This is a genomic window from Nonomuraea sp. NEAU-A123 (assembly GCF_018603905.1).
Classification (GTDB): Bacteria; Actinomycetota; Actinomycetes; order Streptosporangiales; family Streptosporangiaceae; genus Nonomuraea.
Genome location: NZ_JAHFZZ010000004.1, coordinates 341,046 through 397,382, shown reverse-complemented (window position 1 = coordinate 397,382; position 56,337 = coordinate 341,046). Strand labels below are relative to the sequence as shown.

The 56,337-nt window shown below is 70.4% G+C and carries 53 protein-coding genes, 1 other RNA gene and 1 pseudogene (2 of these 55 running past the window's edge); 29 read left to right on the top strand and 26 right to left on the bottom strand.

The genetic code is table 11. The features are described from left to right. The 5 genes from KLK06_RS14105 to KLK06_RS14085 form a co-directional block, all read left to right on the top strand. A protein-coding gene (locus KLK06_RS14105; protein ID WP_214635873.1) for an ATP-binding cassette domain-containing protein crosses the window boundary here: on the top strand, positions 1-389 show its 3' end. 571 nt of this gene lie to the left of the window's left edge; only the last 389 of its 960 coding nucleotides appear in the window; its start codon lies off the left edge, out of view; the stop codon is at positions 387-389. Beyond that, complete coding sequence (locus tag KLK06_RS14100) at positions 386-1,183, top strand: ABC transporter permease (RefSeq protein ID WP_214635872.1); 798 nt, start codon at positions 386-388, stop codon at positions 1,181-1,183. Before KLK06_RS14105 ends, KLK06_RS14100 begins: the two co-directional genes overlap by 4 nt. A gap of 430 nt (positions 1,184-1,613) precedes the next feature. Then, a complete protein-coding gene (locus tag KLK06_RS14095; RefSeq protein WP_308168235.1) occupies positions 1,614-2,135 on the top strand; it encodes a YbhB/YbcL family Raf kinase inhibitor-like protein in 522 nt (173 codons plus the stop codon). A gap of 183 nt (positions 2,136-2,318) precedes the next feature. Then, complete coding sequence (locus KLK06_RS14090) at positions 2,319-3,950, top strand: hypothetical protein (protein ID WP_214635870.1); 1,632 nt, start codon at positions 2,319-2,321, stop codon at positions 3,948-3,950. A gap of 91 nt (positions 3,951-4,041) precedes the next feature. Beyond that, on the top strand, positions 4,042-6,261 hold the full coding sequence (locus tag KLK06_RS14085; protein ID WP_214635869.1) for a bifunctional SulP family inorganic anion transporter/carbonic anhydrase: 2,220 nt from the start codon (positions 4,042-4,044) through the stop codon (positions 6,259-6,261). A gap of 242 nt (positions 6,262-6,503) precedes the next feature. On the opposite strand, the gene KLK06_RS14080 is transcribed toward KLK06_RS14085, so the two are convergent. From KLK06_RS14080 to KLK06_RS14035, 10 genes are all read right to left on the bottom strand, one after another. Further along, the gene (locus KLK06_RS14080; RefSeq protein WP_214635868.1) at positions 6,504-7,811 is read right to left on the bottom strand and encodes a M14 family zinc carboxypeptidase; all 1,308 of its coding nucleotides are present in this window, start codon (positions 7,809-7,811) and stop codon (positions 6,504-6,506) included. Positions 7,812-7,872: 61 nt separating this feature from the next. Then, positions 7,873-8,949 carry a TOMM precursor leader peptide-binding protein gene (locus KLK06_RS14075; protein ID WP_214635867.1) on the bottom strand — a complete coding sequence of 359 codons (1,077 nt, stop codon included), beginning with the start codon at positions 8,947-8,949 and terminating at the stop codon, positions 7,873-7,875. Positions 8,950-9,230: 281 nt separating this feature from the next. Continuing rightward, positions 9,231-9,818: a TetR/AcrR family transcriptional regulator gene (locus KLK06_RS62295; protein WP_308168274.1), complete on the bottom strand. Its 588-nt coding sequence runs from the start codon at positions 9,816-9,818 to the stop codon at positions 9,231-9,233. 149 nt (positions 9,819-9,967) lie between these two features. Beyond that, positions 9,968-12,622, bottom strand: coding sequence for a fumarate reductase/succinate dehydrogenase flavoprotein subunit (locus KLK06_RS14065; RefSeq protein WP_214635865.1), 2,655 nt, complete (start codon positions 12,620-12,622; stop codon positions 9,968-9,970). After that, positions 12,622-13,335 carry an ABC transporter ATP-binding protein gene (locus tag KLK06_RS14060; RefSeq protein WP_214635864.1) on the bottom strand — a complete coding sequence of 238 codons (714 nt, stop codon included), beginning with the start codon at positions 13,333-13,335 and terminating at the stop codon, positions 12,622-12,624. Before KLK06_RS14060 ends, KLK06_RS14065 begins: the two co-directional genes overlap by 1 nt. Continuing rightward, positions 13,332-14,213: an ABC transporter permease gene (locus tag KLK06_RS14055; protein WP_214635863.1), complete on the bottom strand. Its 882-nt coding sequence runs from the start codon at positions 14,211-14,213 to the stop codon at positions 13,332-13,334. Before KLK06_RS14055 ends, KLK06_RS14060 begins: the two co-directional genes overlap by 4 nt. Beyond that, entirely contained in the window at positions 14,210-15,610 is a 1,401-nt protein-coding gene (locus KLK06_RS14050; protein WP_308168234.1) for an ABC transporter substrate-binding protein, read from the bottom strand. The genes KLK06_RS14055 and KLK06_RS14050 overlap by 4 nt, the downstream gene beginning before the upstream one ends. 11 nt (positions 15,611-15,621) lie before the next feature. Then, positions 15,622-15,849, bottom strand: a complete 228-nt coding sequence (locus tag KLK06_RS14045) for a ferredoxin family protein (RefSeq protein ID WP_214635861.1) — start codon at positions 15,847-15,849, stop codon at positions 15,622-15,624. Next, positions 15,840-16,616: a GntR family transcriptional regulator gene (locus tag KLK06_RS14040; RefSeq protein ID WP_214635860.1), complete on the bottom strand. Its 777-nt coding sequence runs from the start codon at positions 16,614-16,616 to the stop codon at positions 15,840-15,842. Before KLK06_RS14040 ends, KLK06_RS14045 begins: the two co-directional genes overlap by 10 nt. Positions 16,617-16,888: 272 nt before the next feature. Next, a complete protein-coding gene (locus tag KLK06_RS14035; protein WP_214635859.1) occupies positions 16,889-17,413 on the bottom strand; it encodes a DUF5946 family protein in 525 nt (174 codons plus the stop codon). Positions 17,414-17,590: 177 nt separating this feature from the next. On the opposite strand from KLK06_RS14035, the gene KLK06_RS14030 reads away from it, so the two are divergent. Together KLK06_RS14030 and KLK06_RS14025 are read left to right on the top strand one after the other, a co-directional pair. Then, a complete protein-coding gene (locus KLK06_RS14030) occupies positions 17,591-17,788 on the top strand; it encodes a DUF397 domain-containing protein (protein WP_214635858.1) in 198 nt (65 codons plus the stop codon). A gap of 88 nt (positions 17,789-17,876) precedes the next feature. After that, the gene (locus KLK06_RS14025) at positions 17,877-18,380 is read left to right on the top strand and encodes a class I SAM-dependent methyltransferase (RefSeq protein ID WP_214635857.1); all 504 of its coding nucleotides are present in this window, start codon (positions 17,877-17,879) and stop codon (positions 18,378-18,380) included. A gap of 119 nt (positions 18,381-18,499) precedes the next feature. Here KLK06_RS14025 and KLK06_RS14020 read toward each other — a convergent pair whose 3' ends face one another. Continuing rightward, positions 18,500-19,108, bottom strand: a complete 609-nt coding sequence (locus KLK06_RS14020; protein ID WP_214635856.1) for a TetR/AcrR family transcriptional regulator — start codon at positions 19,106-19,108, stop codon at positions 18,500-18,502. 150 nt (positions 19,109-19,258) lie between these two features. Here KLK06_RS14020 and KLK06_RS14015 point away from each other — a divergent pair, with 150 nt between their 5' ends. Together KLK06_RS14015 and KLK06_RS14010 are read left to right on the top strand one after the other, a co-directional pair. Beyond that, the gene (locus KLK06_RS14015) at positions 19,259-19,972 is read left to right on the top strand and encodes an SDR family NAD(P)-dependent oxidoreductase (protein WP_214635855.1); all 714 of its coding nucleotides are present in this window, start codon (positions 19,259-19,261) and stop codon (positions 19,970-19,972) included. A gap of 121 nt (positions 19,973-20,093) precedes the next feature. Next, positions 20,094-20,522 carry an MmcQ/YjbR family DNA-binding protein gene (locus KLK06_RS14010; protein WP_214635854.1) on the top strand — a complete coding sequence of 143 codons (429 nt, stop codon included), beginning with the start codon at positions 20,094-20,096 and terminating at the stop codon, positions 20,520-20,522. Between the two features lie 368 nt (positions 20,523-20,890). On the opposite strand, the gene KLK06_RS14005 is transcribed toward KLK06_RS14010, so the two are convergent. Both KLK06_RS14005 and KLK06_RS14000 read right to left on the bottom strand, forming a co-directional pair. Next, complete coding sequence (locus KLK06_RS14005) at positions 20,891-21,577, bottom strand: alpha/beta fold hydrolase (protein ID WP_214635853.1); 687 nt, start codon at positions 21,575-21,577, stop codon at positions 20,891-20,893. Between the two features lie 2 nt (positions 21,578-21,579). Continuing rightward, positions 21,580-22,380 (bottom strand): DinB family protein, encoded by an 801-nt coding sequence (locus KLK06_RS14000; protein WP_214635852.1) that lies wholly within the window; start codon positions 22,378-22,380, stop codon positions 21,580-21,582. Positions 22,381-22,450: 70 nt separating this feature from the next. On the opposite strand from KLK06_RS14000, the gene KLK06_RS13995 reads away from it, so the two are divergent. From KLK06_RS13995 to KLK06_RS63050, 4 genes and pseudogenes are all read left to right on the top strand, one after another. Continuing rightward, on the top strand, positions 22,451-23,410 hold the full coding sequence (locus KLK06_RS13995) for a YafY family protein (protein WP_214635851.1): 960 nt from the start codon (positions 22,451-22,453) through the stop codon (positions 23,408-23,410). A gap of 502 nt (positions 23,411-23,912) precedes the next feature. After that, positions 23,913-24,446, top strand: a complete 534-nt coding sequence (locus KLK06_RS13990) for a hypothetical protein (protein WP_214635850.1) — start codon at positions 23,913-23,915, stop codon at positions 24,444-24,446. A 26-nt stretch (positions 24,447-24,472) separates the two neighbouring features. Then, positions 24,473-24,811 (top strand): YafY family protein, encoded by a 339-nt coding sequence (locus tag KLK06_RS59840; RefSeq protein WP_250905367.1) that lies wholly within the window; start codon positions 24,473-24,475, stop codon positions 24,809-24,811. Next, a pseudogene (locus KLK06_RS63050) lies at positions 24,747-25,216 on the top strand (helix-turn-helix transcriptional regulator). Before KLK06_RS59840 ends, KLK06_RS63050 begins: the two are co-directional and overlap by 65 nt. Positions 25,217-25,285: 69 nt before the next feature. Here KLK06_RS63050 and rnpB read toward each other — a convergent pair. From rnpB to KLK06_RS13965, 4 genes are all read right to left on the bottom strand, one after another. Continuing rightward, positions 25,286-25,681, bottom strand: an RNA gene (gene rnpB, locus KLK06_RS13980) — RNase P RNA component class A. An 81-nt stretch (positions 25,682-25,762) separates the two neighbouring features. Next, on the bottom strand, positions 25,763-26,950 hold the full coding sequence (locus tag KLK06_RS13975; RefSeq protein WP_308168233.1) for a bifunctional RNase H/acid phosphatase: 1,188 nt from the start codon (positions 26,948-26,950) through the stop codon (positions 25,763-25,765). Then, positions 26,947-27,687: a zinc ribbon domain-containing protein gene (locus KLK06_RS13970; RefSeq protein ID WP_214635848.1), complete on the bottom strand. Its 741-nt coding sequence runs from the start codon at positions 27,685-27,687 to the stop codon at positions 26,947-26,949. Before KLK06_RS13970 ends, KLK06_RS13975 begins: the two co-directional genes overlap by 4 nt. Before the next feature lie 2 nt (positions 27,688-27,689). Continuing rightward, the gene (locus KLK06_RS13965; RefSeq protein WP_308168232.1) at positions 27,690-28,499 is read right to left on the bottom strand and encodes a Nif3-like dinuclear metal center hexameric protein; all 810 of its coding nucleotides are present in this window, start codon (positions 28,497-28,499) and stop codon (positions 27,690-27,692) included. Positions 28,500-28,604: 105 nt separating this feature from the next. On the opposite strand from KLK06_RS13965, the gene KLK06_RS13960 reads away from it, so the two are divergent. The 7 genes from KLK06_RS13960 to KLK06_RS13930 all read left to right on the top strand — a co-directional run bounded on the left by KLK06_RS13960 (position 28,605) and on the right by KLK06_RS13930 (position 36,610). Beyond that, on the top strand, positions 28,605-30,044 hold the full coding sequence (locus KLK06_RS13960; RefSeq protein ID WP_214635847.1) for an NAD(P)/FAD-dependent oxidoreductase: 1,440 nt from the start codon (positions 28,605-28,607) through the stop codon (positions 30,042-30,044). Between the two features lie 20 nt (positions 30,045-30,064). Then, the gene (locus KLK06_RS13955) at positions 30,065-31,093 is read left to right on the top strand and encodes a dipeptidase (RefSeq protein ID WP_214635846.1); all 1,029 of its coding nucleotides are present in this window, start codon (positions 30,065-30,067) and stop codon (positions 31,091-31,093) included. Between the two features lie 23 nt (positions 31,094-31,116). Then, positions 31,117-31,899, top strand: coding sequence for a GNAT family N-acetyltransferase (locus KLK06_RS13950; protein WP_214635845.1), 783 nt, complete (start codon positions 31,117-31,119; stop codon positions 31,897-31,899). A gap of 69 nt (positions 31,900-31,968) precedes the next feature. Further along, positions 31,969-33,399, top strand: a complete 1,431-nt coding sequence (locus KLK06_RS13945) for an Nramp family divalent metal transporter (RefSeq protein WP_214635844.1) — start codon at positions 31,969-31,971, stop codon at positions 33,397-33,399. 34 nt (positions 33,400-33,433) lie between these two features. Continuing rightward, the gene (locus KLK06_RS13940) at positions 33,434-34,378 is read left to right on the top strand and encodes a zinc-binding dehydrogenase (RefSeq protein WP_250905365.1); all 945 of its coding nucleotides are present in this window, start codon (positions 33,434-33,436) and stop codon (positions 34,376-34,378) included. A gap of 77 nt (positions 34,379-34,455) precedes the next feature. Beyond that, entirely contained in the window at positions 34,456-35,421 is a 966-nt protein-coding gene (locus KLK06_RS13935; RefSeq protein WP_214635843.1) for a YafY family protein, read from the top strand. Positions 35,422-35,476: 55 nt separating this feature from the next. Then, positions 35,477-36,610, top strand: coding sequence for a C45 family autoproteolytic acyltransferase/hydolase (locus KLK06_RS13930; RefSeq protein ID WP_214635842.1), 1,134 nt, complete (start codon positions 35,477-35,479; stop codon positions 36,608-36,610). Here KLK06_RS13930 and KLK06_RS13925 read toward each other — a convergent pair. From KLK06_RS13925 to KLK06_RS59830, 3 genes are read right to left on the bottom strand one after another with little or no spacing between them, the layout of a single operon-like run. Beyond that, complete coding sequence (locus KLK06_RS13925; RefSeq protein WP_214635841.1) at positions 36,582-38,066, bottom strand: AMP-binding protein; 1,485 nt, start codon at positions 38,064-38,066, stop codon at positions 36,582-36,584. The two genes, KLK06_RS13930 and KLK06_RS13925, sit on opposite strands and share 29 nt — an antisense overlap. Further along, positions 38,066-39,151, bottom strand: coding sequence for an acyl-CoA dehydrogenase family protein (locus KLK06_RS62290; protein WP_214635840.1), 1,086 nt, complete (start codon positions 39,149-39,151; stop codon positions 38,066-38,068). Before KLK06_RS62290 ends, KLK06_RS13925 begins: the two co-directional genes overlap by 1 nt. Then, positions 39,148-40,314, bottom strand: a complete 1,167-nt coding sequence (locus KLK06_RS59830; RefSeq protein ID WP_214635839.1) for an acyl-CoA dehydrogenase family protein — start codon at positions 40,312-40,314, stop codon at positions 39,148-39,150. Before KLK06_RS59830 ends, KLK06_RS62290 begins: the two co-directional genes overlap by 4 nt. Before the next feature lie 159 nt (positions 40,315-40,473). On the opposite strand from KLK06_RS59830, the gene KLK06_RS13910 reads away from it, so the two are divergent. The 4 genes from KLK06_RS13910 to KLK06_RS13895 all read left to right on the top strand — a co-directional run bounded on the left by KLK06_RS13910 (position 40,474) and on the right by KLK06_RS13895 (position 44,681). Then, on the top strand, positions 40,474-41,697 hold the full coding sequence (locus KLK06_RS13910; RefSeq protein WP_308168231.1) for a HAMP domain-containing sensor histidine kinase: 1,224 nt from the start codon (positions 40,474-40,476) through the stop codon (positions 41,695-41,697). A gap of 3 nt (positions 41,698-41,700) precedes the next feature. Further along, the gene (locus tag KLK06_RS13905; RefSeq protein ID WP_214635838.1) at positions 41,701-43,050 is read left to right on the top strand and encodes a HAMP domain-containing sensor histidine kinase; all 1,350 of its coding nucleotides are present in this window, start codon (positions 41,701-41,703) and stop codon (positions 43,048-43,050) included. Between the two features lie 11 nt (positions 43,051-43,061). Continuing rightward, positions 43,062-43,661: a TetR/AcrR family transcriptional regulator gene (locus KLK06_RS13900; protein ID WP_214635837.1), complete on the top strand. Its 600-nt coding sequence runs from the start codon at positions 43,062-43,064 to the stop codon at positions 43,659-43,661. Between the two features lie 66 nt (positions 43,662-43,727). Then, positions 43,728-44,681 carry a diiron oxygenase gene (locus tag KLK06_RS13895; RefSeq protein WP_214635836.1) on the top strand — a complete coding sequence of 318 codons (954 nt, stop codon included), beginning with the start codon at positions 43,728-43,730 and terminating at the stop codon, positions 44,679-44,681. A gap of 2 nt (positions 44,682-44,683) precedes the next feature. Here the strand turns inward: KLK06_RS13895 and KLK06_RS13890 are convergent, their stop codons facing one another. Further along, positions 44,684-45,442 (bottom strand): class I SAM-dependent methyltransferase, encoded by a 759-nt coding sequence (locus tag KLK06_RS13890; protein ID WP_214635835.1) that lies wholly within the window; start codon positions 45,440-45,442, stop codon positions 44,684-44,686. 88 nt (positions 45,443-45,530) lie between these two features. On the opposite strand from KLK06_RS13890, the gene KLK06_RS13885 reads away from it, so the two are divergent. Then, positions 45,531-46,166 carry a copper resistance CopC family protein gene (locus KLK06_RS13885; RefSeq protein WP_214635834.1) on the top strand — a complete coding sequence of 212 codons (636 nt, stop codon included), beginning with the start codon at positions 45,531-45,533 and terminating at the stop codon, positions 46,164-46,166. After that, positions 46,163-47,188: a copper resistance D family protein gene (locus tag KLK06_RS62285; protein WP_214635833.1), complete on the top strand. Its 1,026-nt coding sequence runs from the start codon at positions 46,163-46,165 to the stop codon at positions 47,186-47,188. The genes KLK06_RS13885 and KLK06_RS62285 overlap by 4 nt, the downstream gene beginning before the upstream one ends. Here KLK06_RS62285 and KLK06_RS13875 read toward each other — a convergent pair. The 3 genes from KLK06_RS13875 to KLK06_RS13865 all read right to left on the bottom strand — a co-directional run bounded on the left by KLK06_RS13875 (position 47,146) and on the right by KLK06_RS13865 (position 50,610). Then, positions 47,146-48,333 carry a hypothetical protein gene (locus KLK06_RS13875; RefSeq protein WP_308168230.1) on the bottom strand — a complete coding sequence of 396 codons (1,188 nt, stop codon included), beginning with the start codon at positions 48,331-48,333 and terminating at the stop codon, positions 47,146-47,148. The two genes, KLK06_RS62285 and KLK06_RS13875, sit on opposite strands and share 43 nt — an antisense overlap. A gap of 80 nt (positions 48,334-48,413) precedes the next feature. Next, on the bottom strand, positions 48,414-49,232 hold the full coding sequence (locus KLK06_RS13870) for a bifunctional 2-polyprenyl-6-hydroxyphenol methylase/3-demethylubiquinol 3-O-methyltransferase UbiG (protein WP_214635832.1): 819 nt from the start codon (positions 49,230-49,232) through the stop codon (positions 48,414-48,416). A gap of 10 nt (positions 49,233-49,242) precedes the next feature. Then, positions 49,243-50,610 (bottom strand): cytochrome P450, encoded by a 1,368-nt coding sequence (locus KLK06_RS13865; RefSeq protein WP_250905364.1) that lies wholly within the window; start codon positions 50,608-50,610, stop codon positions 49,243-49,245. A 25-nt stretch (positions 50,611-50,635) separates the two neighbouring features. Here KLK06_RS13865 and KLK06_RS62280 point away from each other — a divergent pair, with 25 nt between their 5' ends. From KLK06_RS62280 to KLK06_RS13845, 3 genes are all read left to right on the top strand, one after another. Further along, entirely contained in the window at positions 50,636-51,043 is a 408-nt protein-coding gene (locus KLK06_RS62280) for a PaaI family thioesterase (protein WP_214635831.1), read from the top strand. Positions 51,044-51,091: 48 nt separating this feature from the next. Continuing rightward, positions 51,092-53,803, top strand: a complete 2,712-nt coding sequence (locus KLK06_RS13855) for a CocE/NonD family hydrolase (RefSeq protein ID WP_250905363.1) — start codon at positions 51,092-51,094, stop codon at positions 53,801-53,803. 166 nt (positions 53,804-53,969) lie between these two features. Continuing rightward, on the top strand, positions 53,970-54,818 hold the full coding sequence (locus tag KLK06_RS13845; protein WP_214635830.1) for an ABC transporter permease: 849 nt from the start codon (positions 53,970-53,972) through the stop codon (positions 54,816-54,818). Positions 54,819-54,955: 137 nt separating this feature from the next. On the opposite strand, the gene KLK06_RS13840 is transcribed toward KLK06_RS13845, so the two are convergent. Both KLK06_RS13840 and KLK06_RS13835 read right to left on the bottom strand, forming a co-directional pair. Then, positions 54,956-55,861 (bottom strand): NmrA/HSCARG family protein, encoded by a 906-nt coding sequence (locus tag KLK06_RS13840; RefSeq protein WP_214635829.1) that lies wholly within the window; start codon positions 55,859-55,861, stop codon positions 54,956-54,958. Positions 55,862-55,884: 23 nt separating this feature from the next. Next, a protein-coding gene (locus KLK06_RS13835; RefSeq protein ID WP_214635828.1) for an enoyl-CoA hydratase/isomerase family protein crosses the window boundary here: on the bottom strand, positions 55,885-56,337 show its 3' portion. The gene runs 300 nt beyond the window's last position; only the last 453 of its 753 coding nucleotides appear in the window; its start codon lies off the right edge, out of view — the gene reads right to left on this strand; it ends in the stop codon at positions 55,885-55,887.

Below are 56,337 nucleotides of genomic sequence, written 5' to 3'. Positions count from 1 at the left end.
CCACCCAATACCTGGAGGAAGCCGACCAACTGGCCGACGACATCGTGGTGTTCGACCACGGCAAGGTCATCGCGTCGGGCACGTCCGACGAGCTCAAGGCCACCACCGGCGCGCAGGTGCTGGAGGTGCGGCCGCTCCGGGAGGACCAGCTCGACCTGGTCGCCAAGGTGGTCACCGAGGTCCTCGACGAGGTGCCCGACCTGTCGGGCGGCAGGGTCACGGCCTCGGTACGCGACCCCGCGGTGGTGCCCGCCATCGTCCGCCGCCTCGACGACCTCGGCATCGTCGCCTCCGAGCTGGCGCTGCGTAAGTCCAGCCTCGACGAGGTGTTCCTGGCCCTGACCGGGCACCGCGCGGAGGAAGAGCCGACCGAGGAGGCCCTCGTATGACCGCCGTCACCGCGGCCCTGCCCAGCCGGGTCGGCCCCGGCGCCACCCTCAGGCAGACCATGACGCTGGCCTGGCGGAGCCTGGTGCAGATCAAGCACAACCCGTGGGAGCTGCTCGACCTCAGCATCCAGCCGATCATGTTCCTGCTGCTGTTCACGTACGTGTTCGGCGGCGCCATCTCCGGCTCCACCGGCGACTATCTGCAGTTCGCGCTGCCGGGGCTGCTGGTGCAGAACGCCCTGTTCTACACGCTGTCCACGGCCATCGGGCTCAACACCGACATCACCAAGGGCGTGTTCGACCGGCTGCGCAGCCTGCCGATCGCGCGCACCGCGCCGCTGTCGGGCCGGATCATCGCCGACACGTTCAAGCAGGTGTGGGCGTTCGCGCTGCTGGTCGGGTTCGGGATGGTGCTCGGGTTCCGGGTGACGACCAGCGTGGCGGGGCTGATCGGGGCGCTGGCGCTGCTGGTGGTCGTGGCGCTGGCGATGTCGTGGATGTCGGTGCTGATCGGGCTCAAGGCGTCGAGTCCGGAGAAGGTGCAGATGATCTCCTTCTCCACGATGATGCCGCTGACGTTCACCAGCAGCGCGCTGGTGCCGGCCGACACGTTCCCCGGCTGGCTGAAGGCCTGGTCCGACGTCAACCCGGTGACCTACCTGGCCGACGCGATCCGCGGCCTGCTGATCGGCGGCGAGGTGGCCTGGCCGACGGTGGTCTCGCTGCTGTGGTCGGCGGGGTTCGTGGTGGTGTTCGCGCCGCTGGCGATCAGGGTCTTCCGCAGCCACGTATGACGCTCTACTGGAGGCGCGACGGCTGGGTCCGCGGCTGACGACCTGGTGCCCCGATTTCACCGGGGTGCCGTCGCCGCCACGAAGGCAGAGCCCGCCAACACGGTGCCCGCGCTCCCGGGCACCCGCGCCCCTCGATCCGCCGGGGCGAACCGGCCCGGTCGCCCCTGCGTTGAGAACCAGCAGGCCGCGGCCGGGTTCTCCGGTGCCGCCCATGACCTCCCCGCCCCGGCGAAGCGCCCGCGGGCCGAGGACGGCGGCGCTCAGGATGTGGCGAAGTTCACTCCCCCCTACCCGTTTTGTGGCTGCTTTCCCGTCCTTTACCGGCGGCCGACCCTCGCGAAACGGTCGGCGCACGGCCGATAGCCGCGTAGCATCATCCGGCATGGGGCTGTGTAACACGGCAAGACGCGTGAGACGCATCGCTGTCTCTGTGACAGTGGTGACCGTCATGCTCGCGTCGTCCGGTTGCAGCTTCCTCATCGGAAGGTCCCAGGCCAAGGAGATCGCTGAGATCAACGTCTCGAGTCCGGAGTTGCGCGAGGGCGAACCACTGCCGAGCGAGTTCTCCTGCGATGGCGCCCAGGGCAGCCCGCCGCTGCGCTGGTCCAGCGAACCTCTGTCCGATGCCAAGTCGATCGCCATCGTGGTCGACTCCCACTCACCATCAGAATCCGCCGTCCAGTGGGTGCTCTACAACATCCCCGCGACGACGACCGAGCTGGGGCCGAACGCCGCCGCGAGCCCGCCGGAAGGCGCGAGCCAGGCGACGGTGACCAGCGGCAAGGTGGGCTACCAGCCCCCATGTGTGAAGAAGGGCAGTTACCGGTTCAGCGTCTACTCGCTGAGTGGCAAGGTCGAGCTCCCGGAGGGCGCCCCCCTCTCCGACGTCTTGAAGAAGATCGCGGACTTGACCATCGCCCGTGGCCGGCTCACGGTGGTGAACATCCAGTGAGACATCAATCACTAAACGTAGTAATAGTTACCAATTCTTCACGTAGGGTGTGACAACGCTCATAGTGGTCCGACACAATCAGATCCAATTGCTAGGTGCTGGTGATCAAAGGGGGAAGGTCGCGTCGATGGCCGCGCGATCTCACCGGTGCCGCAGGGAGGCCATGGCTTTGAGGGTGGTGCAATGATCGCGGTCGTAGTCAGCTTGGTCGCTGTCGTGCTCCTCGTGCTCGTCGTCGTGGCACTGGGCATGCGTTCTATGAACCGTCGGGAGAGCTCTCTCCCTCCTGAGCGGCTGAAGCAGATGGCCGAGAAGGATGAGAGGACACAGACGCGCTCCACGGACGAGTTCTCCAAGAGCGAACCCCGCATGAACAACTTCAGCCCCGACTTCAGTCCTATCGGCGAGGCCAAGGCCAAGCCGGTACGCACGGGTCAGCGCGGCAAACGCGGCGTGGACGAGTGGGGCAACCCCCACACCGACGTCGAGGACGAGGAGTTCTGGGCCAACATCCGCAGCGACGCGGAAGAAGGCGGCTTCGGCGCCGGCGGCACGGTCGCGGCGCGCAAGGGCGCCTCGCGCCCCGTCGAGCGTCCTTCGGAAAGGCCCGCCGAACGGCCCGCGGGACGACCCGCCGAGCGCGAGAAGCAGCCGACGGCCCAGCGTGAGCAGCGGCCCGGCGCCAAGCGTGAGCGGCCCGCCAAGCGCGAGCCCGTCACCGCCGACCCCAACGCGGCGACCATCCAGGCTCCTCTTCCCAACCGGCCCAACCGTTCGCGTTCCCAGCGGCCCGCCCCGGCGGGCGCCTCGTCCGGCCTGGCCGATCTCGTGGAGTCGGCGCAGCGTCCGGCCCCGTCGGCCGCCGAGCTGGCCGACCAGCGCACGGTGACGTTCTCGGCCCCGACACCGCCCGACGTGATGAGCATCCTCGGTGTGGGCGCCCAGCAGGTGCCACCGACCCGGCCTCAGCCCGGCACCGGCACCGGCACCGGCTCCTTCCCGGCCGTCGGCGGCGCCACGTCGCTGAGCACGAACAGCCCGGCGACCTCCAGCGGCTCATTCCCCGCCGTCGGCAGCGGCTCATTCCCCGCCACTCCGGCCTCCTCCGCCAGCGGATCTTTCCCCGCCACACCGGCCTCGCCCATCAGCGGCGCGCCGACCAGCGCCCCGTTCACGATCTACGGCGCCAACACCGACCCGCTCGAGACCACCTGGACCAACCCGCCGATCGTGCCGACGGCGTCAGGATCGTGGCCCGCGCTTCCGCACCACGACATCCTCGACGACCCCGCGCCCGGCGCCCCGTCGAGCGACTCCTGGCCGGCCTTCGAGCCGCAGCAGCCCGCCGCGGCCCCCCGCTCCTCCTATCCGTCGTCCTACGAGGTCCGTGCGGGCTGGGCCGTGGCCGACGACTCCGACCCGGTGACCGGCCCCTCCCCCGCGACCGGCACCCCCACGGCGCCCGCGCGTTCGGTCTCGGCCTACGACGACGTGCTGTCGGCCCCGCCCATGCAGCCGGCGCCGCAGCACTTCGCGTACGAGACGGGTGACATCACCAGTCTCCCGCCCGGCCAGATCGCGCAGACCTTCGCGTACGAGACCGGCGACATCACCAGCATTCCGCCCGGCCAGATGCCGGCGGGCTGGGGCGAGCCGCCGGTGGGCGGCAGCGGCGCCTGGCCCAACTACGGCGAGTCGTACGGCGGCACGCCCGACACAGGCGCCCGGCAGGGCACCCCCGGTGGCGGCAACCAGAGCGGCGGGCGTCGTCGCGCCACCACCCCCGAGCAGGAATTTCCCGACTACTACCGCTGACCAGCGGCTGAGTGAGGCGGCCACTCATTAATCTGTAAAGCCGCCAAGGACCCCTCCAGGCCCCGGCTCGCGGGGCAATAGGGTCTGACGTATGATCGGCGACACTCTGCGTCGCGTGCTGAGCACGCTCAGGTACGACGTGCCTGCCTCACTCGTGGTCTTCCTCATCGCGGTGCCCCTCTCGCTGGGCATCTCGATGGCCTCGGGCGCCCCCCTCGCCGCCGGGCTGATCGCCGCCATGGTGGGCGGCATCGTGGCGGGCGCGCTCGGCGGCTCCGCCGTACAGGTGAGCGGGCCCGCGGCGGGCCTGTCCCTGGTGGTCGCGGATCTCGTGCAGACGTACGGCTGGCGGGCCACCTGCATGATCACATTGATGGCGGGGCTGGTGCAGCTGGTGCTCGGGGTGTTCCGGGCGGCCAGGGCGGCACTGGCGGTCTCACCGGCCGTCATCCACGGCATGCTGGCGGGCGTCGGCGTGGCCATCGCGCTCTCCCAGCTGCACATCGTGCTGGGCGGCCAGCCGCAGCGCTCGGCCCTGGCCAACATCGTGGAGCTGCCCGCGCAGCTCGCCGAGATGCAGGGCCACACGGTGGTGGTGGGCCTGCTCACGATCGCCATGCTGGCGCTGTGGACCCGCCTGCCCAAGCGGGTCAAGGTGGTGCCGGCGCCGCTGGCCGCGCTGCTGGTGGCCGCTGTGACCGCGTGGGCGTTCAACTGGGATGTCACCCGCATCGACCTGTCCGACAGCGTCACCATATGGACCGTTCCCGTCCTGCCGTCCGGCGACTGGCACCGGATCGTGGCGTCCGTGCTGCTCGTCGCGTTGCTGGCCGGGGTCGAGTCGCTGCTGTGTTCGGTCGCGGTCGACGGCATGCACAACGGGCCCCGTGCCGACCTCGACCAGGAGCTGAGCGGGCAGGGCGTGGCCAACATGGTCTCGGGAGCGCTCGGCGGGCTGCCGGTGGCGGGCGTGATCGTCCGCAGCACCGCGAACGTGCAGGCGGGCGGGCGCACCCGGCTCTCGGCGGTCCTGCACGGCGTGTGGGTGGTGGTGTTCGCCCTCGGCTTCGGCTGGATGATCAAGCTGATCCCGATGGAGGCGCTGGCGGCGCTGCTGGTCTTCATCGGCGTGCAGATGGTCAACCTGGGCCACGTCAGGAAGGTGCACGGCCACGGCGAGGTGCCGGTCTACCTGGTGACGATGGGGGGCGTGCTGGTCCTCGGGCTCGCCGAGGGCGTGCTGGCCGGTCTCGCGCTGGCCGCGCTGCTCGCGCTGCGACGGCTGACCTGGGTCACCGTCAAGACGCGCCTGGAGCAGGACGGGCGCTTCCACGCGACGATCTCCGGCTCGCTCACCTTCCTGGGCGTACCCCGGCTCACCCACGAGCTGCGCGCCATCCCGCCCGGCGCGGCCGTCGACCTCGACCTGAACATCGACTTCATGGACAACGCCGCCTTCGAGGCGATCCACTCCTGGCGTCTGAACCACGAGCGGCTGGGCGGCAGCGTCGACATCGACGAGATCCACGACGAGTGGTACGCGATGGCGGCCAGCGGAACCCGCCGGTCCCGATCCAAGACACCGCCGAGAGCGCCGGACCGGTGGTGGCTGCCGTGGTCGCACCGCCACCGCCCCCCCGCCCGGCACGGCGTGCCCGCTCCGGGCACCCCCCGCCCGGCCAGCGTGGAGTGCCAGCTGACGGCGGGTGCGCGGGAGTATCACCGGCGTACGGCTCCGCTGATGCGGCCCATCTTCACCGAGCTGGCCCGCAAGCAGCAGCCCACGCACCTGTTCATCACCTGCGCCGACTCGCGGGTCATCCCCAGCCTGATCACCGCGAGCGGCCCCGGCGACCTGTTCACCGTGCGCAACATCGGCAACCTGGTGCCGCGCCGGGGCGCCGAGCCGCATGACGACTCCGTCGTGGCCGCCATCGAGTACGCGACGCAGGTGCTGGGCGTGCACACGATCACGGTGTGCGGGCATTCGGGCTGCGGGGCGATGTCCGGGCTGCTCAGCGGCGGGGTGAAGGCGGGCGGCCTGCCGGGGCTGCGGCGCTGGCTGCGGCACGGTTACCACAGCCTGGCCACGTTCATCGAGACGGCGGACGAACCGCTCGACGCCGGGGCGCTGGACCGGCTCTGCAAGGTCAACGTGCAGCAGCAACTGGAGAACCTGCGGACCTATCGCAAGGTCGACGAGCAGGTGCGAGCCGGGCAGCTCGAACTGGTGGGGCTGTACTTCGACATCGGCTCCGCCAGGGTGCACATGCTGCCGCCCCTTTCATCCACGCCGTCGGTGAAGATTTGACCGGTTCGCTGGGTGCCGGCGGCTTGGGCGGCCCGTTATGCGTATTCGTGCGCAGACGGCGGGATAGGGGCGGGTTAGCGTCAGCGGTGTCGCGCCTGGTCGTCCTTGGTCCCCCACCTGACCCGGCGCGACGGCCGGTCCAACTCCCAGGGGCCGGAGGGGCGGAGGTATCGGCACCTCCGCCCCTCACTCGTCCTCCGGCCGCCGCCACAGCAGCGCGATCCCGCGTTCACCGTGACACATCACCGGCGCAGGCGGCGGGCGGCCGCCAGAGCCGCTTCCGTCTGTATCGTGACGATCCTGCCGAGCGGATCGGGGAGCTGGACCAGTTCACCCTCCGCCTGCGCGCAGAGGCGCGCCAGGCGCTCCTCCAGCGCGGCGCGGGCGGCCGTCAGGGCGGCCGGGGTCGGGTGGTTGTCCGCCGCCGCCTCGGCCTCCAGCAGCCGCAGGAACATGGAGCTGGCCCGCAGCGGCAGGCGGCGCACGGTGTCGTTGATGCCGCTCGCCTCGGCCCGCGTGACGGTCCTGGCGGCGTCCTCCCGGTCCACGGCCCCTTCCAGCGAGGCGATCAGCAGATGGGAGACGGCGAGCGTGTCGTCGACCGCTGTGTGGAACGGGGTGTGCGCGACGCACTGGGACCGGATGTCCGTACGCGCCCGGGCCAGCGGTTCGATCTCCTCGCGCAGCCGTACGGCGGCCGCTTTGACCAGGTGTCCGAAGGAGAGCCCGGCGTCGGAGGGGTCGTCGCACCCTGGAGTGGTCCACAGAGGCACCTCGGCGATGAGCGTGAACGTGCCGTAGCGGTCGGCGTAGTGCCAGCTCGACGCCCCGTACGTACGAGGGGTGCGCGCGTCGCCGCCCGTCTCGACGAAGTCGATGTGCTCGGCCGGCGGCAGCAGCGTGACGCCGGGCCCCGCGACCTGGTAGCCGACGGTGTCGATGGGCCCCAGGTCCAGCGGGACGCCCTGGCCTGCGGCGATCGCGGCCAGCTCGGCGGGCAGGCCGGGCACGTCGCGGCTGATCTGGAAGTACGCGCCGCCGAAGTCGGCGTTGTGCAGCGACAGCATGAACGCGGGCCGCAGCTCGTCGATGACCCGCATCAGGGCCAGGGTCTCCGGCAGCGGCCGGTCGAACCGCTTGCGCCCGGAGGGGATGGGGAAGGTCCATTCGGGCTGGTCGCTCATGGACGGGCGGTAGAAGTGGCGGTGATAGTGGCTGATCGTGTACGGCCCGCCGTACCAACCCTCGTTCAGCCGGGCGCCGTCGGGATCCACGCACGCGATGAAGTGCCAGGTGAACCCGTGCCGCTCGGCCGCGTCCTCGCACAACGCCGAGGCGAGGCGGAGCACGGTCAGGAAGCCGGCGGGCTCGTTGGCGTGCGGGCCGCCGAACACCAGGGCGTTCTGGCGGCCGTCTCCGATCGAGACCAGTTCCAGCGGCTCGCCCCGGCGTGAGGCGCCGATGCGGCGTCTCCTACAGGTCGCGGGGAACCGGTCGCACAGCTCCCGCAACAACGCGGCCATGTCGTCAATGGTCGGGATCACGCGCATGGGGGAAGCCTCTCAAGCGCGCGCCGCCGCGTCACGTGCCTGGTGCAGCAGGTTTCGCGCGTCAGGCCGGATCCCCGCATACCTCGCACGTGTCGAGCCGGATGACGGACTGCTCCGCCGTCATCATCGTCAGAAGGTCGAAGTGGACCACCCGGCCGGCCAGGGCCGCCGGGACCACTCCGGTGAGGAACCGGACCGCCTCGGCGGCGAGGAACCCGGCCACGATCGAGCAGAGCGGGCCGAACGCCGGGATGATCCGCCCCTGATTCTGTACGGCGGGCAGCTCCCGCCCGCCGTTGCGGACCCGCAGCTCCTCGTCCAGGCAGGCCAGGCAGGCCGAGCTCCCCGGCACGACCAGCGGCCCCGCGATGCCCAGGTGCTGGGTGAACCCGCCCGGCAGGAACGGCACCCCGGCGGCCAGGCAACCGGCGTTCGTCCAGCGGCGGATCTGCGGCTGCGGGCTGTCGGCGGTGGCGATGACCAGGTCCGCGCCGGCGACCACGTCCGCGACGTCCCCGGCGCCGGTCAGCGTGCGGTGGTGCGTCTCCACCTTGAGCGCCGGGCTGTGCTCCACGAGCCTGCGGGCGGCCGTGTCCACCTTCGGGTCACCGACGTCCTCCGCCTTGTACAGGTATTGGCGGTGAAGGTTGGACGCGTCGACGTCGTCCTGGTCGACGAGCCGCAGCCGCCCCACCCCGGCCGTGGCCAGTTGCAGGGCGACGAAACCGCCAATCCCACCGACGCCGAGGACGACGACGGTACGCCCGGCTAGGTCCCCGACCATCTCGGCGGCCCGTGACGCGGGCTGGAACATGGAGAAGAACAACGCCTGCCGCGACGAGGGCCCGTGGCGCGTCAGCAGCTCGACCTCCTGCTCCTCGACCAGGATCCGGGCCGTGAGCAGGGCGGTGATGGCCTGGTCCACCTCGGCCGCCGTGACGCCGCCGATCCCGGCGGTGAGGCTGACCAGCTCGTCGCGGGGCAGCGCGGTCGAGGCGCACCGGCGTACCAGCTCGCGCAGGGCGGGGGCGGCGGACTGGAGCACCTTTCCGGTTCCCGGCAGGTCGCCCAGCCGGATGAGCTCCCGGTGGTCGTCAATGAACAGCGGAAACGCGGGGTTGACCAGAACGCGCGACAATATCGCTCCAAGCGGAGACACGGCACGGGATTGGCGACAGGCGGGTCACCAATCCCGCGAATGAGTTTCAGCTGTTGCTGTTACCGCAGGTGAGCTCTACTTCCTCTACCAGCGTGATCGTGATCTCCATGCAGGTTCCCCCTCCCGATGATGTGGGGGACATATGTGGCTATTGAGAAGAATGCCCCCGAGCGAGGAAGTTAGTTTCCCGGAACGCGAGTGTCCAGCGGTTTGGACATTAAGGAGCTGGTTCGATGTCCGGCGCAGCTCCGAAACAGGGTTTACGGAGTATCCGGTTTCGCGCGATAGGCGCGGAGAAATGCTTTCACCCCGTTGACCACCACCCCCTCGATCTCACCCTCTCCGAGCGGAACCGCGCCGAACAGTGATCGGTCGCTCAGCACACTGGCGACCAGCACGCCGAGGTGCTCCGCGGCGACGATGGGGTCCGGCACGTCGAGCAGGCCCTGCTCGCCCAGCCGTGCCAGGCGCGCGGCCAGCGCCCGCTGAGCCGGTCCGACGGGACACCAGCCGTCCAGCAGCTCGGGGAAGTGCACCGCCTCAGCGATCATCAGCCTCCTGATCGCCGAACGTTCGGGACATCGGACCACGGTGTGGGCGAACTCGCGGCCGAAGGCCAGCAGGGCGGCCTCCAGGTCATACACCTGGCCCAGGGTGCGGTCGAGCAGGTCGGCGAACTCCGCGTTCTGCGTGGCGCCGGCCTCCTCGATCACCGACAGGAAGAGCTGCTCTTTGTCCAGGTAATAGTCATAGATGGTGCGTTTGGACACACCGGCCTTGGTCGCGATGGTGTCAACGCTGGTCCGGGCGAATCCTTCGTGAAGGAAGGCCTCGAGCGCCGCCCGCACAATGGCGGCACGCTTGACGGGCGAGCCTTGTCGCACCGGTCTCCGCACAGTCGTCCCCCTACCCCGGCTCTGGCATTTCTCGTGCGCTCACTATGTGAGGCGTTCCATGCCGTTCCACGCGGGGAGACGAGGCCGCCGCCTGTTGGCGTTCAGCCGGCCAGGGCCTTTCTGGCGTAGGAGCGGACGTCGGCGTCGGAGTCCGCCAGCGCGGCCCGCAAGGCGTCCGCCACCTCCGTGGCGGCGGACCACGGCGTGAGCGCGAGCACGGCGGCCTTGCGCACGTCGAGGTTGGGGTCCGCCAGCGCTCCGACGAGCGGCTGCCGCGCCGTGGCCGGGTCCGCCGCGGCGAGGCAGCGCGCCGCCCCCACCCGCACCTGCCAGTCCTGATCGCCCAGCCCCCGGATGGCCTCGGCCTCCAGTGGCGTTCCCACCTCGCCCGACGACTCCAGAGCGGCGGCCCTGACCAGCGGGTCGGCGTCGCCCGCGAGAGCCGCCAGCGCGGCCGACGGCTTGCCGATGAGGCCCAGCCCCTTGGCCGCCCAGACGCGTACCTCTCTGGAGGGGTCCGTCGCGGCGGTGGCCACCGGGTCGGCCTCGTCGAGGGAGACCAGGCCGCGGATCGCCGCGATCCGTACCCGGTGGTCCGGGTCGGCCAGCGCCGCCTGGAACGTCCCGGTGTCGCCGAGCCGCATCGCGCGCAGCACGTCCAGCCCGGTGGCCCGGACCAGGGCGTCCCCGCCGGACAGGCACGCGGTCACGGCCGCGCCGAGTTCGGGCGTGGCGGGCAGCACCTCGACCAGCTCCTTGAGGCCGGTGGCCGCCGCCCGGCGCACGGTGCCGTGCTCGTCGGCGAGGGCGCCGGCCAGGGCCAGGCCGGTCCCCTCCGGCACCGTCTCGGTGAGGGTGGCGATGGCCGCCCGGCGTACCTTCGGGTCGGCGTCGGCGAGGTAGGGGGCCAGCCGCGCCACCGACGGCTGCTCCTCGGCGAGGCGGTGCAGCTCGAGGATGCGCGGCGAGCGGCCTACCGCGGCGCGGGCCTCCCGGCGCACCTCGTGGCGGCGCACCGCGGTCACGGTCCGGGCGCCCAGCACCACCGGCTCGGCGGCGACCGGCGAGAACTCCTCGACCGGCACCAGGTACGGCTCCACGGGGCGCTTGACGAACTCCATGGCCCCGTCGCGCCGGCGGAGATTGAGGTGGAACAGCCACCCTTCGTCGTCGCGTCCGGGCTGGTCGGCCCGCTCGTGGTAGAGGCCCCACCGGCTCTCGGTACGGGTGAGCGAGGCGCGGGCCGCCATCTCGGCGCAGTCGCGGATGAAGTCGACCTCGGCGCAGCGCATGAGCTCGTGCGGGGTACGCGCGCCCATCGAGGCGATCTCGTCGCGCATCCGCTCGAAGGACTCCAGCGCGATCTCGAGCTTGGCACCGGTCTTGGGCGGGGCGACGTAGTCGTTGACGAAGCGACGCAGCTTGTACTCCACCTGCTGCTGCGGCGGCCCGTCCGGGTTGCGCAGGGGCCGGTAGACCAGCTCGTGCGCGGCGGCGATCTGGTCCGCCGGCAGCGCCCCGCCGCCCTGGTGGTGCTCGGCCGCGTGGGCGCCGGCCAGGTCGCCGAAGACGAAGGCGCCGATCATGTAGTTGTGCGGGACGCAGGCCAGGTCGCCGGCCGCGTACAGGCCGGGCACCGTGGTCGCGCCGTGCTCGTCCACCCACACGCCCGACGCCGAGTGCCCGCCGCACAGGCCGATCTCCGAGATGTGCATCTCCACGTCGTGGCTGCGGTAGTCGTGCCCGCGCCCGGCGTGGAACGTGCCACGGGTGGGGCGTTCGGTGGTGTGCAGGATGTTCTCGATCTCCGTGACCGTCTCGTCGGGCAGATGGGAGAGCTTGAGGTAGATCGGCCCCCGGGCGGAGGCGATCTCGGCGGACACCTCGGACATCATCTGGCCTGACCAGTAGTCGGAGTCGACGAACCGCTCCCCCTTGTTGTTGACCTGGTAGCCGCCGAACGGGTTGGCCACGTACGCGCAGGCCGGCCCGTTGTAGTCCTTGATCAACGGGTTGATCTGGAAGCACTCGATGCCGCTGAGCTCGGCCCCGGCGTGGTAGGCCATGGCGTAGCCGTCGCCGGCGTTGGTCGGGTTCTCGTACGTGCCGTACAGGTAGCCGCTGGCGGGCAGGCCGAGCCGGCCGCAGGCGCCGGTCGCGAGGATCACGGCTCCGGCGCTCACCGTGACGAAACGCCCGGAACGCGTGTCGAACCCGGCCACGCCGACCGCCCGGCCCTCCGAGGTGAGCACTCTGACCGGCATGACGCGGTTCTCGATGCGGAGCCTCTCGCGGATGTCGCGACGCCGCAGCACCCGGTAGAGGACCTTCTTGACGTCCTTGCCCTCCGGCATGGGGAGCACGTAGCTGCCCGAGCGGTGGACCCTGCGGACCGCGTACTCGCCGTGCTCGTCCTTCTCGAACTTCACCCCGTAGCTTTCCAGGCGGCGGACCATGTCGTAGCCCCTGGTCGCGGTCTGGTAGATCGTCTTCTGGTTGACGACGCCGTCGTTGGCCCGGGTGATCTCGGCGACGTAGTCCTCGGGGGTGGCCTTGCCGGGGATGACGGCGTTGTTGACGCCGTCCATGCCCATGGCGAGCGCGCCGCTGTGCCGTACGTGGGCCTTCTCCAGCAGCAGCACCCGCGCGCCCTGTTCCGCGGCGGTGATCGCGGCCATCGTGCCCGCGGTGCCTCCGCCGACGACGAGCACCTCGCACTCCAGGCGCAGGGCGTCCTCGATCGAGGGGATGTCCATCACAACTCCTTGAGGATCTGGGCGCGCAGCCCGGCTCTGTCGGCGCCGGGGTCGCGGGGTCCTGGCACGTCGGTCACCGCGCGGACGCCGCCGCGGCCGAGCACCACCACGCGGTCGGCGAGCAGGAGCGCCTCGTCCACGTCGTGGGTGACGAAGATGACCGTCGCCCTGGTGTCTTCGAGCACGTCGAGCAGGAGCGCCTGCATCTCGGCGCGGGTCTGGGCGTCGAGCGCGCCGAACGGCTCGTCCATCAGCACCGCGCGGGGCGCTCCCGCCAGGGCGCGGGCGAGCTGCACGCGCTGCCGCATGCCGCCCGACAGCTCGCGCGGCAGCCTGTCCTCGTGCCCGGCCAGGCCGACGCGGGCGATCCAGGCCCGCGCGGCGGTCCGCCGCTCGCGCCTGGGCAGCTTGCGGATGCGCAGCGGCAGCTCCACGTTGCCCAGGACCGTCCGCCACGGCAGCAGCGCGTCGTCCTGGAAGACCATCGCGCGATCCTGCGAGGTGGCCACGATCTCCTCGCCGTCCGCGACGATCCTTCCTCCGTACGGCCGCAGCAGCCCGGCCAGCGCGCGCAGCAGCGTGGACTTGCCCGAGCCCGACGCGCCGACGACGACCAGCACCTCGCCGGGGCGGACCGCCAGATCGAGCTCGCTCAGGACCGGGTCTCGGGCGTACCCCAGCGACAGGGACTCCAGAGTGAGACCGAGGGTCACGACTTGCTCCCTTCCGCCCGGGGCAGCCAGCGCGTCATCCGTCGCCCGACCAGCTCGACGGCGGCCGAGGTGAGCCAGCCGAGCAGGCCGATGGTGATCATCCCGACGAAGACGGCCGGGTAGTCGACGATCGTGTACGACATCCAGGTCCGGTAGCCGACCCCGAACTCTCCGGAGATCATCTCCGCCGAGATGACGCAGATCCAGGCCACGCCCATGCCGACGGAGAGCCCGCCGAACACACCGGGCAGGATGCCGGGCAGCACCACGTTCCAGAGCACGTGGCGCCGGCCGCCGCCGAGCGTCCTGACCGCGTCCTCCCAGAGCGTGGGCAGCGCCCGCACGGCGTGCCGCGTGCTCACCATGACCGGGAAGAAGGCGGCGGTGAACGTGATGAACACGATGCCCTGCTCGTCGGTGGGGAACAGCAGGATCGCCACCGGCACCAGCGCGATCGCCGGAATGGGACGGACGGCTTCGAGCAGCGGCAGCAGCGCGTCCCCCGTCCCGCGTGACCTGGCGACCAGCAGGCCCACGGTGATCCCGGCGACCGCGGCCAGGCCGAATCCGGACAGGATCCTGATCAGGCTCTGCAGGAGGTCGAGGTAGTACACGGGGCTGGAGAGCTGCCCGGCGAACCGCGCGGCGATCTCGTCGAGCGTGGGCAGCCGGTCGAACCTGAGCCAGAGACGCGCGTCGGTGACCGTGAGGAGCTGCCACAGGGCGGCCACGGCCAGGAGCGAGGCCGCCCTGACCGCCCACCGCCGCCCCTTCCCCGCACCGCCCCGGGCCCGGCTCCGCACGGGAGGCGCGGCCGTGGGCGCGGCCGTCCAGGACGTCGTGCCGGCGGCCGTGCCGGCTTCCGTCTCCGTGGTCATCGGGCGTCACCTCCCGCAGCGGCCGCCTTCACCGCGGCGTCATAGGCGATGGGCTCGGTCTTCGGGTGCTCCTTGCGGTAGGCGTCGGCCCCTTCCTCGGTGGTGAAGGGCAGGAACCTGGCGCGCGCTGCGGCGGCCGGATCCCGCAGCCAGACGGACTTGTCGGCGAACCACCTGGTCCCGGTGACGGTGTCAGGCACGTAGGCCGCCCGCACCGGCTGTTTCGCGGCGGCCACCTGCCGGAGCAGGCAGGTCGGCGTGGCGGCGGCCAGGGTCTCGCTCTCCCCGTTCAGCCACAGCTCCGAGGCGGTCTTGGGATCGTCGACGGCCACGCCGCAGGCGGTGTCGTTCCCCGTGACCGGGGCGGGGTTCACGGTCGAGGCCCGGTCCGCGTCGTACGCCGGCCCATACGCCTTGCGGAGGTAGGCGTCGTTGACGAAGGAGGCGACGTTCACCCCGGAGAAGTCGGCGCTGATCCGCTTGAGGTAGGCCACGTCATGCTCGTGTGCCGCCTGAAGGGACTGCTTCAGCGTGACGTCGAAGGTGGCGATGCCGCCACGGCCGTTGTACAGGTAGACGACCTCGGGCGGCAGTCCCGTGGCGCGGGCCACCGACTCCGCGGCCTGCAGCGGGTGCTCGTGCAGGTAGCGGGTGGCGTCGATCTGCGCCTTGAGGAAGGCGTCCACGATCTCCGGGTGCTCCTTGGCGTACGCCTGGCGTACCACCACGCCGTGGAAGGTCGGCACGTTCAGAGCCGAGCCGTCGTAGACCAGCCGGCCCTTGTTCTGGAAGGCCAGCAGCCCCGGCCAGGCCACGAACTGCGCGTACGCCTGCACGCCGCCCGACTCGAGCTGGGCCGCGCCGACCGCGGGCTGGTGGTTGACCGTCTCGACGTCGGTGATTCCCGCCTTCTCCAGCGCCTGGACCAGCGTGCCGTGCCCGGCCGAGCCGACGCTGGCCGAGATCTTGGCGCCCTTGAGGTCGGCCAGGGTTCGCGCCTTCGACGCGGGCGGGACGACGACCATGTTCAGCCCGCCGCGCGCGTTGTAGCCGGTGATGGAGACCAACTCGGTACGGGCCGCCGGGATCGACTGGGTGCGGGAGGCGTTGATCAGCAGCGGATAGTCACCCATCGAGCCGATGTCGATCTTCCCGGCGACCATCTTGGCGGTGATGGGGGCGCCGGTGTCGTAGTCCTGCCACTCGACGGCGTACTTGCCGCCGAGCCGCTTCTCGAGGTAGCCGAGCGAGCGCAGCAGGGTTCCGGCCGTGACGGTGTTGATGGTCTTGGACTGGTAGCCGACGACGAGCTTCGTCTTCCCCTCGCCGCCCGTGGCGCCGGAGACCGAGCAGGCGGTGGCGGCCAGCAGGAGCACCGCCATCAGGACCTTGCGCACAGCGCTCTCCTTCATCTCAGCAGGTACGGCATGTTGATGGTGACCGCGTCCACGGGGCACCTGGCCGCGCAGGGGCCGCAGTACCAGCACTCGTCGACGTGCATGTACGCCTTGCCGGTCTCGTCGCTGATCGCCAGGGAGTCGAGCGGGCACGCCTCGACGCACAGCGTGCAGCCGTCGATGCACAGGGATTCGTCGATCGTCACGGGGACCTCGACGCGCTGGGTGATCAGGGCCATGCCTGCTCCTTGTTCTCGGGTCGGCTGTCGTCGGTGCGGCGCAGATGGCCGCGCATCGTCAGCCGGTCGCCTCTGAAACGGATGAACTCCAGGTCCACCGGCCTGCTGTCGGCCAGATGGGTGAGCCGCTCGACCATCAGCAGCGCGGCTCCGCGCGGCGTGCCGAGCGCGGCGGCGGTGTGCGGGTCGGCGTTGACGGCTTCGAGCGTGAGCTCGGCCATGCCGAGCGGCTGCCCGGAAATCTGTTCGAGCAGCACGAAGATGTCGTTGTTCGCCAGGTCCGCGTCGAACAACGGCTCGCCGACGTCTCGTACGAGATAGGTGAGGTCGAGTGAGAGGGGCAGGCCGTTCAGGCTGCGGAGCCGTTCCAGGTAGACGACCTGCTCACCGGGCGCGAGCCCGAGCCGGTGGCTGACCGGAGCGGGCGGCTCTATGAGGGTCATCGTGCGGACCTGGTTGGTCACCTGACCGTGCTCGTGCAGGGTCTCGGCCAGACCGAGCAGGCGATGCAGCCCGTGCGGGTACTTCTCGGCCACCACGGTGGTGCCCACGCCCGGGCTCCGCTCGACCAGGCCCTCCTCGCGCAGCAGGTCGAGCGCCTCCCGGACGGTGTTGCGCGAGGTGTCGAACTCGCGGGCGAGCACCGCCTCCAGCGGTAGCTGCCCATGAGGGAAGCCGCCGTGGATGATCTGTCTTCTCAACAGGTCGGCCACCTGCCGAGCACGATCCGCCCGGCACCGCCGATCGTCGAGCATCACCCGTTTCATGGCGCCAAACCTACTAAACGAGTAGGGAAAACGGGATAACGGGGAGATTGCGCCACCCCATGCGAGCCAAAACACCGGCCTGAGCTGCGCGAATACTCGGAACAAGGCAAGATCTGCCACCTGTGCCGCGAGGTCCGGCCACTGATCCGCGGGCCGGGCGGCAGGGCGCCGCCGACGGGCCCACTTGGATGGCGGGCGGCAGCTACCTGGTCGCGGATCTCCGTCAATGATCTCGGGTCACGTTGTCCGACACCCACGCCCGGCCAGGCTCATCACCTGAAGCCCGGGAGACGACCCTCCGGCTTTGACAGGGTCCGGGTGTTCCACCCGCGGATCGTGGCGTGGTGTGGCGCCCAGGCCCGCCACACGTCGCGGCCCCAGGCCCAGACCAGTCGCTCATGCTCGGCGGCGTCACGGGCGGCGAGCACGTCGACGGCGGTCATCAGGCCGTGCAGCGGCGGTGGCCGCAGCCAGTGGAAGTAGTCCGGACGGTCGGCCATCATCTGCTTGTGCAGGGCCGCGCCCTCGCGCGGGTCGGCGTCGTCCTCGACGAACAGGCACAGCGTCATCAAGCACAGGGCCACGCCCTGGACCGCCCGTCGGCTGTCGCCGCCGGGGTGCTGCGCGATGTAGGAGTCCACGACGAGCTGATGGACGTGGCGATACTCGGCGATGCCGTACGAGCGTGCCAGCAACTCGCCGTAGCGCCCCCAGCACTCGGCCGACGCCCCGCGCTCGTCAGGGAACGGCCCACCGGTGGCCGGGGCCACCAGCCCGCACCCGGGACAGCTGGTCATCGGGACACACACCACCCGCTCCTGATCCGATGTTGTCAGTTCGGACTCACCGACGCAGGCGCATATCACGACGGACCATGACATCGTCGCCTCGATTTGGCAGCGCTATGAGGCGATACGGCTATGGGCTTATCCTGAGCGCGTATCCCTCAAAATGATCGAGGAAACGAGACGCGCATGGACCTGAGCGCCGCCGTATGGCGGAAGTCATCGCGCTCTTCGGGCAACGGCGGCCAGTGCGTTGAAGTCGCCATGAACCTTCCCGGAGTGGTCGCCGTCCGCGACAGCAAAGACCCGAACGGCCCCAAACTGCTCTTCACCCCCACCGACTGGAAGACGTTCGTCAACAGCCTCAAAGCTGGTGACTTGCTGTAGATCGTTCGCTGGATGGGCAGGGCAACCTAACCCGGGGAACGCTTGAGGGACCGGGATTGCGGCACTAGGGCTCCGAACAGAGGAATGCGTGCCGAGCGTCTATGACAGCGAACGGCTGGCGTCGGGCTACGCCTTCGACCGTCCTCCGGTGCATCAGCAGATCCTCAAGTCGGTTCACCTTAGGCGTCCGGTCAGGCGAGCACTGGATGTCGGCTGCGGTGCCAGCGTGTCCACTGCTGCGCTCGCACCATTGTCCGAGTGCGTAGTCGGCCTGGAGCCGGTCCCAGCGATGCTGGTGCACCGACGATCCGTCGCGCCATCCGCTCGATTCGTCATCGGCGCAGCGGAGGAACTGCCGTTCGCCGCATCGTCGTTCGACCTGGTCGCCGCCGCCGGCTCGCTGAACCACACCGAACTTTCGTCGGCTCTTGCCGAGGTAGCCCGCGTCCTGACTCCGGACGGGGTCTTCCTCCTGTACGACTTCTCGAAAGGCCGGTCCTCGCTGACAGGTGACGCATTGGCGGCGTGGTTCAAGTCGTTCGAGCAGCGGTTTCCATCGCGCTTGTGGAGGTCTTCCGGAGCGGGGAGGTGACCGTGGTTTTCCGAGGGTATCTAGCCACGCTGGCCCCGACCGGCAGCGGTTGAACGCCAGTGCTGTGACCGGGTCAGGCCGATGAATTTGGCGCTGTCGGGCCACGGTTTCTGGGCTGGTTAGCCACGCACGGTTGCCAGGCACTCGTCGTACAGGTCCATGATGTCGCCCTTGCCGTCATTGTCGACCCACGTCATCGATGCGGCATCCAGGCATGCGAACGCCGTCGCGATCACTGCGCGGGCCTTCGCGCCCACGCTGCCGGTAGCGGCGTCCATACGCGCCTCGATGAGCGGCAGCAGGTCCTCCTGGAATCGCAGGCGCTTTTCGAGCCAACCGGCGCGCAGCGAGGCGGTGTTGTGCAGGAGGCGGAACCGCTCCAGGGCCTGTTCGCGGCTGTCATGCAAGGCCAGTACGGCAGCGACCCCGGCGCGCAGGGCCTCCCAGACACCGACTTCGGCCGGCAGTTCGCTGATCGTGTCTGTCAGGACCTGCCCAAACCGGTCCTGGTTGCCGCCGAGAAGGTCCTCCTTGGTGCCGAAGTAGCGGAACAGGGTGCGCTGGGAGACACCGGCCTCTCGGGCGATCTGGGCGATGGTCGTCTCGTCGTAGCCCTGCTCGGTGAACAGCCGCAGAGCCGTCTCAAGGATCTCTCGGGAGGCCAGTTGCCGTGCCCGGTCCCACAGTGTGGCCGGTGCACCGCTCGCCGTCTCGGCTTCCTGCTTCATGTGCCCAGGTTATCTCAGTACTGCCAGAGTGACGCTCGCATGCGATTTGGCAGTCGCTGCCAAGCAGTCGTACGCTGTCAAAAGATGACCGTCGCGGTACAGCCGCTGACCGATCCCCCTACCTCCCAGAAGCACGCAAAGGAACGCATCATGTCTGCACCTGCAGCTTTGATCACCGGTGGAACCAGCGGCATCGGCAAGGCGACCGCCGAACTGCTCCACTCCCGCGGCTACCGCGTCATGGTCACCGGCCTCAGCAACCTCGCCAACACCGGACTTCCCGAAGACGTCACGGTCGTCCGGGCCGACGCACGGTCCCTGCCGGAGATTGACCATGCAATGGAGCAGGCACGCCGGCAATTCGGCTCCCTCGACCTGCTCTTCCTCAACGCGGGCGTCTCCCGACCCGGCCCGATCGAGTCAACCGACGAAGCCGCCTTCGACGCCCTGTTCGACGTCAACGTCAAGGGCAGCTTCTTCACCCTGCAAAAGGCGCTCCCGCTCCTCAACGAGGGCGCCTCGGTCGTGTTCACCGTGGGCGCCGCCGAAGGGCTCGGTGCCGCCATGACAGCCGCCAAGGGCGCTCTGGTTCCCCTCATGCGGTCCCTCGCGCTCGAACTCGCCCCCCGCCGCATCCGCGTCAACGCCGTCAGCCCAGGACTGATCAACACCCCTGCCTACAGCAAGATGGGCATCTCCCAGGAGATGATCGAGTCCTGGGCTCGGGACGTCCCGCTCGGCCGCGCCGGCGCTCCCGCCGATATCGCCGAAGCCGTGGCCTTCCTCGCCTCGGACGCCGCCAGCTACATCACCGGCGACAACCTCACCGTCTCGGGAGGTATCGGCGTTCACGCCGGCCTCTGACGAACAGTTCCGCACTCGTTTCCCGTCGGCCGAGGCCGACAGCATCATCGCCCGCCGGTAGCGCACCGCGTGCAGTGCGGCTTGGCCGGATGTTCCGCCGGGAGCCGCCTACGCTGGGGCTGTGTCTGATGAAAAGGGAAGCCGGCCCGCCCGCGTCGAGGACGTGCACGAGCTGGCTCTGGCCATGCCGCACGTCACCGTCGAGTACGGGACCGGCGACAATCCGGTCTACCAAGTGGGCGGGAAGTCGTTCGTCTTCTTCCGCAACCCACGGCCGGACGCGGTCGACCCTGACACCGGGGAGCGCCATGCGGATGTGATCGTCTTCTGGGTCGAGTCCGAGGCGGAAAAGCAGGCGCTGGTTCAGGACGAGGCGTCGCAGTTCTTCACCACCGCGCACTTCAACGGTCACCCGTCGGTGCTGCTGCGGGCCAGCCGGATCGGTGAGCTCACCCGGGACGAGCTGGCCGAGGTGGTCCAGGACGCGTGGCTGTCCCGCGCATCAGCGCGCAGAGCGGCAGACTGGCTCCGCGCGCATCCCCCGGCTTGATCCTCCTTGTCCTGCCACGAACGGCATGAGCGAGCGAAATCTGGGATGCGGAAGAGCGTGGTAGCGGACGCTCACACCGGATCGACCACCCTGCTCACGATCCATGCGTGCTTGCTGACCTGCCGACCGCGGGTGAAGCGCGGCATGAGCGCGATCTGTCCGGACCCGGTCCTCCTTGACCGCGCGACGGCTGATCCCCTTCTGGCCGCGCTCCGGGTGGTAACCCATGCACCAGCACCCACCGAAGATCCCGTTGTTGCGCTCGACAAGCTCCGCGAAGGCAGCCCACGTAGAGGCGTCCAGGGGGCGGACCGTGTACGACATCCTTGCGTCCTTTCGCGCGCGCCGCCCCCGGCTGTGGCGCCGTGTCAGGCCTCGGCAGCCGCTGCGGCCAGGAGCCGGGCGAGTTCGACCGGCTTGCTGACCATCGGCCAATGGCCCGAGTCGATGTCGACGAGGTCAAGATGCTTGGCCCTGGCGAGCTCGGGCAGGTCGCCGGCGTCGATCCACTCCTGAACCTGGGCAGGGGTGAATTCTGGGCACACGAGTACGACCGGGATGTCGAACCTTCGTTCGTCCGTCAGACGCACCACGCCCTTGGCCACTCCCTCGGGGACCGGGATCGCAGCGGACGCGAAGATTCGCTTGGCCTCCTCATCAAGGTCGGCAGAGTCCGGCCCCTCGAACGGGCCCCAGCCGGGGAAGGGCATGACGCCATCCTTCAGCTCGAAGAAGTCGGCGTAAGGCTCGCCGTCGGCGGCCGGGAAGCCGCCAATGAGGGCGATTTTCGCGACCTGCTCCGGTCGAGCGTCAGCGGCCAGCCAAGCCAGGGTGCAGGCGGCGGAATGCCCCACCACCATGGGCTTTTCGGGCGCTGAGTCCACGGCGGCGAGCACCGCTGCCACCTGGTCATCGAGCGTGGCGGACGCGGATCCGTCACCCTGGCCCGGCAGGGTGACGGGCACGGGGCGGTGGCCGAGTGGCTCAAGTGCGGAAACGACGTCGTCCCATGCGGATCCGTCGAGCCACAGGCCGCCAATGAGCAGGATGTCCATGATCAGTTCTCTTTCTCCAGTGCGGTCAGATCACGTTCGGCATAGAGCCGGTGTTCCCATTCCTCGTTGAGGACGATGCGGAGACATTCCTTGACGGGGAAGCTCTCCATCCGGGGCCAGCCGGGCTCGGTGCGAGTCACCTCAGAGGCGAGGTGCTCGTCGGTGAGTGACGCCATGACGTGGCGGACCATCGCCTGGCGTTCGCGTCGGACCGTGAGCACCTCATCGAGCGAGGGTCGTGCCTCGCGGTCCCACGGGATACCGTCCCACCCGGGCGCATCGTCCCACGGCAGGTCCCACGGGTGCCACGGCGAGAGGTTGCCGAGGATCATCCGGCCCACCCAGGCAGCGCCGGCGAAGTTGAGGTGCCGCAGGGTCTGGATGAAGGACCACTCGTCATCCACGCTGCGGTGGAGCGTCGCTTCGGGGAATGTACTCGCCCGCGCGACGGTGTCCTCCCACAGCCGCTCCAGGATCGCCCACGCCTCACGGAATCCATCGGGGTCGTCGGGGCGCATTTTCCCCCGTTCGGGCATGCGGCGATTCAGCTCGGCCTCGACGAGCGGTGCGATGTCGACGCCGTTCACCACGACGTTCTTCAACTCGCCGCTGATCTCGACGTCGACCAGCTCGACGCCGCGCAGGCGGCTCGCGTTGAACAGGGCGCCGCGTATCCGCGCGCCGGTGAAGTCGACCGCTCGCATGCGGGCGTCGTTGAGGTGCACCTGGCTGAAGGCGGCGCCCCGGAGGCTCACGCGCTCGAAGCGTGCTCCTGCGAGGTCCTGCTCGCGGAACTCGGTCATGGACCTCACGCTAGGGCCAATTCCGGACAATCTACTTCCGGTTTATCTCGTGACCACCTAACCTGCTCGTGTGCCGACCGATCTCAGCCCCACCGCACGAGCTCTGCGTACCATCGAGATCCTCCAAGCCCGCCCCGGCGTGACGGCCGACGAACTCGCCGCGAGTTTGGGTGTCACGGAGCGGGCCGCGCGCCGGTACGTCGGAATCCTCCGAGAGGCGGGCATTCCCGTCGAGTCAGCCCGCGGGCCCTACGGCGGGTACCGGCTCGGGCGGGGGACGAGGCTGCCTCCGGTCGTCTTCACGGAGGCCGAGGCACTTCATCTGGTCATGGCGGTGCTCGACGGCCAACCTGCGGCCGACGTCGACGACCTCGTCGGTACTGCCCTGGGCAAGGTCATCCGGGCACTGCCCGAGAGCGTCGGCCGGCAGGCGGCCGCGCTGCGAGAGCATGCGTCGGCTGCGCCCGACCGGCACTCGGCCCGTCCAGATCCCGCCACCACCAGCGCACTCGTCTCTGCCATCGCGAGCCGACGCCGCGTGCTGATCACGTATCGAAGCGAGTCCGGCAACGAATGGGCGGCCGAGGTGGATCCTTGGGCGGTCGTCGCCCGCTACGGACGCTGGTACCTCCTGTGTCACTCCCATCGCGCGGACGCGATCCGCACCTACCGGGTCGACCGGGTCCACGCGGTCCAGCGGACCGCGCACAAGTTCGAGCCGCCCGACGGCCTCGACCCGGTGGCAGCGCTGGAGGAGAACCTGGGCACGGGGTGGGAGTTCCCCACCCATGTTGTGTTCGACGCCCCTCTGGCTGAGGTGGCCCCGTGGATCCGGCCTCCCATGGGACGGCTTGAATCATCAGGAGACGGGTGCGTCCTCGTCGGCAGCACGAGCAATCCGGCCATGTATGCGCAGGAGTGGTTGGCGAGCGTGCCGTTCCCCTTCCGCGTCGAAGGCGGGCAGGAACTCCGCGCCGCGGTCGCGACGCTCGCGGCCCGTTTCGCCGCCGCCCTGGCGGACAACCCATGACAGGCCCGGACGCTATCCCATTGCGGAGTGTAAGAAGCCGGCGATCGTGAGAGCGGTGGCGACGCCGACCGCGGACGAGCCGGCAGATGATCCAGCCATCGTCCCCGCGAGCAGAGACGCAAAGAGAATGACCACCCATCTCTGAGGGAGCGGTTGCTTGCCCTTCTCCTGCTCCATCACTTCCGGCTCGTGACGCCTTCCGAGTATTCTCTTCACAGCGGATTCCCTTCGCATGAGCGTATCGAGGACCCGCGAGAGCGGCCTTTCTGCTACAGACAGAAGGGCCGCTCGCCTTGCGAGCGACCCTTTATGCCGCACCTGCGCGTACCTCGAGAATTCCACAAGATCCTTTTAGCGCCAAGATGCGATTACTGCTCCAAGCGCGCTTCTTTCCACCAGAGGGGGAGAGAGCACATCTCCAGGTGGGGAATATTTCTCCCCACAACCCCGCACCCCGCGTGCATATTGAAGAAGTTCTTGCGATCTCTGCACTCTTTACCGGATGCTGCATCGCGTGGAAGAAATCGCACACGAACTCGCCAAGATCCTCATCCCGAACATCACCATCGGCGCAGACGAAGGCTCAAAGGAGTATGAAGCCCGCCTGAAGGCATTACGAGAGCAGCGACGCACGATCACGGCGGACCTGATGATGGCGGCACGTGCCTCCACCTCAGAAGATCCCGTCCTCGCAAAGCTCGACGAGCTCGCTGCGCAAAAAAGGGATATACAGCAACAGATGCGGCTGATAGTCGCATACGCCAGGGAGTTCGTTCGGCCAGAGCCTTACAGGCTGAGGGCGTTAGCCGAGGCCGCTGATATGTCTATTTCTGGCACCCGCACCGCGTACACGTCCGCAGATGTGGCTACTATATCAACGCGAATCGGCCGCAAAGATACAAAAGGGACCACATACCCTGCCCGCTCGAAGCCCTCTTCCGTTCGCCGCCCACCGGAATTCGACGGCGAGCAATGGTGGGCGCCTTCTGGTTCGGCTCCAACAGCCAACGACGACGGGATCGTACCCGCCTCCTAGTTTCGAACCCTTGATCCCTTTGATATGTGAGCGTTGACCTGCAACGTCTTTTCCTTCGAGGCGAAGGCGTCGACAACGCGAGACCGGATTGGCGCGGGATGTGCGCGGCGTCCCTGCGGGCGCTGGCGAAGCTGGAGCAGGTGTTGCCGTCCCGGCTGCGGCGCCGGGTCAGCACCCTGCAGACCTACACGGTGCCGGTTCCCCGCGATGACGCCGGTCCCCGTGTCGACCCGTCAATCCTGACCGCCCTGGCCGCGGCCTGCCGCGAACGCGTACAGCTCCGGTTGGACTACCGCGACCATGAGGGTACGGCCACTGTGCGCACCGTCGAGCCGTACCGGCTGGTCAACTGGGGCCGCCGCTGACCTGCTGGCATGGGACGTCGAGCGGGACGACTGGCGTACCTTCCGCGCCGACCGGATACGGCCTCGCACCCCGACCGGCCCCCGCTTCACACCGCGCGACCTGCCCGACGACGACGTCGCCGCATACTGTCACGCCGGGTATCCGCCGCCGCCTGGCGCTATCGGGCACGGGTCACCGTGCACGCGCCGGCCGAGGTCGTCGCCGACCTGATCAGCCCGGCGGTCGGCACGGTCGAGCGCGTCGACGAACACACCTGCGTCCTGCACACCGGCGCGGACACCATCGAGACCCTCGGCGTCTATCTGGGCCTGCTCGGCGCGGACTTCCACGTCACAGGGCCGCCGGAACTCCTCACGCACCTGCACCGTCTCGCCGACCGGTACACGCGGGCGACTCACAGCTGAACCAGCATGCCCACGTGCCGTACATGCTCAGAGATGGTGATCTCCTTGCCGGGCAGGAGCGAAGAGTGTGAGACGAGCCGGCCTGTAGGCCGGGTTCTGTCCTTCGTCGGAACGAAGGGGCGACCATCCATCTAGGGCCGCCGTTGCCGGCGGCCTCAAGCGGTCTACCCGCGCGGCTCGGGCGGGCAGCCCTCGAACGTCGCGCGCGGGACGCTCCGGAGAGCGTCCCTTCTTGACCTTGCTCCGGGTGGGGTTTACCTAGCCGCCCACGTCGCCGTGGGCGCTGGTGGTCTCTTACACCACCGTTTCACCCTTACCGCCCGAAAGATCGGGAGGCGGTTTGCTTTCTGTGGCACTGTCCCGCGGGTCGCCCCGGGTCGGCGTTACCGACCACCCTGCCCTGTGGAGCCCGGACCTTCCTCGGCGGGCCCGCGAAGGGCCCGACGCGGTCGCCCGGCCGGCTCGTCTAGCTGGAAGTTTACCAAACCCCCGTAGATCTTCCGCCGATCTACAGGTCTGAGGGATCAGCGACGTTCCGGCGGGAGGTCAGCGAAGGTGGGAGGTGTCGTTGAAGGACTTCACCACGGACTGGCCGTCGGCGTAGTGCTCGATCAGCGACAGGCACGCCAGATCCAGGTGCATGCGGTACAACGTCACCGGAGGCGCCATCAGCGCGAACCGCAGCAGCGTCTTGATGGGCGTCACGTGCGACACGATGAGCACCGTCCGGCCTTCATACCGCTCGACCAGGCGCTCCTCCGCTCGCCGGATGCGCTGGGCCACGGCCTCGAAGCTCTCGCCGTCGGGGGGTGCGGTGTTCGGGTCGGCGAGCCAGGCGGCGAGTTCGGCGGGCCAGCCGCGCTGGACCTCCGTGAACGTGTGGCCTTCCCAGGCGCCGAAATCGGCCTCTCTGAGGTCGTCGTCCACTTCCACGCCGAGCCCCGTGCGCTGGGCGACCGCCTCCGCGGTCTGCCTGGCGCGCTTGAGGGGGGAGCTGACGATCGCGTCCAGATGGTACGGCTCGCGGGACAGGCGCTCGGCGGCCGCGGCCGCCTGGGCCAGGCCGTTGGCGGTGAGTTCGGCGTCGCCCAGGCCGGAGAAGCGGCGTTCGACGGACAGCGGGGTCTCGCCGTGGCGCAGCAGGAGCAGGGACGTCGACACTCGGGTCGGTGGGCTCCAGCCGGTGCCGCTGTTCGGCTGGTTCCGCTGCTGGGCGGTGGCCAGGGAGGCGGAGGGGGCCGACACATCGGTCGGGGTGGATCGCGGGGAGGTGCGGGGCCCAGCCTGTACGGCCGAGCCGCCCGCCCGCCACGCCAGCCCCTTGGCCGCGGCGTCCATCGCCTCGTTGGCCAGCCGGTCCGCGTGCCCGTTCTGTTCGCGGGGGATCCAGGTCCACTCCGTCACCCGCAGCCGCCTGGCCAGTTTGCCGGCCTCCAGGGCGAGCGGGCGCAGGCCCTCGTTCTTGATCTTCCAGCGGCCGGCCATCTGCTCGACGACCAGTTTGGAGTCCATGCGTACCGCCACCGGGGCCCCCTCGCCCCCCAGGTCGAGCACCGCCGTCAGCCCGGCGATCAGCCCGCGGTATTCGGCCACGTTGTTGGTCGTGACGCCGATCGCCTCCGCCGCCTCCGCCAGCACCTGGCGGTCGGCGGCGTCCATGACCACGGCACCGTAGCCGGCGGGCCCGGGGTTGCCGCGCGAGCCGCCGTCCGCTTCGACGATGTAGGAGGTCACAGGCCGGACTCGGGAGTACGTACGAGAATGCGGCGGCATTCGTCGCAACGCAGCACCTCGTCGTGCGGCGCGGCCTTGATGCGGTTCATCTCGGCGATCGACAGGGCCACCTTGCAGCCCTGGCACCGGCCGCCCCTGAGCATGGCGGCGCCGACACCGTACTGATCCTTGAGCTTGGTGTAGAGCGCGAGCAGGTCGGCGGGGATCTCGCCGGCGATGCCGGCGCGCTGGGACTGGGCCTCGCCCGCCTCCTTGTCGATGTCGCCGAGCAGGACGTCGCGGCGGTCTTCGGCGGCGGAGCGGGTGGCGGCGATCTCGTCGCGCTGCGCGACCAGGTCGATGACCTTGGTGTCGGCCGCCTCACGGCGTTCCATGATCTCCAGCACGATCTCTTCGAGGTCGCCCTGGCGCTTCTGCAGGGAGGCGATCTCGGACTGGAGGCTCGCCAGGTCCCTCGGCGAGCTCACGCTGCCGGAGTCGAGCCGCTTCTGGTCGCGGTCGGCGCGGCTGCGGACGGCGTCGACGTCGTTCTCGGCCTTGGTCTGGTCGCGGGCCAGGTCGCCGGCCTGGGTCTCGGCCTCGATCACGTCGGTGGCGAGCTTGGCGTATCGCTTCGACTGTTCGTCGATCTCCACCAGCTCAGGCAGGGTGCGGCGGCGGTGCGCCAGCCGGTCGACCACGGAGTCCAGGTCAGCCAGGTCGAGCAGTCGCTTCTGGGCTTCAGGGGCTGCTTTCATGATCAATATCCTCTTGTCCAAGCATCGGTGACCGTGGCGGAGACACGCGTCTCAACGGTAACGCCACTCGAACCCAGGATGGACGCGGCGCTGTCGAGCCATGGCCACTCGGTGGCCCAATGCGCGGCGTCGATCAGCGCCGGCCCGCCCTGCTCGACGAACTCGCTGGCCGGGTGGTGTCTCAGGTCCGCGGTGAGGAACACGTCCACCCCCGCGGCGCGCGCCGTACCGAGGAGGGAGTCGCCCGCTCCCCCGCTGACGGCGACGCGGGCGACGCGACGGGACAGGGCGCCCGCCACGCGGATGCCGTGCGCGGTCTCCGGCAGCCCGGCGACGGCCCGCTCGGCGAACTCCCCCAGCGTCATCTCCGACGGCAGGTCACCGATGCGGCCGAGCCCGCGCGACGGGTCGTCGGGGAACGGGCGCAGCGGCACCAGATCGCCGGTCAGGCCGACGGCGCGGGCCAGGGCGTCGGAGACGCCGGGGTTCGCCACGTCGGCGTTGGTGTGGGCGGTATAGAGGGCGATGTCGTTCTTTATCAGCTTGTGGAGGAGGCGGCCCTTGGGTGTGGTCGCGGCGACGCTGGTGGTGCCGCGCAGGTAGAGGGGATGGTGGGTGACGATCAGGTCGGCGCCCCACTCGACGGCCTCCTCGGCGACGGCCGCCACCGGGTCGACCGCGAACAGCACCCGCCGCACCTCCTGCGCCGGGTCTCCGCAGACCAGGCCCACCGCGTCCCAGGACTCGGCCCGGGCGGGCGGGTAGGCCGCCTCGAGCTCCTCGATCACATCCGCCAGCGTTGCTCCAGCCACCTGCGCAGACTACCGGCCGCCCGGCCCGGGTACGTGAGCGGCGAAGGGTGTCGTCCGAACGAGGTTCGGCGTACCGTAAGTGGATCCTGACACGCGGAGGACGCCATGGCACCCAGGGTCGCGATCATCGGAGCGGGTTTCGGCGGCTTGTGCATGGCGATCCAGCTCGAACGGGCCGGGATCCGCTCCTACACGGTCTTCGAGAAGGCGGCCGATCTGGGCGGCACCTGGCGCGACAACAGCTACCCGGGCGCGGGCTGCGACATCCCGTCGCACCTCTACTCCTATTCCTTCGAAAAGTACGCGAGTTGGACCCGCCGCTACCCGGAACAACCCGAAATTCTCGCCTATTTAGCGCACTGCGCTGATAAATACGGCGTCAGGCGGAAAATCCGTTTCAGCAGTGAGGTCGAGCGGGCCGTCTTCGACGGCTCCCACTGGCAGGTCAGCACGGCCGGCGCCACCGAGACCTTCGACGTCGTCGTCATGGGCGTCGGCCAGCTCAACCGCCCCCGCCTGCCCGACATCCCGGGAATGGACGACTTCGCGGGCACGTCCTTCCACTCCGCCCGCTGGAACCACGACCACGATCTCACCGGCAGGCGGGTCGCGGTGATCGGCAACGGCTCGTCGGCCGCCCAGCTCATACCGCGCGTCGCCGCCGAGGCCGAGCACCTGACCGTGTTCCAGCGCACCCCCAACTGGGTGATCCCCAAGCCCGACGCCGCCTTCGGCCCCCTGACCAGGCTCGCGTTCCACTTCGTCCCCGGCCTCCAGCGCGCCTACCGCGAGTGGATCTACCGGTACGCCGAAGGCACCCTCTACCCCGCCCTGGCGCAGGGCTGGAGCGTCGGCCTGCTCAAGAAGCGGGCTCTGGACCACCTACGCGACCAGGTCCCCGACCCGGCCCTGCGCGCCAGGCTCACCCCCGGCTACCCGCCGGGCTGCAAGCGGGTCGTCATCGACAGCGCCTTCTATCCCGCCCTGACCAGGCCGAACGTGGACGTGGTGACGGACCGGATCGTCCGGATCACGCCGAAGGGCATCCAGACCACCGAGGGACCGTACGAGGTGGACACGATCGTCTACGCCACCGGGTTCAAGAGCACGGAGTTCCTCGCGCCGATGGAGGTCACGGGACGGAGCGGCCAGTCGCTGCGGGAGCGGTGGAAGGGCGGGGCGGAGGCGTACCTGGGCATCGCGGTGCCGGACTTCCCGAACCTGTTCCTGCTGTACGGGCCGAACACCAATCTGGGCCACAACTCGATCATCTTCATGATCGAATGCCAGGTGAACCACATCATGTCCTGCCTGCCGTACCTGTCGGAGAAGGGGCCGATCGAAGTGCGGCCCGAGGTGATGGCGGCGTGGAGCAGGCAGCTCGACGCGGCGATGGCGCGGATGGTGTGGGGCAACGGCTGCCAGAGCTGGTACAAGACGGCCGACGGCCGCGTCACGAACAACTGGCCCGGCCGCACGACGCTCTACCGCCGGCTGACGGCCCGGCCTCCGCTCTCCGCCTACCGTCCGACCGGCTCCCCTTAGCCGGCGGTACGGTCCCAAGCATGACATTCCCCCTGCACCAGCGTGCTGTCGTGGCCGACACCCACAACGACCTGCTGATGGCGGTCTCCGCCCGGCCGCCCGCGCGGTGGGCCTCGTTCTTCCGTGAGCGATGGCTGCGCCAGCTCGCGGCGGGCGGCGTGAACCTCCAGGTGCTGCCGGTCTTCATCGACGACCAGTACCGCCCCGAGGGCGCCCTGCGGCAGACACTGCGCATGATCGAGTGCGCGCACGTGCTCGCGGAGGGCAACGCGGACCGGGTGCGGATCTGCCTCGACGGCCCGGACATCGACCGGGCTCTCGGCGACGGCGTGATCGCGCTGGTCATCGCGCTGGAGAGCATGCCGGGGCTCGACGCGAGCGTGGAGCTGATCTCGACCGTCCACCGGCTGGGCGTGCGGGTGGCCTCGATCGCGCACTGGGGGCGCACGCCGCTGGCCGACGGCAGCGGCGAGGACGCCACCGGCGGCGGCCTGACCTCGCACGGCGTCGAGGCCCTGCGCGAGATGGAACGGCTCGGCATCGTCTTCGACATCTCCCACCTGAGCGCGCCGGGTGTCGCGCACGTGCTGGAACTGGCCGCCAAGCCGGTCATGGCGACCCACTCCTCGGCCCGCGCGCTGCGCGACCATCACCGCAACCTCACCGACGACCAGTTGCGCGGCGTGGCGGCGACCGGCGGCGTGGTGTGCGTGAACTTCTTCGCGCCGTTCCTCACCGACCGCGCGGCGGACATCTCGCTCGACCGCCTGCTCGACCACATCGAGCACGTCGCGGGCGTCGCCGGGATCGACCACGTCGGGCTCGGCCCCGACTTCATCCGCGAGGTCATGGACGAGCTGACGCCGCCCTGCTGCGAGGGCGACCTCATCGAGGGCCTCGACCCGAAGTCCGCGATCCCCGGCCTGGAGGGCCCATCGGGGCTGCCCATGGTCACCGAGGGCCTGCTCAAGCGCGGCCTGCCGGAGGAGGACGTCACGAAGATCATCGGTGGCAACGTGCACCGGTTCCTCACGGAACGGCTGGTCTGACAGGTGGCGGGTAGGTAGACGCAATGACGAGTGCGGAAGCGGCCGCCGCCCGCGAGGCGGCCGAGAAGACCGGTGTGACGATCCGCGAACTTCGCGACATCCACGACTTCCAGGACGTCTACCGGCTGTACGACGACATCTGGCACCCCGACCCGCGCAACGCGCCCGTGCCGGTGGAGCTGATGATCGGCTTCGCGCACACGGGCGGCTACGTGGCCGGGGCGTACGAGGGCGACCGGCTGGTCGGGGCCTCGGTGGGCTTCCTCGCGGCGGAGCGGACGCTGCACTCGCACGTGACGGGGGCGGCGATCGGGCGCGGCATCGGCTACGCGCTCAAGCTGCACCAGCGGGCCTGGTGCGTGGAGCGCGGGCTGGTCAGGATCACCTGGACGTTCGACCCGCTCGTACGCAGGAACGCCCGGTTCAACCTGGCCAAGCTGGGCGCCCGGCCGGAGCGCTACCTGGAGGACTTCTACGGCGTCATGGCCGACGCGATCAACGAGGGCGACGCGTCCGACCGGCTGCTCGCGGTCTGGCGGCTGACGGAGCCGCCGCCGGAGCCGTCAGCCGGGCCGTACACGCGCGGGGTGGAAGTGAGCGGGGCGCGGCCGGTGATCGGCCCCGCGGACGGGCCGGTGGTGCTGGTCGGGACGCCGTGCGACATCGAGACGCTGCGCCGTGAGGACCCGGAGGCGGCCCGTGCGTGGCGGCTGGCGGTGCGGGAGGTGCTCGGCGGGCTGATGGGGTCGGGCGGGCGGGTCACAGGTTTTACCGATAATGGGGAATACGTGGTGGAGACGGGTTAACAGGCTATTCCACTCATGTTACTGATCTATGTAATGTGATGCTTACGCACGTCGAGCAAGGAGATCGGCATGGCGGAGTTCACCCCGACCGTTCCCGCACGAGTCCTCCCGCCCGTCACCGTCCGCGACCTGCCTGACCCCCCTCGAACGACCTGGCGCATCATCGGCCCCGGCCTGGTGGGCGCGGGGGTCGGACTGGCGTCCGGCGAGTTCATCCTCTGGCCGTACATCGCCTCCCAGGTCGGCCTGGTCTTCATCTGGGGCGCCGCGATCGGCATCATCACCCAGTGGTTCCTCAACATGGAGATCGAGCGCTACACGCTGGCCACCGGCGAGACCGCGCTGACCGGTTTCAGCAGGATGTGGAAGCACTGGGGCCTCGTTTTCGTCCTGATGACACTCGGCTCGAACCTGTGGCCCGGCTGGGTGACCACGTCGGCCACGATGATGACCTACCTGACCGGCACGGGCGAGGGCAGCGTGCGCTGGATCGCGATCGGCATGCTGCTGGTGATCGCGATCGGGCTGACGATGGCGCCCGTCATCTACGTCCTGCTGGAACGGGTGATCTTCGTGAAGATCGCCCTGGTGCTGATACTCGCGGTGGTCGCGATCCTGTTCGCCATCAACGCCGAGAGCTGGGTCGCGCTGGGCAAGGGCCTGACCGTCGGGGCGCGGTTCCCCGTGCCGCCGCTGGAGTTCGCGCTGCTGATGGGCGCGATCGCCTACGCGGGCGCGGGCGGCGGCCAGAACCTGTGCCAGAGCAACTGGATCCGCGACAAGGGCTTCGGCATGGGCCTGTACGTGCCGCGCCTGGTCAGCCCGGTCACCGGCCAGGAGGAGGCGGCCGCGTCGACGGGCTTCCAGTTCGCGCCGACCAAGGAGAACCTGGCCCGGTGGCGCCAGTGGTGGCGCTTCGCGAACATCGAGCAGGCGTCGACGTTCGCGCTGGTGTCGTTCCTGACGATCGCGCTGATGTCGATGCTCGCCTACTCCACGGTGTTCGGTAAGCCGGGGCTGGCCAACGGCATCGGGTTCCTCCAGGTCGAGGGGGAGGCGCTGAAGACGACGGTCGGACCGTGGTTCGGCGTGCTGTTCTGGGTGATCGGGGCGCTGTCGCTGTTCGCCTCGGCCATGGGCATCGTCGACTACACCTCCCGGCTCGCCTCCGACACGATCAAGACCGTCTACCTGCGGGACAGGGCCATGTCCGTGAACCGCGTGTACTTCATCGTGGTGTGGGCGATGGCCCTGATCGGCATCACGATCCTGCTGCTCGGGTTCGACCAGCCGCTGATCCTGCTGGTGTTCTCGGCCAGCTTCGCGGCGGTGATGATGTTCGTCTACTCGATCCTGCTGATCGTGCTCAACCGCGGGTCGCTGCCGGCGGCCATCAAGGTCAGGTCGTACCGGCTGGGCGCGCTCGTCTGGTCCATCGCCTTCTTCGGCACGCTCACCGTGCTGACGGTGATCCAGCAGGCGCAGAAACTGTTCGGTTGACCTCAACCGAGGTTGAGGTCACAGACTCGGTGCCATGAACGTTGTCGAGGTGACAGGTTTCGGCGGTCCCGAGGTGCTGGCGGTCAAGCGGGCCCCGGATCCGGTGGCGGGTCCGGGGCAGGTGGTGATCGGCGTCTCCGTCGTGGATGTGATGTCCATCGACGCGCAGTTGCGGGCGGGGTGGGGCAAGGAGTGGTTCCCGCTCCGGCCGCCGTACGTACCCGGCACGGGGGTGGCCGGGCGGGTGCTGTCCGTCGGCGAGGGCGTCGACCCGGCGTGGACGGGGAGGCGGGTGGCCGCGCTCCTTCCGTCCGGCGGGTACGCCGAGCGGGCGGTGGCCGAGCTGGACACGCTGGTCGCGGTGCCCGACGAGGTGGGCCCGCGCGAGGCGGGCGCGCTGATCCAGGTGGGTCCGGCGGCGCTCAGCCTGATCGACGCCGCCGAGCTCAAACCGGGCGCCCGCGTGCTGGTCACGGGCGCGGGTGGGGCGCTGGGCCTGCCCTTGGTGCGCCTCGCCGCCGCGGCGGGCGCCGAGGTCACGGCCGCGGCCCACGACCCGGCCAAGCGCGAGGCCGCGGTACGTTTCGGCGCTACCACGACGCTCGGTTATGACGAGCTCACAGGCGGCTTCGATGTCGTGTTCGACGGTGTCGGTGGCCAGGTCGGGAGCGCGGCGTTCCACCTGGTGGCGCGTGGCGGGACGTTCTTCGCGTACGGCGTGCCGAGCGGCTCCACCGCCCAGGTGGACCCGGGCGAGGCCGAGGCGCGGGGCGTCCGCCTGGTCGGCATGGAGCAGGTCCAGTTCACGCCCGAGCGGTTCAGGCGGCTGGCCGAACGGACGATGGCCGAGACGGCGGCGGGCCGGCTCGCTACCGTGATCGGCCTGGCCGTGCCGCTGGAGCGGGCGGCCGAGGCGCACGCCGCCCTGGCGTCCAGGGAACTGGTCGGCAAGGCGGTGCTGCTGGTCAACGTCGAGTAGTTCCGGCTGGAGCGACTCGGCGAGATCGTCCTTAATACGGAACGAGGCTTTCCGCGATAGCGGGCAGACTGGTAGGCATGCTGGACACCTCGGCCCGCCTGCTCAAGCTGCTCTCCCTGCTCCAGGCGCACAAGGAGTGGTCAGGGCCCGAGCTGTCCGCGCGGCTCGGGGTCTCGACCAGGACGATCCGCAACGACGTCGAGCGGCTGCGCAGCCTCGGCTACCCGGTGCACGCCACGCCGGGCGTCGCGGGCGGCTACCGGCTCGGCGCCGGGGCCGCGCTGCCGCCGCTGCTGCTCGACGACGAGGAGGCCGTGGCGGTGGCCGTCGGGCTCGGCCGGGCGGCGGGCGGCGGCGTCCAGGGCATCGAGGAGACCTCCGTGCGCGCCCTGGCCAAGCTGGAGCAGGTGCTGCCGTCTCGGCTGCGGCGCCGGGTCAACGCCCTGAACACCTACACGGTCCAGATCCCCGGCGGCGGCCCTTCGGTGGCGCCCGAGGTGCTGACCACGATCGCCAACGCCGCCCGCGACCACGAACGGCTCCGCTTCGACTACACCGGCCACGACGGCTCCTCGAGCCTGCGCGACGTCGAGCCGCACCGGCTCGTGCACCGGCGCGGCCGCTGGTATCTGGTCGGCTACGACATCGAGCGGCGGGACTGGCGGACGTTCCGGGGGGACCGCGTCCTGCTGCGCACACCGGCCACGGGGCCGCGGTTCACGCCCCGCCAGCTGCCGGGCGACGGTGACGTGGCCGCGTACGTGGAGAAGGGCGTGAACACGGCGATGTGGCGCTATCGCGCGACGGTGCTGCTGCACAGCCCGGCCGAGGCGATGCGCCGGCTGCCGCTGGGGCTGGAGATCGAGCCGGTCGACGAGGCCACCTGCCTGGCCAGGCTGGGCGGCGACGACCTGCACGGGATGGCCGTGTGGATCGGGTTCATCGGCGTGGACTTCGAGGTGCTCGACCCGCCGGAGCTGGCCGAGCACGTCCTGCGGCTGTCGGACCGCTACCGCCGCGCGGTGAACGGCCCTCGCCGATGAGGGCGGTCAGCGGACGGTAGGAGAATGGTCAGCGGCCAGCGGCAGCCTGGCGGGCATGAAGAACATGAAGCAGATCGCCGGCGGCCGGACCGACTTCCAGCTCGTCCGGCACTTGACCCTCCACGGCAGCCAGACGGAGATCGGCCGCGCGCTCACCGAGGAGGCCCGCCGGCTCGGCTGGGCGCCGAGGCCGCTCGACCCCGCCGTCAACCGGGCCCGCCGGACCTGGTTCGAGCGGCACTGGCCGCAGCACCACGCCCGCATGGACGGCGCCGCCGCGGCGCTCGGTCTCGACCCCGACCAGGACGAGCTGGCCCTCGACGGGCTGAGCTACGCGCCCGCGGGCTCGGGCTGCTCGGCGCTGTGGTGCCCGCCGTCCGCGAGCACCGACGGCCACGGCAGGGTGGGCCGCAACTACGACTTCTTCACCGTGACCACCAGCGAGATCATGGGCCAGGCGCCACGGCCGGACGAGCTGCCGATGTCGTCCAGGCCGTACGTGATCACCACGGTGCCCGACACCGGCCTGGCCTCGACCGTCATCACGATGAACGAACTCGACGGCTGCATGGACGGCGTCAACGAGGCCGGCCTTGTCGTCATGCTGCTCATCGCCGACATCGTCACCGCCGCGCCACCGCGGGACCCCGCCCCGCAGGTCGGGCTGAACAGCGTACAACTGCCCAGGTTCGTCGTCGACACCTGCGAGAACGTGGAGCAGGCCAAGCAGGCGCTGCTCGGCGCGAAGCAGTACGACCACGGCGCGCCGCTGCACTACCTCGTCGCCGACGCGCACGGCGGGGCGTTCGTGTGGGAGCGCGGCAAGGACGGCAAGGAGCACATCATCGAGTTCGGCGACGCGCCGCTGTGCGTCACCAACCACCTGCTGCACCTCAACCCCGACCCGATGAACCTGCCCCCGGACACCGAGGCCAGCCTCCAGACGTTCGGGCGGCTGCGCTCGCTGTACGAGCGGAGCAAGGGCGCCACCATGTCGGCGGCCGACCTGCGCAAGAGCCTGGCCGAGGTGGGGCCGGACCAGGACCTGCCGTTCCGCACGATCTGGAGCACGGTGTTCGACACGGCCGACCGTACGCTGTCGACCCGCTTCTATCTGGGCGACGGGCCGGACGGGCCGCGCTACACCGACGAGCTGGTCTTCACCGCGCGTCCAGGAACTCCTGCCTGACCTTGGACCGGGACAGCTTCCCCGTCGGCGTGCGGGGCAGCGCGTCCCGGTACTCGATCACCTTCGGGTGCTTGAAGCGGGCGATGCGCGGCTCGCAGTGCCGCAGCAACTGGGCGGTGAGCTCGGCGTCGCCCGTGACGCCCGCCACGGGCTGGACGAGGGCGACCACGCTGTGCCCCCACTCCTCGTCGGGCACCCCGATGACGGCCACGTCCGCCACGGAGGGGTGCTCCAGCAGCGCGGCCTCGATCTCGGCCGGGTAGATGTTGACCCCGCCGGACACGATCAGGTCGGTGCGCCGGTCGCACAGGAACAGGAAGCCGTCCTTGTCCAGGAAGCCGATGTCGCCGGGGGCGTACCAGTCGCCGCGCATGCTGGCGGCCGTCTTCGCCGGGTCCTTGCGGTACTCGAAGGTGCCCATGCTGGACTTGACGTAGATCATGCCCGGCTCGCCGGGCGGCAGCTCCTCCCCGGCCTCGTCGAGGATCTTGGCCTCGAACGTGGGCGCCGGCCTGCCCACCGTGCCGGGCCGCTCCAGCCAGTCCCGGGGCTTGACCGAGAAGGCGATCGTCGACTCGGTCGAGCCGTAGTACTCGTAGAGCACCGGCCCCCACCAGTCCATGATCCCCTGCTTGACCGCCACCGGGCAGGCGGCGCCGGTGTGGATGACCTGGCGCAGGCTCGACACGTCGTAGCGCGCCCTGACCTCGGCGGGCAGCTGCAGCATCCGGTGGAACATGGTCGGCACCATCATCGCGTTCGTCACCCGGTGGCGCTCGACCAGCTCCAGGATGCTCTCCGGCTCGAAGCGCGGCGTGATCACCACGGTGTGGCCGAGGTGCAGCGCGAACTGCGTGTGGGCGCACGGCGCCGAGTGGTACATCGGCGAGGTGACCAGGTGCACGGCCTCGCCGGGCACCAGGTCCACGATCTCGCCGAAGAACCACACGTAGAGCGGGACGAGCGCCTCGGGCTGGGCTCCGGACAGCCGCCGCTGCACGCCCTTGGGGAAGCCGGTGGTGCCGGAGGTGTACCACATGACCGCCCCGGACATCCGCCCGCCGGGCGCGTCCTCGGGCTGCCCCTGGGCCAGCCCGGCCGTGCCGATCTCGCTCCCGGGTACGTGGCCGTCCGCGGTGACCACGATCTTGGCGTCGCAGTCGTCCAGGATGTAGGTCACCTCCGCCTCGGTGAGATGCCAGTTGATCGGCACGTAGTAGAGGCCGATCTGCCCGGTGGCCATCAGCATGATCACCGCGTCGAGGCCGTTCGGCAGCACGCCGGCCACCACGTCGCCGTCGATGAGCCCGCGGGCGCGCAGGCCGTGTGACACCTGGTTGACCCGGGCGAGCAGCTCGCCGTACGTGGTCCGGGACCCGTCCACGTCGATGACCGCGAGCCGGTCGGGGTCGGCGGAGGCGATCGCGTAGAAGCCGGGCAGGCCGTTGATGTCCATCACAGCTCCAGCAGGTCGGCGAGGCGGGCGCGGTGGATGCGCGGCGGGCCGAGCAGCACTTCGTCGGCTTTGGCCCGTTTGTAGAACAGGTGCGCGTCGTGCTCCCAGGTGTAGCCGATGCCGCCGTACAGCAGCAGGTGGTCGCGGGCCACCTCGAAGCAGGCCCGCCCCACGTACGCCTGGGCCAGCGCCGCGGCGGCGGGCAGCTCGTCCGGCGACTCGTCGGCGGCCCAGGCGGCGAAGCGGACGATCGACTCGGCCTGCTCCAGCTTGCAGTGCATGTCGGCGAGCTTGTGCTTGACCCCCTGGTAGGAGCCGATGTACCGGCCGAAGGCGACCCTGATCTTGGCGTAGGCGACGATGGCGTCCAGCGCGGCCCGCAGCACGCCGAGCTGCTCGGCCGCCAGCGCCACGGCGAGCCGGTCGCCGACGCCCGGCGCCGCCGGGCCGATCACCCGGGCCGGCGCGTCGTCCAAGGTCACCTGGGCCTGGCCGCGGGTCAGGTCGAGCGTCTCCAGGGCGGTCCTGGTGACGCCGGGCCCGGTCAGGTCGACGGCCGTCATGACCACGCCGTCGCCGGTCAGCGCGGGCACCACGAGCACGTCGGCCTCCATGCCGCCCAGCACCTGCGCCAGCGTGCCGCGCACGGTCACGCCACCGCCGGCCTCACCCAGCTCGCCCGAGTCCCTCGACGAGCCCGGCGAGCCCGATGAGGCGGTCACGTCGGAGTCGGCCGGTGGCTGGGCGAGGGTGGCCACGACGCGGCCTTCGGCGATGCCGGTCAGCAGCTCCTTGTCCGGCACCCGGGTCAGCGCGATCGTGGCGAACACCGTGGCCAGGAAGGGTCCGGGCAGCAGCGCGGCGCCCGTCTCCTCCAGCGCGACGGCCAGCTCCGCGAAGCCCGCGCCCGCTCCCCCGTACTCCTCGGGGACGATCAGCCCGGACAGGCCGAGCTCCCCGTTGAGCCGCGCGTACACCTCCCGGTCGTAGCCGTCGCGGACCTTGGGCAGCGGCGAGGCCGCGGCCAGGAACGCACGGACGGCGGCGCGCAGCTCCTGCTGCTCCTGGCTGAGTACGAGCTTCACCCCTGTGTCCCCACCTTCAGGTCCTTGAACGGCACGGTCTTGTCCACCCGGGGTTCGGGCGGCAGGTTGAGCACGCGGTCGCCGATGATGTTGCGCATGATCTCGTTGGTGCCGCCGCCCAGCGACATGCCCGGGGCCTGGGAGATCGCGTGGGCCAGCGGGTGGCCGCCGACGACCGACTCGGGCCCGACGAGCCGGGTCGCGAGGTCCGCCTGGAACAGGTACAGCTCGGCCAGCAGCAGCTTGGCGGCGCTGCCGCGGGCACCGGGGAAGATCCCCGCCTTGGTCTCCTGGGACAGGCGCTGGTTGAACAGCGCGAGCGCGCGCGAGCGGATGTGCAGCTCGACGAGCTCGTCCCTGACCAGCGGGTCGGCGGTGTCGACCACCTGGCGCAACGCCGCCAGCGAGGTGGGGTCGTCCTTGCCCGTGCCCATGCCGACGCCCGCCGAGATCGACAGCCGCTCGTGCAGGAGGGTCGTGACCGCGACACTCCAGCCGTCATTGACGTCGCCGACACGGTGCTCGTCGGGGATGGGGACGTCGTCGAAGAAGATCTCGTTGAAGTTGGCCCGGCCGGTCATGTCCTTGAGGGGCCTGACCGTCACGCCCGGATGGCGCATGTCGACCACGAACATGGTCAAACCCTTGTGCTTGGGCACCTCGACGTCGGTGCGGGCCAGCAGCAGCCCCCAGTCGGCGTGGTGGGCGACCGAGGTCCAGACCTTCTGGCCGTTGACGATCCAGTCGTCGCCGTCGCGTACGGCCCTGGTCTGCAGGCTGGCCACGTCGCTGCCCGCGCCCGGCTCAGAGAAGAGCTGGCACCAGATCTCCTCGCCGCGCAGGAGCGGCCGGAGGAAGCGTTCGCGCTGCTCGTCGGTGCCCCGGTCGACCAGCGTCGGGCCGGTCATGCCGAGGCCGATCGAGAAGACGTAGATGGGCAAGGTGAAGTCGCGGGCCGCGGCGGCGAACGCGCGCTCCTCCGCCTGCGTCAGCCCTTGGCCGCCCCAGCGCGCCGGCCAGGTGATGCCGGAGTATCCGGCGTCGTAGAGCCTGGCCATGAAGTCTTTGGCCCTGGCGACCGGGTCGCCCTCGGGGGACTCGCCGGACGGGGCGTTGTCGAGGAGCCAGGCCCTGGCGGTACGCCGATACTCATCAAGGTTCACATCGTCTCCCTGGCATCAGTGCTCACTTACTCTAACCAGCCGGATGCGGCACGCATAGAGCACTGTTCTGTTGGCGTTTTATGCTGATTTGTCGCCGAATCTCCGTTAATTAGGATGGCGGTGACTTAGTGTGATCGGCTGATCGCCGGGGGGAAAGGTGTGGTCACACGGTTCGGGCGGTCCGTGCGTGCGCGGCTGACGCTGTTCGCGAGCGTCGCCATGGCGCTGCTGTGCGTCGTGGTGAGCGCGTTCGTGCTGTACGCGGTGCGCACCACGGCGGTCGAGTACCGCACGAACGAGGCGCTCACCGCCGCCCTGCGCGTCGTGCACCTGGTCAAGCGGGACGAGCTGCCCGCGCGGATCAGGAGCGAGGTGGACGGGATCCAGGTCGTCGACCCGGCCGGGCGCGTGGTGTCCACGACGGAGAACCTGACCGGCCGTCCGCCCATGAGCCGGCTGACGCCCGACCACGACAACGCCGGCCGCACCCAGGTCGTGTGCGACCTGCCCGACTTCCCCGGCAGGTGCGAGATCCTGGTCGTCCTGCGCGTCTACGAGCGGGACGGCGACTGGCTGGTCTACGCGGCCAGGGCCATGGTCCCGCGGTACGTCCACCCGGCCGTGCTGGGGTTCCTGGGCGGCGACTCGCTCGCCCTGGTGGCGCTGACCTGGTTCGGGGTGTCGCGGGCGGTGAGCAGGACCCTCACGCCCATCGCCCGGCTGGAGCAGGCGGTCGAGCGGCAGCGCAGGTTCGTCGCCGACGCCTCGCACGACCTGCGCAGCCCGATCACCGCCATGCGCGTCCAGATCGAGGAGGCCCTGCTGTACCCCGCCGACGCCGACTGGCGGCGGACCGGGGTGGCGCTGCTGGGCAGCATGGACCGCCTCGAGGCCATCGTCGGCGACCTGCTGACGCTGGCCAGGCTCGACGCGGGCGCCCCCGCCGACCGCGAGCCCGTGGACCTGGCCGAGCTGGCCGGCGCCGAGACGGCCAGGCGACGGTCGAAGCCGGTGATCACGGAGCTGCGGCCGGGCGTGACCGTCATGGGCGACCGGCTCCAACTGGCCCGCCTGCTCACCAATCTGCTGGACAACGCCGAGCGCCACGCCGAGTCCCAGGTCGTGGTGTCCGTACGGCGCCACCTCGGGCTGGCCGTACTCGAAGTCCTCGACGACGGCGCGGGCATCGCGCCCGACCAGCGGGAGGTCGCGTTCCAGCGCTTCACCCGGCTGGCCGCCGCGCGCGAGCGCGACGCCGGCGGCACCGGGCTCGGGCTGGCCATCGCCCGCGAGATCGCGCTGGCCCACGAGGGCACCCTGACCCTGGAGGACTCCGACCGCGGCGCCCGATTCGTGATGCGGCTGCCGATCGCGGAGGGCTGAGGGGTGTTCGCCAAGTGGTCGGTGCGGCGCAGACTGACGGTGGTCGCCCTGCTCTCCACGCTGGCCGGCTACGCCGTCACCGCGATGCTCATCACACCACTCGTGCACGCCCTGCTCACCGGTTACGAGACCGAGCACGCGGCCAAGACGGCGCGCCGGGTCGCGCTCGCCGTCCAGCGGATCCCCCCGGAGCGGATCAGGCCGATGGTGAACACCGAGGAGGTCGACCTCATCCAGGTGGTCGACGACCAGGGCATGGTGCGGCAGGCCAGTCCGCGGCTGCTGGGCCAGCCGCCGCTCACCACGGACACGTCCACGGGCGACGACAACCGGGTGGACAACGTCGTCTGCACCTCGCGGGTAGCGGGCGGAGAGTGCCTGATCGCCGTGGGGTACCGGACGCCGGTCGGCGCGACGTTCTGGATGGTCTACGCCTACATCCCCGTCGTCCCCTGGTACATCAGCCCGCTCTACGTGCTGGGCGTACTGCTCGGCGTGCTGCTGCTCTCCTCGATCACGGCCTACGTGTCCTGGCTGACGGTGAACAGAGCGCTGCGGCCCGTCACGAACATCAAGACCGAGCTGGCCGAGATCACCGCCACGGACCTGGGTCGCCGGGTGCCGCCCCTGCCGCACCGGGACGAGCTCGACGACCTCGCCTGGACCGTGAACCAGACCCTGGACCGGCTGGAGCACGCGGTCGAGCAGGAGCGCAGGTTCGCCGCCGACGCCTCGCACGACCTGCGCAGCCCGATCACCGCCATGCGCACCCAGATCGAGGAGGCCATGCTCCACCCGGACGAGGCCGACTGGCCGCGGACCGCCGTGGCCCTGCTGTCGAGCCTCGATCGGCTGCAGGCCATCGTCACCGACCTGCTGACGCTGGCCAAGCTCGACGCGGGCGCGCCCGGCGTCGGGGCCGACGTGGACCTGGCCGAACTGGTCGAGGAGGAGCTGGTACGCAGGGCGCCCGGCAAGCGGGTGGAGCGGCGCCTGCGTACAGGGGTGGTGGTGACCGGTGACCGGCTGCGCCTGACCCGGCTGCTGGCGAACCTGCTCGACAACGCCGAGCGGCACGCCGAGTCCACGATCACCGTGACCGTCGACGAGCGGGGCGGCGGGGCCGTACTGGAGGTCCAGGACGACGGCGCGGGGATCGCTCCGGAGCAGCGCGAGACCGTGTTCCGCCGGTTCACCCGGCTGGACACCTCGCGCAACCGCGACGACGGGGGCACGGGGCTCGGGCTGTCCATCGCCCGCGAGATCGCCACGGCGCACGGTGGTACTCTCACGGTCGAAGATTCCGACACCGGTGCCCGGTTTGTCCTACAAATCCCCCGGGCTAGTAGTTAAAGTGGCCCGCTGTGACACGGGGTTTCAGCCGATTACGGCGCGAGGATTTACTGAAGACGGCCTGCGAGGTCATCGCCGAGCAGGGGTTCGGGCATACCAGGACGGTCGACATCGCCAGAGCCGCCGGTGTGAGCCAGGCATTGCTCTTCTACCACTTCGAGACCAAAGATCAGCTGTTCGCGCAGGCGTTCGCCTACGCCGCTCGGATCCATCTCGACCTTCTTGACGAAATCGAGCGCTCGCCGAGCCCCCCGCGCGAAAAACTCCGTTTCCTGCTGCGGCGCTCCTCCCCCGCGGGCTCGGCAGAGGGCTGGCGGCTGTGGATCGACGCGTGGGCGGAGTCCATGCGGAACAAAGAGCTGGAGCAGACCTCGCGACGGCTCGACAGCCGGGGCAGGGTGGTGCTGCGCGGGATCATCGAGGCCGGCGTGGCGTCGGGCGACTTCGTCTGCCCCGATCCCGAGGAGTCCACCTGGCGGATCTTCGCACTGCACGACGGGCTGGCCATCCAGATCCACGTGCACCCCAAGGTCGTGACGCGCCGCTGGGCCACCCAGCTCGTCCGCAGGACGGCCGCTGCCGAGGTGGGCATCAGCCCGGACGATCTGTGACCCGCCTCACTCTTCCTCTCTTATTAGATGCTTCGTACAATTACCGGGCGAGGAGAGGAGCAGGCGATGACACGCGCACCGAGCTCTACCGCCGCCAGGGAGAACGACGACCGGAGCACCTACGAGGCGGTCATCGAACGCCTCTCGAAGGCGTCGGTCGACAAGCACTGGGAGCCGTACAAGGACATCCCCTGGGACGATCCGGAGTTCCTCGTCGACCAGAGCGATCCCCGCTGGGAGCTGCCCGAGGTCGACCGGCTCGGCGGCCATCCGTGGTACCTCGCCCGCTCCCCCGAGACGCGGGCCAGGATCGGGCTGTGGCGGGTGGCCACGGCGATGAAGATCGGGCTGCAGTTCGAGAACCTGCTCAAACGGGGCCTGCTCAACTACGCCTATCGACTGCCGAACGGAGCCCCCGAATTCCGCTACGTCTACCACGAGACCATCGAAGAGGGGCATCACGGGATGATGTTCCAGGAGTTCGTCAACCGCACGAAACTCCCGGTGCGCGGCATGCCGGGGCCGCTCAGCCTGCTCGCGCAGGTCGCCCCCTGGATCCCGCTGATCTCGACCGAGCTGTTCTTCGTGTTCGTGCTCGGCGGCGAGGACCCGATCGACCACGTCCAGCGCAAGGTGCTCAAGGACGACCGGGCCCATCACCCGCTCGAGGAGACGATCATGCGCATCCACATCGCGGAGGAGGCCAGGCACATCTCGTTCGCCCGGCACTACCTGCGCGACCGGGTGCCGAGGATGCCGCGATACCGGCGCCTCATGCTGGGTGTCGCCTCGCCGATCATCCTGGGGATCATGGCCAGGATCATGCTGGCGCCGCCCGGGCCGATGATCAGGCGGTTCGCCATCCCGCGTGACGTGGTGGCCGAGGTGTACCTGCGCGACCCGGCGGCCAAGCGGGAGATCCGCGACTCGGTGGGCAGGACCCGCGAGCTGTGCTCCGAGATCGGCCTGGTGAACGCTCTCACCAGGCGGATCTGGCAGGTCATGGGCATCTGGGCCTGAGGTCAGGAGCGGCGGGCGATCAGCACCTCGGTGACCGCCCGCTCCTCCCACACGCCCGACGGGTTGTCGGCGATGAGCACCTGCCTGACCGCGTCGGTGAACTCCGCCACCCGGTCGCCGAGCTTGCTGGGAGTGGTGTAGGAGTACGACAGCTGCAACCCGAGCACGGCATCGAGGTCCCAGGTCAGCCACTGTTCAAACCGGCTCGACTCCAGCCGGTCGAACGGCGAGTCCACGAGCACGTCGTCGTGGTGCTCCCCGGTAGCCTGGAAGGAGTTGACCGCCACCAGCTCGTCCGACGCGAACGCGGCGCGCACCGGCCGGACGACCGGCTCCCACGGATGCTCGCCCGGGTCGCGGGAAGGCCCGACGAGGGCCACCGCGCCGTCCGGCGGCAGCAGCCGGTCCAGCTCGGCCAGGACGGCTCTGCGGTCCATCCAGTGGAACGACCTGCCCATGACGACGTCGTCGAAGGGCGGCAATGCGGCCAGCGTCGTGGAGTCGCCGGACAGCCAGCGGATGTTCGGCGTACCGGCGGCGACGCGCCCGCCCTCGGCCAGCATGCCGGCGTCCGGGTCCACGGCGATCACCTCGCGCACGGCGGCCGCCAGCGGGATCGCCACCGTACCGGGGCCGCAGCCGAGGTCGAGCACCCGGCTGGCGGGGCCGAACGCCCGCGCCAGGCAGTCGATGGCCTCCTCTCCGTGGCCGGGCCGGTACTTGGCGTAGTAAGGGGCGGCGCCGCCGAACAGGTTCGTCATGGTGAGACGATATGCGGGTTCTGGAAACGATCGTTGAGTTGTAGGGCACGGTTCACCGGCCCGCCCGGCGGCGAAACTGGAGGTGTTCGTGAGGCGGCTATGCGTGATCGTGCTGCTCGCGTTCGCCGGGGTGGGCGTCGCTCTCCCGGCGCAAGCGCACAACGTGCTGGTCGGCAGCGATCCCAAGGACGGGGCGACGCTGACCGCCGCGCCCGCGCGGATCACGCTCGTCTTCGACCAGGCGGTACGCCAGGGATACGCGCAGGTGGGCGTGACCGGCGCCGACGGCACGGCGTGGGCCGACGGATCGGCCGAGGTCGCCGCCGAGAAGGTGTCGGTCAAGGTCAAACCGCTGCGCGCGGGCGGAGCCTATGTGGTGGGCTACCGGATCCTGTCGGCCGACGGGCATCCGGTCACGGGCAAGATCGGCTTCACCCTCGCGGCGGACGCCACGGCCGTGCAGAAGGACTCCGGCACGCAAGACCCGGCCCAGGGCGCCACCGGAGCCGACGCCGCCGAAGCGGCGGCGAACGGCGGGGCGGGGATGGCCGTCGTCTGGATCGTGGGAGCGCTGCTGGTGCTGGCCGCCGGCACGGCCGTGGCCCTGCGCCGCGCTCGCACCCCGGCGCCCGATGGCGACACACGGGTCGGCGAGGCCGCGGGCCGCGTTGTGACCGGCGACCGCGACGGTGACACTCGTGGCGGCGAGAGGGCGGACGCGTGACGATCGCCGCTCCCCCGAGGCCGCGGGTCGGCGGGCGCTGGGTGGTCGGGGCGTTCGCGGTGTGCGCGATCGTCGCGGCCGTGGTGGCCAGCACGTTCACCGCGCAGGAGGCGGTGCCGGGCATCCCGATGCCGGGGCCGATCGTGGCGTACGGGCTGCCGGTCGTGCGGGTGCTGCTCGATCTGGCCGCCGTGGCCGTCGTGGGGCTGAGCCTGGTGCCCAAGCTGCTCGGCTTCGACGCGCCTGAGCTGACCGAGCCGGTCCTGCGCAGGACGCGGCCGCTCACCGTCACCGCCGCGTGGGTGTGGGCGGTCTGCGCGCTGCTGACCATCGTGTTCCAGACGGCCGAGCTGAACCCGGGCGGCCTGCCCACACTCGGCATGATCGCCGCGTACGTCGACGGCGTCGGCACCGGCCAGGGGCTCCTGTTCAGCGCCGCGTGCGCGCTCATGGCGGCGGGCATCGGGCTGATGGCGGTGCGGTTCGGCGAGAAGGTGCCCGCCGAGCTGCGGATCATCGTGGCGTTGTTCGGTCTGCTGCCCATTCCGGTGACCGGTCACGCGGTCAACTCCGTCTGGCACGACCCCATCATGATCGCGATGGAGACGCACGTGATGGGCGCGGCGGCGTGGGCGGGCGGGCTGGTGGCGACGGCGGTGTTCGTCGCGCCGCGCCCGTCGCTGCTGGCCGTCGCGCTGCCGCGCTTCTCCAGGATGGCGACCGTCTGCCTGCTGCTGGTCGGCCTGTCGGGGCTGATCACCGGGCTCGGCACGATGGCGCTGACGCCCGGCGTGGAGCTGCCGGGCGCCATCGTGACCAGCCACTACGGGGTGCTGGTGGTGGTCAAGCTGATGCTCACCGCGCTGGTGGTGCCGCTGGCCGCGCACGTCCGGTTCCGGCTGATGCCGCTCATCCGCCGGGCCGAACCCACGGCCGTGGTCGGCTGGGTGGCGGCCGAGGTCGCCCTGATGGGGCTGGCCTACGGCGTGGCGGTGGCGATCACCCGGGCCTCGATCGGCTGACGCCGCGTCGCGAACCACTCGCAGGCCAGCCAGGCGGCCATCAACCCCAGCCCGGCCCAGACGGCCGACGACATGACCAGGGGCGGCGCGCCGAGCAGGCCGGTCTGCCCCTTCAGCGCGCCGTACACCTGGCCCATGATCGAGCTCTGCGCGACCAGCGCACCGTAGACGGCGGCCGTCGCCGCGGCCGCCCCGAGCACCGCGCGCACCGGCGCCAGACCACGCGAGGAAAGCCGCACCGCGAACGCGAGGTCCACGCAGAGGCCGCCGATCACCAGGAAGAACGGCACCGCGGACGGCGGGAAGCCGGTGAACGTCAGCATCGGCCAGACCACCGCCCTGAACCCCACGTAGGAGGCGGCCACCAGCGTCGCCGCGCCGAACCTGCCGATCATCATCCGGGCCACGACCAGCACGGTCACCCCGACGACCACCGCGTACACCGGATACAGGAAATCCGGCACGGGAAGGGAGAAGCGGGTCATCATCACCCCGTCGACCGGGCGGCCCATCTGGTCGGCGGCGAACCGCAGCAGGATGTCTTCGGCGTAGGGGGCGTGGTTGTCCCAGGCGCCGATCGACAGGATGCCGTACTCCTGGTGCTGTTCGGGGAAGTGCACGTTCTCCAGGAAGAACGCGAAGTAGGCGCCCAGCATGACCGTGCGCTCCCTGCCGGGCGGCGCGCCCATGAACCAGCCGCGGATCACCCCGGCGATCATGAAGAACGTGCCGGTGTAGAGCATGAGGTGGGACGGGCTCCACGAGGTGATGTCCAGGCCGTTGACCCGGTGGTTGATCAGGTCGAGCGGCACGGCGACGAGGAACACCCCGGTGCCCCACTGGATCAGCCTCAGCGCCGCCTTGTCCACGCCGTAGCCGGTGTAGCCGTGGATCACGGTCAGTGCGAGGGCCAGGGCCGTACCGGCGGAGTTGAGCAGGTGGGGAGGCGCCAGGTCGTCGCGCAGCCACTTGAAGTGCCACGAGACGTCCCAGGCCGAGCCGAGCAGCTTGAACGTGAGCGCCACCAGCCAGCCGTAGTAGAGGACCCTGAACAGGTCGGGCGGCGTCTCGCGCCCCGCCTGCCCCCGGGTCCAGTACGGCAAGGCCCAGTCGGCGGCGGTCTTGATGATTGCGGGAGCCTTCACGGCGGAAATCTTACGATGCCTTTCCTCAGGAACAATGCGCCCATGTCACTCGTGATCTGCCTGGTATGAGCGGTTCGGGGTCAGACTGCCGGAGACGATCCGCCACTGGCTGAGGCGCGCAGCGAGTACATGAGCGGGACCGCCGGTCTGCCCTCGGGCTGCCGGAACCGCGGGCCGTCGGGCCGCAGCGTGCCGAAGCGGAGGTAGAGCGTGTGGTCGTGCTCGCGCAGGAACTCCACCCGCAGCCCGGCGGCGGCCACCGCGCTGACCACCTCGCCGATGCCGTGCTGGAACTGGACCGTCGTGTCGTTCTCCAGCACTTCGGAGCCGGTGTACGTGTGCGGAAACCGCCACACCTGGGGGCCGTGGTCGAAGTAGTCGTACGTCACCGTCGTCCCCGTCTCGGAGTCCAGGATGTCGGCGAAGGGGTGGAACTCCGCCAGATACAGGAACCCGCCCGGCCGCAGCAGCGACGCCACCGTGCGCGCCCACCGGGTGAGGTCGGGCAGCCAGACCAGGGCGCCGATGCCGGTGTAGACGATGTCGTAGGTCTCCCCCAGCGCCTCGGCCGCGTCGTACACGTCGGCCGCGACGAACCTCGCCCCGATCCCCGCGTCTTCGGCCAGCTCCCGGGCCTTGGTCATGGCGGTCTCGGAGAAGTCGAGCCCGGTCACCCGGGCCCCTCTCCGCGCCCAGGAGAGCGTGTCGAGGCCGAAGTGGCACTGCAGGTGGACGAGGTCGCGGCCGGTCACGTCGCCCACCTCGGCCAGCTCGAACTCCCTGATCGTGCCGGCTCCGCCCCGGAACGCGGCGACGTCGTAGAAGTCGCTGGCCACGTGGATGGGGACGCGTTCGTCCCAGTTGGCGCGGTTGACGGAAAGATAGTCGATCTCCTCCATGCGGCCGAGCCTATGAGCCGAGGTCAACCGATTTTCCGCGGTGGCGGGTCAGCCGTACGGGGAGGTGTTTGAGCCCGTTCTGGAAGTTGGAGGTGAGCCGGACGGGCGCGCCCGCGAGCTCGACGTCCCATGAGAGCAGCTCGGTGAAGACCGCGCGGAACTGGACGCGCGCCAGGTGGGCGCCGAGGCAGAAGTGCGGGCCGAAGCCGAAGCTGACGTGGTCGTTCGGGGTGCGGGCGACGTCGAACCGGCCGGGGTCGGGGAAGACGGACGGGTCGCGGTTGGCGGAGGCGTGGTAGACGACCACCTTCTCGCCCGCCCGGATGCGCCGGCCGCCGAGCGTGAGGTCGCGGGTGGCCGTACGGCGGAAGTCCATGACGGGCGGCCAGAACCGCAGCATCTCCTCCACCGCCGAACCGAGCAGGGACGGCTCGGCGCGCAGGCGGGCCAGCTCGGCGGGGTGGTCGAGGAGGGTGAGCAGGCCGCCGGGGATGCCGTTGCGCAGCGTCTCGTTTCCGGCGACGGCGAACAGGAAGAACATGTTCTCGAACTCCGCCTCGGTCAGTCCGCCGTCCATCATCGCCGCCATGACCGACTCGCCGTGTGTGGCCTCCGCCAGGGCGTGCGCGTACGCGAACATGTCCGCCAACGCCGCCCTGGAGCGGGGGTTCATGCCCGGTTCGAGCCGCGGACGGGAGGCGGTGGCGAGACGGCCGATCGGGCTGAGCGACGCGGCGTCGGCCGTGGACAGACCCGCGTAGTCGGCGTCCTGGTAGCCGATCACCCGGGACGCCCAGTCGTACAGCAGCCGCCTGTCCTCGTCCGGCACGCCCATGACGTGCGCGAGCGTCCAGACGGGCAGGTCGGCGGCGATCTCCACGAAGTCGCACGTGCCCGCGGCGAACAGCGACGCGGCCCGCTCGGCGATCGTCCGCTCCAGCGCCCGCACGGCGCGCGGCGTGAACGCGGCCGCCACGATCCTGCGCAGCCGGGAGTGGTCAGGCGGGTCCGTGTTCAGCATCATCGCCTGTACGAAGGCCAGGTCGGCGGGGGTGTCGGGGTCGCGGATCTGCGTGGCGCCCAGGTGCGAGGAGAAGTCATCGGCCGCGCGCAGCACGTGCTTGACATCGGCGTGCCGGAACACGCCCCAGTAGCCGGGCCCCTCGCGCCAGGGACCCACGGCCGGCTCCGGAATCCTGCAGACGGGGGCTTCCCGCCGCAGCCGGTCATACAGCTCGTACGGTACGGCCTGCGCGTACGTGGACGGCAAGAAGACATCACCTACTGGCAGCGGCATCTGCGGCGTCGGCGGGTTGTCCACAGGCGGCGTCCGTGGTGGAAAGTTGTCCACAGGCTCTCGCCGCGTCTCCTCGCTCATGGTTCCCAGCGTGCATGATGGGCCGGTGACTCCAGAAGACGGTGAGGCCATTCTGCGCGACTACTTCGCGCCCTGGATCCAGCAGCTCGGGCTGCGCGTGCGGGAGCTGGGCGAGCGCCACGCGGTGGTGTGCCTGCCCTGGTCCGACGCGCTGGCCAGGGAGGGCGGCGGGCTGTGCGGCCAGGCCATGATGGCCGCCGCCGACACCGCCACGGTCATCGCGATCTCCTCGGCGCGGGGCGGGTTCGTGCCGATGACCACGGTGCAGCAGTCGACGACGTTCCAGCGGCCGGTCGCGGGCCAGGATCTGCTCATCGACGTGCGCATCTCCAAGCTCGGCCGCACGCTGGCCTTCTCGGAGGTCACGCTGACGGCCGACGGAGCCGCCGAGTCGGCCGCGCGGGCGTCCACCGTCTACGCGATCTTGGGCTGACCCGTCCGTCTCAGGGGTTTCTCAGGTGCGGAAAGTAGGCTCACCAGCATGAAACGTGTGGCCGCGCTGGTCGCGGTGCTCGCCCTCGCCGGGGTGGTGACGTGGCTGGTGTGGCCGTCCGCGCCCGAAGTGCGGGGTCTCGACCAGCGCATCTCCGTCGTGGACGGGCCGGCCGATGACCAGCGGGTCGAGCTCGACGCGACGTTCTTCCCGGCCGCGGGTGGCGGGAAGGCGCCTGCCGTGCTGCTCGCGCACGGCTTCGGCGGCAGCAAGCAGAGCGTCCGCCAGCAGGCGGTGCGGCTGGCGCAGGACGGCTACGCGGTGCTGACCTGGTCGGCGCGCGGCTTCGGCCGCTCGACCGGCGAGATCGCGCTCAACTCCGCCGACTACGAGGTCAAGGACGTCAAGCAGCTCATCGACTGGCTGGCCAAGCGGCCCGAGGTCCGGCTCGACGCGGCCGGCGACCCGCGCGTGGGCATCGCGGGCGGTTCCTACGGCGGGGCCATCTCGCTGATGGCGGCCGCCTACGACACCCGCGTGGACGCGATCGTGCCGCAGATCACCTGGGCCGACCTGGCCGACGCGCTGTTCCCCGACGGTGGCGGCCAGGGCCCGGCCAACGGCGTGTTCAAGCGCATGTGGGCGGGCTTCTTCTTCGGCCGCGGCGCCCCGGTCCAGGGCGGCGGCGCCGCTCAGGGGCTCGGCGCGCTCACCCAGCAGAGCGTGCCGCTGACGGCCGAGCAGGCCAGGTGCGGCAGGTTCCTGCCCGCGGTCTGCGAGATGTACCAGCAGGTCGCCAAGACCGGCCGGGCCACGCCCGAGGCGATCGAGCTGCTGCGCAAGTCCAGCCCGGTCGCTGTGGCCGGCCGCATCAAGGCGCCGACGCTGCTCATCCAGGGGCAGCGCGACTCGCTGTTCCCGCTCGGCCAGGCCGACGCCAACGCCAAGGCGATCGCCTCGGCCGGCACGCCGGTGAGCCTGGCCTGGTTCGACGGCGGCCACGACGGCGGCAACGGCGAGGTCGACTGGCTCTACGACCAGACGGCCGGCTGGTTCGGCCACTACCTCAAGGGTGACGGCTCACCGGTCCCGCAGAAGTTCACCGTCACCCGTGACGGCGGCCGCGACCCGGGCACCCGCCAGCGCATCAGGCTCCACCCCGAGTCCGGCTCCTACCCCGGCCTCGGCGGCACCGCCACCACCGCGATCCCGCTCACCGGCCCCGAACAGAACATCGCCAACCCGCCCGGCGGCTCCCCCGCCTCCATCTCCACGGTGCCCGGCGTCGGCGGCCTGCTCGGCGGGGGCGGCACCACCAACCTCAGCGTCGGGCTCGACATGCCCGGCCAGGTGGCCACCTTCGAGTCGGCGCCGCTCACCGCGCCGCTCCAGCTCACCGGCAGCCCGTCGGTCAAGCTGAAGGTCTACGGCAAGGGCCAGGTGACGCTGTTCGCCAAGCTCTACGACGTGGCCGACACCGCCCAGCCGCCCAACCTGCCCGCCGGGCTGGTCTCGCCGCTGCGCGTGACGGTTCCGGACGGCGCCGAGAGCGTGGAGACCACGGTCACGCTGCCCGCCGTCGACTTCCGCTTCGCGGTGGGACACCGGCTGCGGCTGGCGGTGACCACGACCGACATGGGCTACGCGACACCCGCCGAACCCGCCTCCTACCGGATCGGCCTGGCCGCCCCCGCCCTCGCCGTACCGACGGTGGCCGCACTGGCCGCACCCACGACCGGGGTGGCGTGGTGGGTGTGGGCGATGCCGCTGGCCGCCATCGCCCTGGCCGCCATCATCCTGGCCACCGGCCGCACACCATCCCGCCGCCGCACCCCCTTCACCCGAAAGGCCGCCACCGTCCGGGACGGAAGCGGGTCCACCACCGTCCAGATGGACGACAGCGGCGTCGACACCTTCGTGTCGGACAACGGCCAGACCACCACCGCCCAGAAGGACGGCAACCACTCCGGCACCTTTGTGGCGGACGGCGACCCGTTCACCTCTGACCCGTCGCCAGACGAGGCGGTGCCGTTGGAGATCAGCGGGCTCACCAAGGCCTACCGCAACGGCGAGCTGGCCGTGGACAACCTGTCGTTCCGGGTCGAGCGCGGTCAGGTGCTGGGTCTGCTGGGTCCCAACGGCGCGGGCAAGACGACCACGATGCGCATGATGCTGGGGCTCATCCACCCCGACGCCGGTGAGGTCCGCATCTTCGGCGACCGGGTGACCCCCGGCGCGCCCGTGCTGTCCAGACTCGGGTCGTTCGTCGAAGGACCCGGCTTCCTGCCGCACCTGTCCGGCCGCGACAACATCGAGCTCTACTGGGCCGCCACCGGCCGTCCCACCGCCGACGCCCGGTTCGACGACGCGCTGGAGATCGCGGATCTGGGCAAGGCGCTGGATCGGGCCGTACGCACCTACTCGCAGGGCATGCGGCAGCGGCTGGCGATCGCCCAGGCCATGCTCGGGCTCCCCGACCTGCTCGTGCTCGACGAGCCCACCAACGGCCTCGACCCGCCCCAGATCAGGGAGATGCGCGAGGTGCTCAAGCGCTACGCCCGCGACGGCCGTACGGTGATCGTCTCCAGCCACCTGCTGGCCGAGGTCGAGCAGACGTGCAGCCACGCCGTGGTCATGCACAGAGGCCGCCTGGTCTCGGCGGGCCCGGTATCGGTGCTGCTCAGCGCCGCCGTCTCCACCAACGGCCACGGCCCCCGACTCGAAGACGTGTTCCTCGACCTCATCGGCCAGCAGTCGTGACCGGCCCCCTGCTCACAGAGCGCGTCACGACCGGCCCCTTGGCCGGAGCGAGCGTCGCAACCCACCACCTGGTGAGAGAGAGCATCGTGACCCGCCACCCGGCCGCGGAGAGCATCGTGGTCCGCCACCGAAGAGAAGAAGTCGTGACCGTTGTCGAGGAGGGTTCATGACCGCCGCGACCGGCTACGCGCCGGGCCGCACGCTGCCGCTGAGGGTCGAGATCGTCAGGCAGTTCAAGCGGCGGCGCACGCTCGTCATGTTCGGGCTGCTGCTCGCGTTGCCGTGGATCCTGGTGATCGCCTTCCAGTTCGGACCGCAGTCCAGCGGGCAGCAGCAGTCGGCGTTGCGCATCTCCGACCTGGCGACGGCCAGTGGCCTCAACTTCGCGGCGTTCGCTCTGTCGGTGTCGGCCAGTTTCCTGCTGGTCGTGGCCGTCGCCCTGTTCTGCGGTGACACCGTGGCCAGCGAGGCGAGCTGGTCGTCGCTGCGTTACCTGCTGGCGGCGCCGGTGCCGCGTGATCGGCTGCTGCGACAGAAGATCATCGTGGCGCTCGGCTACTCGGCGGCGGCGGTGATCTGCCTGCCGCTGATGGCGCTGCTCGCCGGCACACTGGCGTTCGGCTGGCACGACATCCAGGTGCCCGGCACCGGTGAGACGATCGCTGCGCTCGACGTGCTGCCGCGCTTCGGCATCGTGATTGGCTACTCCCTGGTCAGCCAGCTGGTGGTGGCGGCGCTGGCGTTCCTCATCTCGACGATGACCGACTCGCCGCTCGGCGCGGTCGGCGGGGCCATGGGCCTGTGGATCGTCAGCACCATCCTGCAGGCGGTCGAGGCGCTGGGGTCGCTGCGGGAGTTCCTGCCGACCTTCTGGAACACGGCCTGGCTCGATGCCCTGGCACCGGAGCTCGACTGGAGCGGCATGGCCAAGGGCGCCTCGGTGTCGGTGACCTACGCGGCCATCCTGATCGCCGTGGCCTTCCGCCGCTTCCGCCGCAAGGACGTGGTCAGCTAGGAGTTCCGCCACCCCCGCAAGGGCCTGGTCAGTGGGAGTCTCGCCACCCCGGCAAGGACGCGATCGGCCTGGACGCGGTCAGCTAAGAGTCCCGCCACCCCCGCAGGGGTACAGTATCGCCACCGCCGCTGGAGTCGTCAGCCTGCGGTGGCGGGCAGCTGCTCTGCGATGAACTTGGCAGTGCCCTCGCGGGTCAGCCAGGTGGCGAAGTCCATCAAACCGGGGTGTGCCTTGCGCAGGGCGGGGATGTCGGCGTGCCAGCCGCCCCCGTGGTTGGCGAACTCGTAGCCCGCGAGCGCGTCCGGGTCCTTGTTCAGGAGCGCCTCTCGGGGGATCGCCTGGTAGGCGATGGGCTGCCCGATGGCCTGCTCCATAGCGGTGACGATCTCGGTCATCGTGAGCTGGTCCCCGGCCAGTTCGAGCGCCGCACCCACGTACTCGTCCGGATGGGTGAACGCCAGCGCGGCGAAGGCGCCGATGTCGGTGGCGGCGATGAGCTGGACCGGGACATCCGGGTGGATGACATCGATCAGGACGCCGTTCCGGACGCCGAGCCGCAGGTCGACCTGGTTCTCCATAAAGCGGACCGGCCGCAAGAAGGTGGTCGGCAGACCGAGCCCCCTGGCGTAGCGTTCCAGTTCGAGCTTGCTCTCCCAGCGGCGGATGCCGTGGTCGCGATCGGCGCTGCCGACCGACGTGTAGACGAAGTGCCGGACCCCGGCCGCGTCGGCCGCGTCGGCGACGTTCCTGCCCATCCGGATCTCGTCGCCGATGGTGAAGTCCGGCGGAGTCCCGGGATAGCCCAGGGTCGGCTGGACGCTGAAGACGCCGTACACGCCATGGGCGGCCGCGTCGAGGGAGGCGCGGTCGCCCATGTCGCCGCGGACCGGCTCGGCCCCGGCGTCTGCCAGGACGCGGGCGCCGGCGGCGGCCGGGTCGCGCACGAGGGCCCGGACTCGCCACCCGGCGGCCAGCAGCTCGCGCGCCGCCGCGCCGCCCTGGGTGCCGGTGGCGCCCGTGACCAGGATGATGTTCTCGTTCATGCTTTCTCCTCCGAATGGCTGGATCACGCGTCGAACAGTTGGTGTGTACGACCGAAGGCCAGGTCGTCGACCAGGCGCCGCCTCCAGGGCCGCTGGAGTACGGCGTGGGTGAGGCGGCGCGTCGTGCGAGGCGCGGCCATGATCGTCTCGGCGAGCTCCCAGGCGCGTGGGAGCAGACGGTCGGCGTCTACGACCTCGTTGACCAGGCCCAGCTCCGCCGCCTGCCGGGCGTCGATGCCCGCGCCGGTGTAGAGCGAGAACGCGGCGCGTTTCAGGCCCATGAGTTCCTGGAAGACCAGATGCTGGCCGTCGCCGGGCACCGCGCCCGCGGGGAAGTGCGTGTCGTCGAAGACCGTGGCGGGCGTGCACAGGGTGAGGTCGCAGACCAGCGCGAGCTCGTGGTGGAACCCGGACCCGTTGATGGCGCCGATGGTCGGCACGTCCACCGAGAAAACCAGGTTCTCCAGCAGCTTGAG

What these genes read in the sequence shown, in the direction of transcription:
- KLK06_RS13935 (WP_214635843.1), top strand. Translation starts at nt 34,456, where the DNA reads ATGCTGGACACCTCGGCCCGCCTGCTCAAGCTGCTCTCCCTGCTCCAG.
- KLK06_RS13840 (WP_214635829.1), bottom strand. Translation starts at nt 55,861, where the DNA reads ATGAACGAGAACATCATCCTGGTCACGGGCGCCACCGGCACCCAGGGC.
- KLK06_RS13940 (WP_250905365.1), top strand. Translation starts at nt 33,434, where the DNA reads ATGAACGTTGTCGAGGTGACAGGTTTCGGCGGTCCCGAGGTGCTGGCG.
- KLK06_RS13925 (WP_214635841.1), bottom strand. Translation starts at nt 38,066, where the DNA reads ATGGACATCAACGGCCTGCCCGGCTTCTACGCGATCGCCTCCGCCGAC.
- KLK06_RS14090 (WP_214635870.1), top strand. Translation starts at nt 2,319, where the DNA reads ATGATCGCGGTCGTAGTCAGCTTGGTCGCTGTCGTGCTCCTCGTGCTC.
- KLK06_RS13970 (WP_214635848.1), bottom strand. Translation starts at nt 27,687, where the DNA reads ATGAAAGCAGCCCCTGAAGCCCAGAAGCGACTGCTCGACCTGGCTGAC.
- KLK06_RS14030 (WP_214635858.1), top strand. Translation starts at nt 17,591, where the DNA reads ATGGACCTGAGCGCCGCCGTATGGCGGAAGTCATCGCGCTCTTCGGGC.
- KLK06_RS14040 (WP_214635860.1), bottom strand. Translation starts at nt 16,616, where the DNA reads ATGAAACGGGTGATGCTCGACGATCGGCGGTGCCGGGCGGATCGTGCT.
- KLK06_RS13950 (WP_214635845.1), top strand. Translation starts at nt 31,117, where the DNA reads ATGACGAGTGCGGAAGCGGCCGCCGCCCGCGAGGCGGCCGAGAAGACC.
- KLK06_RS13890 (WP_214635835.1), bottom strand. Translation starts at nt 45,442, where the DNA reads ATGACGAACCTGTTCGGCGGCGCCGCCCCTTACTACGCCAAGTACCGG.
- KLK06_RS14035 (WP_214635859.1), bottom strand. Translation starts at nt 17,413, where the DNA reads ATGACCAGCTGTCCCGGGTGCGGGCTGGTGGCCCCGGCCACCGGTGGG.
- KLK06_RS14005 (WP_214635853.1), bottom strand. Translation starts at nt 21,577, where the DNA reads ATGGACATCCTGCTCATTGGCGGCCTGTGGCTCGACGGATCCGCATGG.
- KLK06_RS13865 (WP_250905364.1), bottom strand. Translation starts at nt 50,610, where the DNA reads ATGAGCGAGGAGACGCGGCGAGAGCCTGTGGACAACTTTCCACCACGG.
- KLK06_RS14100 (WP_214635872.1), top strand. Translation starts at nt 386, where the DNA reads ATGACCGCCGTCACCGCGGCCCTGCCCAGCCGGGTCGGCCCCGGCGCC.
- KLK06_RS13855 (WP_250905363.1), top strand. Translation starts at nt 51,092, where the DNA reads ATGAAACGTGTGGCCGCGCTGGTCGCGGTGCTCGCCCTCGCCGGGGTG.
- KLK06_RS13845 (WP_214635830.1), top strand. Translation starts at nt 53,970, where the DNA reads ATGACCGCCGCGACCGGCTACGCGCCGGGCCGCACGCTGCCGCTGAGG.
- KLK06_RS14085 (WP_214635869.1), top strand. Translation starts at nt 4,042, where the DNA reads ATGATCGGCGACACTCTGCGTCGCGTGCTGAGCACGCTCAGGTACGAC.
- KLK06_RS13955 (WP_214635846.1), top strand. Translation starts at nt 30,065, where the DNA reads ATGACATTCCCCCTGCACCAGCGTGCTGTCGTGGCCGACACCCACAAC.
- KLK06_RS14080 (WP_214635868.1), bottom strand. Translation starts at nt 7,811, where the DNA reads ATGCGCGTGATCCCGACCATTGACGACATGGCCGCGTTGTTGCGGGAG.
- KLK06_RS14045 (WP_214635861.1), bottom strand. Translation starts at nt 15,849, where the DNA reads ATGGCCCTGATCACCCAGCGCGTCGAGGTCCCCGTGACGATCGACGAA.
- KLK06_RS13870 (WP_214635832.1), bottom strand. Translation starts at nt 49,232, where the DNA reads ATGGAGGAGATCGACTATCTTTCCGTCAACCGCGCCAACTGGGACGAA.
- KLK06_RS14015 (WP_214635855.1), top strand. Translation starts at nt 19,259, where the DNA reads ATGTCTGCACCTGCAGCTTTGATCACCGGTGGAACCAGCGGCATCGGC.
- KLK06_RS14020 (WP_214635856.1), bottom strand. Translation starts at nt 19,108, where the DNA reads ATGAAGCAGGAAGCCGAGACGGCGAGCGGTGCACCGGCCACACTGTGG.
- KLK06_RS13960 (WP_214635847.1), top strand. Translation starts at nt 28,605, where the DNA reads ATGGCACCCAGGGTCGCGATCATCGGAGCGGGTTTCGGCGGCTTGTGC.
- KLK06_RS14055 (WP_214635863.1), bottom strand. Translation starts at nt 14,213, where the DNA reads ATGACCACGGAGACGGAAGCCGGCACGGCCGCCGGCACGACGTCCTGG.
- KLK06_RS13990 (WP_214635850.1), top strand. Translation starts at nt 23,913, where the DNA reads ATGCTGCATCGCGTGGAAGAAATCGCACACGAACTCGCCAAGATCCTC.
- KLK06_RS14065 (WP_214635865.1), bottom strand. Translation starts at nt 12,622, where the DNA reads ATGGACATCCCCTCGATCGAGGACGCCCTGCGCCTGGAGTGCGAGGTG.
- KLK06_RS14000 (WP_214635852.1), bottom strand. Translation starts at nt 22,380, where the DNA reads ATGACCGAGTTCCGCGAGCAGGACCTCGCAGGAGCACGCTTCGAGCGC.
- KLK06_RS13895 (WP_214635836.1), top strand. Translation starts at nt 43,728, where the DNA reads ATGACACGCGCACCGAGCTCTACCGCCGCCAGGGAGAACGACGACCGG.
- KLK06_RS13930 (WP_214635842.1), top strand. Translation starts at nt 35,477, where the DNA reads ATGAAGAACATGAAGCAGATCGCCGGCGGCCGGACCGACTTCCAGCTC.
- KLK06_RS13945 (WP_214635844.1), top strand. Translation starts at nt 31,969, where the DNA reads ATGGCGGAGTTCACCCCGACCGTTCCCGCACGAGTCCTCCCGCCCGTC.